This is a genomic window from Sphingobacterium sp. 18053 (assembly GCF_902706145.1).
GTDB lineage: Bacteria > Bacteroidota > Bacteroidia > Sphingobacteriales > Sphingobacteriaceae > Sphingobacterium > Sphingobacterium paramultivorum.
The window spans coordinates 692058-749728 of record NZ_CACSJW010000002.1 but is presented as its reverse complement, the minus strand read 5'-3'; the positions used below and the strand labels follow the sequence as shown (position 1 = coordinate 749728).

The 57671-nt window shown below is 39.3% G+C and carries 52 protein-coding genes (2 of these 52 cut by a window edge); 35 read left to right on the top strand and 17 right to left on the bottom strand.

Annotated elements, in window-relative coordinates; translation table 11 throughout:
• From GVK91_RS07025 to polA, 11 genes are all read right to left on the bottom strand, one after another.
• Positions 1 to 745 carry the 5' portion of an FtsX-like permease family protein gene (locus GVK91_RS07025; RefSeq protein WP_153844532.1) on the bottom strand. Its footprint begins 485 nt before the window's first position, so the window shows 745 of its 1230 coding nt (coding positions 1-745); the start codon lies at positions 743 to 745; its stop codon lies beyond the left edge, outside the window.
• A 5-nt stretch (positions 746 to 750) separates the two neighbouring features.
• Complete coding sequence (locus GVK91_RS07020) at positions 751 to 1392, bottom strand: MBL fold metallo-hydrolase (RefSeq protein WP_153844531.1); 642 nt, start codon at positions 1390 to 1392, stop codon at positions 751 to 753.
• Between the two features lie 44 nt (positions 1393 to 1436).
• Positions 1437 to 2183 (bottom strand): shikimate dehydrogenase, encoded by a 747-nt coding sequence (locus GVK91_RS07015; RefSeq protein ID WP_153844565.1) that lies wholly within the window; start codon positions 2181 to 2183, stop codon positions 1437 to 1439.
• Between the two features lie 98 nt (positions 2184 to 2281).
• The gene (locus tag GVK91_RS07010) at positions 2282 to 3694 is read right to left on the bottom strand and encodes a tetratricopeptide repeat protein (RefSeq protein ID WP_153844530.1); all 1413 of its coding nucleotides are present in this window, start codon (positions 3692 to 3694) and stop codon (positions 2282 to 2284) included.
• Between the two features lie 181 nt (positions 3695 to 3875).
• The gene (locus GVK91_RS07005; RefSeq protein ID WP_153844529.1) at positions 3876 to 5255 is read right to left on the bottom strand and encodes an OmpA family protein; all 1380 of its coding nucleotides are present in this window, start codon (positions 5253 to 5255) and stop codon (positions 3876 to 3878) included.
• A 240-nt stretch (positions 5256 to 5495) separates the two neighbouring features.
• Entirely contained in the window at positions 5496 to 6506 is a 1011-nt protein-coding gene (locus GVK91_RS07000; protein ID WP_046671636.1) for an inorganic phosphate transporter, read from the bottom strand.
• A 36-nt stretch (positions 6507 to 6542) separates the two neighbouring features.
• On the bottom strand, positions 6543 to 7190 hold the full coding sequence (locus GVK91_RS06995) for a DUF47 domain-containing protein (RefSeq protein ID WP_046671637.1): 648 nt from the start codon (positions 7188 to 7190) through the stop codon (positions 6543 to 6545).
• Between the two features lie 90 nt (positions 7191 to 7280).
• A complete protein-coding gene (locus GVK91_RS06990; protein ID WP_153844528.1) occupies positions 7281 to 8318 on the bottom strand; it encodes a cell wall metabolism sensor histidine kinase WalK in 1038 nt (345 codons plus the stop codon).
• 63 nt (positions 8319 to 8381) lie between these two features.
• Positions 8382 to 9035: a phosphatidylserine decarboxylase family protein gene (locus GVK91_RS06985; RefSeq protein ID WP_159727582.1), complete on the bottom strand. Its 654-nt coding sequence runs from the start codon at positions 9033 to 9035 to the stop codon at positions 8382 to 8384.
• 24 nt (positions 9036 to 9059) lie between these two features.
• Positions 9060 to 10190, bottom strand: coding sequence for a toxin-antitoxin system YwqK family antitoxin (locus tag GVK91_RS06980; protein WP_159727580.1), 1131 nt, complete (start codon positions 10188 to 10190; stop codon positions 9060 to 9062).
• 4 nt (positions 10191 to 10194) lie between these two features.
• Positions 10195 to 12996 (bottom strand): DNA polymerase I, encoded by a 2802-nt coding sequence (gene polA / locus GVK91_RS06975; protein WP_159727578.1) that lies wholly within the window; start codon positions 12994 to 12996, stop codon positions 10195 to 10197.
• Between the two features lie 106 nt (positions 12997 to 13102).
• Here polA and rsgA point away from each other — a divergent pair, with 106 nt between their 5' ends.
• The gene (gene rsgA / locus GVK91_RS06970) at positions 13103 to 14023 is read left to right on the top strand and encodes a ribosome small subunit-dependent GTPase A (protein ID WP_153844524.1); all 921 of its coding nucleotides are present in this window, start codon (positions 13103 to 13105) and stop codon (positions 14021 to 14023) included.
• Between the two features lie 90 nt (positions 14024 to 14113).
• On the opposite strand, the gene GVK91_RS06965 is transcribed toward rsgA, so the two are convergent.
• Both GVK91_RS06965 and GVK91_RS06960 read right to left on the bottom strand, forming a co-directional pair.
• Positions 14114 to 16567: a hypothetical protein gene (locus GVK91_RS06965; protein WP_159727576.1), complete on the bottom strand. Its 2454-nt coding sequence runs from the start codon at positions 16565 to 16567 to the stop codon at positions 14114 to 14116.
• Entirely contained in the window at positions 16527 to 17564 is a 1038-nt protein-coding gene (locus GVK91_RS06960; RefSeq protein ID WP_153844522.1) for a hypothetical protein, read from the bottom strand. The genes GVK91_RS06965 and GVK91_RS06960 overlap by 41 nt, the downstream gene beginning before the upstream one ends.
• A gap of 95 nt (positions 17565 to 17659) precedes the next feature.
• Here GVK91_RS06960 and GVK91_RS06955 point away from each other — a divergent pair, with 95 nt between their 5' ends.
• The 5 genes from GVK91_RS06955 to GVK91_RS06935 all read left to right on the top strand — a co-directional run bounded on the left by GVK91_RS06955 (position 17660) and on the right by GVK91_RS06935 (position 25417).
• On the top strand, positions 17660 to 19555 hold the full coding sequence (locus GVK91_RS06955) for a hypothetical protein (RefSeq protein ID WP_182330597.1): 1896 nt from the start codon (positions 17660 to 17662) through the stop codon (positions 19553 to 19555).
• 146 nt (positions 19556 to 19701) lie between these two features.
• Positions 19702 to 21492: a TrkH family potassium uptake protein gene (locus GVK91_RS06950; RefSeq protein ID WP_227550074.1), complete on the top strand. Its 1791-nt coding sequence runs from the start codon at positions 19702 to 19704 to the stop codon at positions 21490 to 21492.
• Positions 21493 to 21602: 110 nt separating this feature from the next.
• A complete protein-coding gene (locus tag GVK91_RS06945) occupies positions 21603 to 22289 on the top strand; it encodes a TrkA family potassium uptake protein (RefSeq protein ID WP_153844521.1) in 687 nt (228 codons plus the stop codon).
• A 3-nt stretch (positions 22290 to 22292) separates the two neighbouring features.
• The gene (locus tag GVK91_RS06940) at positions 22293 to 22613 is read left to right on the top strand and encodes a YbjQ family protein (RefSeq protein ID WP_046673052.1); all 321 of its coding nucleotides are present in this window, start codon (positions 22293 to 22295) and stop codon (positions 22611 to 22613) included.
• 323 nt (positions 22614 to 22936) lie between these two features.
• Positions 22937 to 25417, top strand: a complete 2481-nt coding sequence (locus tag GVK91_RS06935) for a YfhO family protein (RefSeq protein ID WP_153844520.1) — start codon at positions 22937 to 22939, stop codon at positions 25415 to 25417.
• Between the two features lie 30 nt (positions 25418 to 25447).
• Here GVK91_RS06935 and GVK91_RS06930 read toward each other — a convergent pair whose 3' ends face one another.
• Positions 25448 to 26044 (bottom strand): ribonuclease HII, encoded by a 597-nt coding sequence (locus GVK91_RS06930; protein WP_153844519.1) that lies wholly within the window; start codon positions 26042 to 26044, stop codon positions 25448 to 25450.
• A 269-nt stretch (positions 26045 to 26313) separates the two neighbouring features.
• Between GVK91_RS06930 and GVK91_RS06925 the strand changes: the two genes are divergently transcribed.
• The 3 genes from GVK91_RS06925 (at position 26314) to fabD (ending at position 31719) form a co-directional block, all read left to right on the top strand.
• Complete coding sequence (locus GVK91_RS06925) at positions 26314 to 29151, top strand: outer membrane beta-barrel protein (RefSeq protein WP_153844518.1); 2838 nt, start codon at positions 26314 to 26316, stop codon at positions 29149 to 29151.
• A 227-nt stretch (positions 29152 to 29378) separates the two neighbouring features.
• The gene (locus GVK91_RS06920) at positions 29379 to 30608 is read left to right on the top strand and encodes a pitrilysin family protein (protein ID WP_182330598.1); all 1230 of its coding nucleotides are present in this window, start codon (positions 29379 to 29381) and stop codon (positions 30606 to 30608) included.
• 220 nt (positions 30609 to 30828) lie between these two features.
• On the top strand, positions 30829 to 31719 hold the full coding sequence (gene fabD, locus GVK91_RS06915; protein WP_153844516.1) for an ACP S-malonyltransferase: 891 nt from the start codon (positions 30829 to 30831) through the stop codon (positions 31717 to 31719).
• Between the two features lie 285 nt (positions 31720 to 32004).
• Here fabD and GVK91_RS06910 read toward each other — a convergent pair whose 3' ends face one another.
• Positions 32005 to 32736 (bottom strand): RDD family protein, encoded by a 732-nt coding sequence (locus GVK91_RS06910; RefSeq protein WP_153844515.1) that lies wholly within the window; start codon positions 32734 to 32736, stop codon positions 32005 to 32007.
• Between the two features lie 114 nt (positions 32737 to 32850).
• Here GVK91_RS06910 and GVK91_RS06905 point away from each other — a divergent pair, with 114 nt between their 5' ends.
• From GVK91_RS06905 to GVK91_RS06880, 6 genes are read left to right on the top strand one after another with little or no spacing between them, the layout of a single operon-like run.
• Positions 32851 to 33813 (top strand): stage II sporulation protein M, encoded by a 963-nt coding sequence (locus tag GVK91_RS06905; protein WP_153844514.1) that lies wholly within the window; start codon positions 32851 to 32853, stop codon positions 33811 to 33813.
• Positions 33804 to 34715, top strand: a complete 912-nt coding sequence (locus GVK91_RS06900; protein WP_153844513.1) for an ABC transporter permease — start codon at positions 33804 to 33806, stop codon at positions 34713 to 34715. The genes GVK91_RS06905 and GVK91_RS06900 overlap by 10 nt, the downstream gene beginning before the upstream one ends.
• Entirely contained in the window at positions 34708 to 35586 is an 879-nt protein-coding gene (locus tag GVK91_RS06895; RefSeq protein ID WP_153844512.1) for a DUF4129 domain-containing protein, read from the top strand. The genes GVK91_RS06900 and GVK91_RS06895 overlap by 8 nt, the downstream gene beginning before the upstream one ends.
• Positions 35583 to 36776: a DUF4350 domain-containing protein gene (locus tag GVK91_RS06890; protein WP_153844511.1), complete on the top strand. Its 1194-nt coding sequence runs from the start codon at positions 35583 to 35585 to the stop codon at positions 36774 to 36776. Before GVK91_RS06895 ends, GVK91_RS06890 begins: the two co-directional genes overlap by 4 nt.
• Positions 36773 to 37762, top strand: coding sequence for a MoxR family ATPase (locus GVK91_RS06885; protein ID WP_153844510.1), 990 nt, complete (start codon positions 36773 to 36775; stop codon positions 37760 to 37762). The genes GVK91_RS06890 and GVK91_RS06885 overlap by 4 nt, the downstream gene beginning before the upstream one ends.
• The gene (locus GVK91_RS06880) at positions 37762 to 39090 is read left to right on the top strand and encodes a DUF58 domain-containing protein (RefSeq protein ID WP_153844509.1); all 1329 of its coding nucleotides are present in this window, start codon (positions 37762 to 37764) and stop codon (positions 39088 to 39090) included. The genes GVK91_RS06885 and GVK91_RS06880 overlap by 1 nt, the downstream gene beginning before the upstream one ends.
• Here the strand turns inward: GVK91_RS06880 and GVK91_RS06875 are convergent.
• Both GVK91_RS06875 and metK read right to left on the bottom strand, forming a co-directional pair.
• Complete coding sequence (locus GVK91_RS06875) at positions 39083 to 39487, bottom strand: Dabb family protein (RefSeq protein ID WP_200845542.1); 405 nt, start codon at positions 39485 to 39487, stop codon at positions 39083 to 39085. The two genes, GVK91_RS06880 and GVK91_RS06875, sit on opposite strands and share 8 nt — an antisense overlap.
• A 170-nt stretch (positions 39488 to 39657) precedes the next feature.
• The gene (gene metK / locus GVK91_RS06870; RefSeq protein ID WP_120335217.1) at positions 39658 to 40911 is read right to left on the bottom strand and encodes a methionine adenosyltransferase; all 1254 of its coding nucleotides are present in this window, start codon (positions 40909 to 40911) and stop codon (positions 39658 to 39660) included.
• A 304-nt stretch (positions 40912 to 41215) separates the two neighbouring features.
• Here metK and GVK91_RS06865 point away from each other — a divergent pair, with 304 nt between their 5' ends.
• From GVK91_RS06865 to nuoL, 20 genes are all read left to right on the top strand, one after another.
• Positions 41216 to 42094: a diacylglycerol kinase family protein gene (locus tag GVK91_RS06865; RefSeq protein ID WP_153844508.1), complete on the top strand. Its 879-nt coding sequence runs from the start codon at positions 41216 to 41218 to the stop codon at positions 42092 to 42094.
• Between the two features lie 4 nt (positions 42095 to 42098).
• Positions 42099 to 42449, top strand: a complete 351-nt coding sequence (locus GVK91_RS06860) for a translation initiation factor (protein ID WP_153844507.1) — start codon at positions 42099 to 42101, stop codon at positions 42447 to 42449.
• A 432-nt stretch (positions 42450 to 42881) separates the two neighbouring features.
• Positions 42882 to 43706 carry a MotA/TolQ/ExbB proton channel family protein gene (locus tag GVK91_RS06855; protein WP_120335215.1) on the top strand — a complete coding sequence of 275 codons (825 nt, stop codon included), beginning with the start codon at positions 42882 to 42884 and terminating at the stop codon, positions 43704 to 43706.
• Between the two features lie 101 nt (positions 43707 to 43807).
• A complete protein-coding gene (locus GVK91_RS06850; RefSeq protein WP_075990315.1) occupies positions 43808 to 44470 on the top strand; it encodes a biopolymer transporter ExbD in 663 nt (220 codons plus the stop codon).
• Between the two features lie 24 nt (positions 44471 to 44494).
• The gene (locus tag GVK91_RS06845; RefSeq protein WP_153844506.1) at positions 44495 to 45052 is read left to right on the top strand and encodes a biopolymer transporter ExbD; all 558 of its coding nucleotides are present in this window, start codon (positions 44495 to 44497) and stop codon (positions 45050 to 45052) included.
• Between the two features lie 31 nt (positions 45053 to 45083).
• Positions 45084 to 45968 carry an energy transducer TonB gene (locus GVK91_RS06840; RefSeq protein WP_159727574.1) on the top strand — a complete coding sequence of 295 codons (885 nt, stop codon included), beginning with the start codon at positions 45084 to 45086 and terminating at the stop codon, positions 45966 to 45968.
• 330 nt (positions 45969 to 46298) lie between these two features.
• Positions 46299 to 47225: a PstS family phosphate ABC transporter substrate-binding protein gene (locus GVK91_RS06835; RefSeq protein ID WP_227550073.1), complete on the top strand. Its 927-nt coding sequence runs from the start codon at positions 46299 to 46301 to the stop codon at positions 47223 to 47225.
• 25 nt (positions 47226 to 47250) lie between these two features.
• The gene (locus GVK91_RS06830; RefSeq protein ID WP_153844504.1) at positions 47251 to 49050 is read left to right on the top strand and encodes a tetratricopeptide repeat protein; all 1800 of its coding nucleotides are present in this window, start codon (positions 47251 to 47253) and stop codon (positions 49048 to 49050) included.
• Between the two features lie 119 nt (positions 49051 to 49169).
• Positions 49170 to 49544, top strand: a complete 375-nt coding sequence (locus GVK91_RS06825) for an NADH-quinone oxidoreductase subunit A (protein WP_088163316.1) — start codon at positions 49170 to 49172, stop codon at positions 49542 to 49544.
• 60 nt (positions 49545 to 49604) lie between these two features.
• The gene (locus tag GVK91_RS06820; protein WP_153844503.1) at positions 49605 to 50156 is read left to right on the top strand and encodes an NADH-quinone oxidoreductase subunit B; all 552 of its coding nucleotides are present in this window, start codon (positions 49605 to 49607) and stop codon (positions 50154 to 50156) included.
• A complete protein-coding gene (locus GVK91_RS06815; RefSeq protein WP_228280104.1) occupies positions 50157 to 50654 on the top strand; it encodes an NADH-quinone oxidoreductase subunit C in 498 nt (165 codons plus the stop codon).
• Between the two features lie 10 nt (positions 50655 to 50664).
• Entirely contained in the window at positions 50665 to 51900 is a 1236-nt protein-coding gene (locus GVK91_RS06810) for an NADH-quinone oxidoreductase subunit D (protein WP_182330600.1), read from the top strand.
• Positions 51893 to 52414: an NAD(P)H-dependent oxidoreductase subunit E gene (gene nuoE, locus GVK91_RS06805; protein WP_075990305.1), complete on the top strand. Its 522-nt coding sequence runs from the start codon at positions 51893 to 51895 to the stop codon at positions 52412 to 52414. The genes GVK91_RS06810 and nuoE overlap by 8 nt, the downstream gene beginning before the upstream one ends.
• A 1-nt stretch (position 52415) precedes the next feature.
• Complete coding sequence (gene nuoF / locus GVK91_RS06800) at positions 52416 to 53771, top strand: NADH-quinone oxidoreductase subunit NuoF (protein WP_153844502.1); 1356 nt, start codon at positions 52416 to 52418, stop codon at positions 53769 to 53771.
• Positions 53772 to 53801: 30 nt separating this feature from the next.
• A complete protein-coding gene (locus GVK91_RS06795) occupies positions 53802 to 54821 on the top strand; it encodes a 2Fe-2S iron-sulfur cluster-binding protein (RefSeq protein WP_153844501.1) in 1020 nt (339 codons plus the stop codon).
• 8 nt (positions 54822 to 54829) lie between these two features.
• Entirely contained in the window at positions 54830 to 55873 is a 1044-nt protein-coding gene (gene nuoH / locus GVK91_RS06790) for an NADH-quinone oxidoreductase subunit NuoH (RefSeq protein WP_153844500.1), read from the top strand.
• A 13-nt stretch (positions 55874 to 55886) separates the two neighbouring features.
• Entirely contained in the window at positions 55887 to 56396 is a 510-nt protein-coding gene (locus tag GVK91_RS06785; RefSeq protein ID WP_159727572.1) for an NADH-quinone oxidoreductase subunit I, read from the top strand.
• Positions 56397 to 56407: 11 nt separating this feature from the next.
• On the top strand, positions 56408 to 56905 hold the full coding sequence (locus tag GVK91_RS06780) for an NADH-quinone oxidoreductase subunit J (RefSeq protein WP_046673083.1): 498 nt from the start codon (positions 56408 to 56410) through the stop codon (positions 56903 to 56905).
• Complete coding sequence (gene nuoK / locus GVK91_RS06775; protein ID WP_153844499.1) at positions 56905 to 57234, top strand: NADH-quinone oxidoreductase subunit NuoK; 330 nt, start codon at positions 56905 to 56907, stop codon at positions 57232 to 57234. The genes GVK91_RS06780 and nuoK overlap by 1 nt, the downstream gene beginning before the upstream one ends.
• Positions 57235 to 57253: 19 nt before the next feature.
• On the top strand, positions 57254 to 57671 hold the 5' end (the start) of the coding sequence (gene nuoL, locus GVK91_RS06770; RefSeq protein WP_159727570.1) for an NADH-quinone oxidoreductase subunit L. The gene runs 1505 nt beyond the window's last position; 418 of the gene's 1923 nt are visible here — the first part of the coding sequence; its start codon is at positions 57254 to 57256; its stop codon lies off the right edge, out of view.

Sequence of the window (57671 nt, the reverse complement as noted above, 5' to 3'; positions counted from 1 at the left end):
CTATTTTCTTTTGTACTGCTTGCCCAAATGAATTAACATCTACACCATCTTTTAGATAAAACTCGATCGATGAAACGCGCTCATATTCTCCGAGAACCTCTTTAGCAAATGAAATTGGTGTAATAATCAAATTGTCAAAATCTTGTTGATAGCGCAATACCCCTCCGGGAGCTATGGATCGTATGTTGAATTCTTCGGCAGGATTGGAAGAATTCTTTACTCCTTTTCTCGGAGAATACACTTGAATTTGTTCAGCAGAGTTCTGCATAGGAATTGCCAGATTTGCCTGTACGCTTGCCCCTATAATTGCAAGGTTAGTCGAATCATGGGTAAGTTTGTACTGACCATCTACGAGGATACTGTCTCCGGCCTTTTTACTTAGCGATTGAGGTTCGACGCCTTTTATATTTGCAATAAATTGTCTATTTGAATATTGCAGCAATACTTTCTCTTGTAGAACCTCTGTGTAATGAATCACATTGGAATCCTTCCGTAATTCACTGAAGACAGCCTGTTTACTGTCAAAAAGTTTTCCTTTCTTGGGTTCAATCTTCAGTTCAGGAGCAAACTTACTGTACATAGATAGTATCAGCTGCTCCATTCCATTGAATGAAGACAACAAAATGATTAAAGCGGCACTACTTACCATTACGCCAATTACACTAATAGAAGAGATGATATTAATGGCATTAACTGATTTCTTAGAAAACAGATATCTTTTTGCAAATAGAAATGGCAGATTCATGACTTTTATCCTCGGATAAATGGATTAGAATTTTTTTCGAAGCCAATCGTTGTCGATGGCCCATGCCCAGGATAGACGATCGTGTCGTCGGGCAAGGTATAAAGTTTTGTTTTTATGCTATCCAAAAGCTGCTGGTGATTTCCCCCAGGAAGATCAGTACGGCCAATGCTATTGCGAAATAGGACATCTCCCCCGATCAAGAATTTTTGATTAGCTGAGTAAAAGCAGATATGTGCAGGGGAATGTCCAGGTGCAAGAATGACCTTTAGCTCATCCTTATCCAAATAAATGGTATCATCCTCATTTAGAAATGTTTCTCCGATTGGGGAGATGTCATATCGGATGCCCATTTGAGGAGCGTAGTTCTGAACCGCTACTAAAATGGGTACTTCACCTTCGTGGAACTGCGGGAGCAAGCCAAATTTCTCATGGACAAAACTGTTCCCCAAAACATGGTCAATATGGCAATGTGTATTTAATAGGAGTGTCGGCTTGAGATTATTGTTTGCGATGAAAGCTAATAGTTCTTGCTGATCTTGCTCGCCATACATCCCAGGATCAATGATAATGGCATTTCCTGACTCGTTATAGAGTAGATAAGTATTTTCCTGATATGGATTGAAAGTGAATGTTTTGATCGTAAGCATAGTGGTAAAATTACAGTTTTTATTGATTTCTTACTATTGAAAGCTCAACTATTCCAGATTTCCCAGTTTTTTTCTGCTTGTAGAACCAGCATTTCATATCCGTTTTTGATTCTGGCGCCTTTTTCTTTACTTTTTCGAAGAAATGCTGTTTCCTCTGGATTGTAAATGAGATCATAACAGAGGTGGTTCTCAGTTAGGAATTCGTAAGGGATTTTTGGATATTCTGCCGTATTGGGAAATGTGCCAACCGGTGAACAGTTGATAATCACTGTATGGTCAGCTAGGATAGCAGCATTAAGTTCATTATAAGTTAGCTGGTCTGCCTGTTTGGTTCTGCTTACTAAAGTATGCATTATTCCAAGTTGATTCAGGGCATAAATGACAGCCTTTGCAGCGCCTCCATTACCTAAAATTAAAGCCTTCTTATCCGCCAGGGGATTTAGTAGCGGCCTTAGTGATTCCTCGAAACCATAAGCGTCAGTATTGTAGCCTTTTAGATGCGTTGCGCCATCTGATGTATGACTGATTCGAATACAGTTTACAGCTTGTATTGTACGAGCTTCTTCCGAGAGCTCGTCCAAGTAATCCATAACCTCTATCTTGTAGGGAATGGTCACATTTACACCATAGAAATCTTTATTGGAAGCAATTGTTGTAAAATCGGCTATTTGAGCAAGTGGATATAAATCGTAATCCACATCGGTAATATGTTCTTGATGAAATTTTTCTAAATAATATTTTTTTGAAAAAGAATGCCCTAACGGGTATCCTATTAAGCCTAATTTTTTCATTTGAATTGCGGAAAGTACATTGTGGGGATAGGAATATATCTTCATTTTTAGTATCCGGTCATTGCGTGGCAACAACCGGATGTGGCGCCTATTGTATGTTAATCTTTCGGCTTTGTATATTTTTTTACAATTTCAGTAATGATCTGATTCCCTTGTAGCTGCGGGAGGTAATCAAAAAGAATATGATGCTTATCGGGATCAGTCGCTAAGCCAAGCTCCAAAAAGTTAAGCGCTTCGTTGTATTGTCCATTGGCAAATAGATAAGCAACCACACGATAGTACAGTTCTGCTGCATTTGGATTTTGTGTGATGGCATCGGATATTACATTAATAGCTTCTTCAATTTTACTTTGTTCAAATAGAATTGAGGAATAATCGAGCCACGCATCTATATCTGTTGGGTTCAAAGCTACTACCTTTTTATAGGCTTCTTCTGCAAGATCTATTTGTTGTAGTTTATATCGGGCATCGGCAATCGCAAACCAGTAATCGGGGTTTGTGTCCTCTAGTTCCAATGCTTTTTTATAAAAATGAAGTGATTCAAAATAGCGTTCTTCGAAATCTAAGGTAACCCCAATACCGAACCAAGCATCAGCAAGCTCCGCATCTAATTTGACTGCCTTTTTATAATAATTGCGGGCTTCTTCCATCTGCTCAAGTTTTTCATAACATTCGCCTATCGCACAATAGGTATCAGCACTTGGTTGTTCATATTCAAATGTTTGTTTGTAAACATCCAATGCTTCTTGATAGCGGTCTAGATTGACAAGAGCGTTACCCTTATTGAAATAAGCTGAAGAGAAGTCTTCCTTAATTAATATAGCATAGTCGTATGCGTCTAAAGCTTCCTCAAACTGGCTGATTTTATGGTAAGAGTTTCCTAAATTGTACCAAGCATAGTAGGAGTATGGGTCTGAATCAATGTACTTTTTATAAAAGGAGATACTTTCCTCTTGTCTATCCAATACATCATAACAGTAGGCCAATTCATAGAGTGCTTCCTGGTAATCCATGTTGAGCTCAAGTGCTTTCTTTAGATAAATTATTGCCTTGTCATAATTCATTTGCGCTTGAAAGATCATCGCAATATGGAAATAGACCTCATCTTTATTATCTAATAGCGGAAGTGCTTTGAAGAGCTGTTCCAAAGCATTATCAAACTGGCCGATACTGCCTAATATGCCACCACGGATCAAGAAAATATCCCCTTCTGAAGCCTCTAATAATTCCGCTTTATCCAACGCTGCAAGCGCATTCTGATATTGTTGAATCGTTGAAAACAGTTGTGCTTGTTTCAATAAAAAGGTAATATCAAAAGGGTGTTGGCTGATAGCAAATTCGGTAACCTGTAAGGCCTTTACAGGGTCATTTTTTTCAGCATAGTAATCAATAATTCCTTCAAAAGCTTTGGAGTCAAAAAAATACTGATCCTCGTTTCGAAGCATTTCCTCATATCTGTCCACCGAGATTTTTCTTTCCTCGGGGTTTTCAAATTCAAAATCCTCTTCCATTCTCAAAAGTTTAAAACCAGTATTCTGTTACTTAATTCAAAATACTAATTTCTTATCTAATTTGTTCGAACTAATTTTCCACAAATCGGATATCCTCCACAAAGTTAAGGATAAATACGGGTAAAATAAAAAAAGCCGGCTTTAAAGCCGGCTCTTATTATAATGTATAAGTTATATACGATTATTTTTTGATCTCAACACGACGGTTTTGAACGCGACCTTCCTCAGTAGCATTAGATGCAACTGGGTTTTTCTCTCCGTAACCTTTAGCTGTGATGCTTGATGAAGAAACACCAGCATTTACTAAATATTGTTTTACAGAGTTAGCACGGTCTTTAGATAAAGTCATGTTATAAGCATCAGAACCTTCTGCAGATGCATAACCATCTAATTGTACAGCTGAATTGTTATCACGTAACTCTTTAGCCAATTTGTCTAATGTAGAGTAAGATGAAGTTTTCAATACTGAGCTATCAAATTCGAATTGAATTGGAGCGTAGTAACCGTTAGAAGCTACAGTTTCAATAACTGGCTCTGGGAATTTGATTGGACATCCTGAACCATCTACTGGAGTACCAGCTGGAGTACCAGGACATTTGTCAAATTTATCAGATACACCGTCACCATCAGCATCAGCGCTTAATGTGTTAACAGTACCTTCTAAAGTGCTTACACGTTGTTTCAATGCTTCAACTTCGTTTCTCAATGAAGGATCTTTCAACTCATCGTACAATGTCGCAACCGGGTTAGCAAAAGTCAAGTTTTGTTTGTCTTTCGAACCTAAAGTGAATTCTAAACCAGCCATAACTGAAGAGAATTTACCTTTGTAAGAAGATTGACGAGCTGGACCGTAGATTTGATCATCCGTAAAGTTCATTGTGTAACCTAAGTTCAACGCAACAACTTCAGATAATTTGAATTTAGCACCAACACCTACAGGAACGAAAGCTGTCAATTTGTTGTCGCGATCGTTTTTGTCTTCGCGGTCACCAACGATACCTTCACCCCATTTACCTTTGTTGTCATAAACAACTGTTCCTGAGAAATCATTGTTTGCGTATTGAACAGGGTTGTAAGCCATAGCTCCCAAACCTACTTTAGCGTAGAAGTTAACCGAATTCTCTCTTCTTAAGAAATCGATTGTACCCAATTGGAATACACCGTTTAAGCTAGCAGCCCAGTTTACACTAGTTTCTACTGAACGAGCGCCTAATTTGTTTTCAATAGCACCACTAGGACCAGAAAGATCATGGTTGTAAGTTTTGATCTTACCACGGTTAGCTTCAACTTCTAAACCAAATAAGTGAGAGAATTGTTTACGTACTGTCAAACCATAGTACTCACCTACTTTATTTTGGAAGTAACCTACTTTTTGACCAAAAGCGTTACCACCACCGATTACGTTGTTCGGTGTAGTGATACCACCTTGAACTCCGATAGACCAAGTTCTGTATTGTGATCTACCACCGAATACTTGTTGAGCTTGTGCTGTACCAGCGAAACCTAAAGCGGCAACTAATGTAGCAGCAACAGCTGTTTTTTTAATTGTAGAATAGTTCATACTCTTGTTTTTAAGGTTATTATTAATTTTAATTGTTTTCAAACTTAATTATTGTATTAACACATGGAACAGTACAATTGCCGTGCCAAAGTCTTAAAATTATGTTAAAATTTTGTTTTTGCTATATTTTGTACTAAATTAAGTATTTAATGTGAAACAACAAAACAAAAATCCGGTACGAAAGTACCAAATTTTTGTTTTGTTTCAATAGGTTTAAGAAAAAAATTAAGTATTTTTTTTCTAAAGCAAATAATGTACGACCAATAACGACAATGCGCCCAACAAAGCTGAAACTGGAATTGTCAATATCCAAGCCCATAACAAGCTGATTGTTACCCCCCAACGTACTGCTGAGACACGTTTGACAACACCAACACCGATGATTGCACCTGTAATGGTATGCGTTGTTGAGGCTGGTATTCCAAAATGTTCTGTGATACCCAAGGTGACAGCTCCTGCAGATTCAGCACAAACACCTTCCAAGGGTGTTACTTTTGTAATCTTGGTTCCCATCGTTTTGACAATTTTCCATCCACCGCTCATTGTTCCGGCAGCGATTGCTGCGTAACAAGTCAATGGAATCCACTCTGGCATGTGTTCAGTCGTTGGGACATAACCTCCAGCTACCATAGCGACAAGGATAATTCCCATTACTTTCTGTGCATCATTACCTCCATGTGCAAAGCTCAAAGCCGCCGAAGAAACAAGTTGCAATATCTTGAACCATTTTTCGGCAACACTTGGACGGGAGTTTTTCGCCAGATTGATTACAATTAATGTGATGATAACCGATATCGTCATACCTATGATAGGCGCAAGTACGATAAATGCAATAATCTTTAAGGTAGCATCAATGTTGATAGCGTGAATAGGATCTGCGCCAAGGATGAAAGCGTAAGCCATACCCGATCCTGCAAAACCTCCAATAAGTGTATGGGACGAACTTGATGGTACACCATAGTACCATGTAAATAAGTTCCAACCAATTGCTGCAAGTAATCCTGCAAAAATAACTTCTAAGGTAATGTATTCTTCCAATACTGTTTTTGCAATGGTATTGGCTACTTTATGATCTGTAAAGTAGAAGTAAGCTGCAAAGTTGAATATCGCAGCCCATAAGACGGCCATTGCTGGCGTTAAAACTTTTGTTGATACAACTGTCGCAATAGAATTGGCAGCATCATGGAATCCATTGATGTAGTCAAAGGCAATCGCAAGGACAATCACAACAACGAGTAATGTTGACATCATAATCTCGTAGAATTTTTGTGCACTTAAATCGAATGATTATGCGTTTTTAACTAGAATGCTTTCTAATACGTTAGCAACATCCTCACATTTATCGGTTGCATCTTCCATTGCAGATAACACTTCTTTGTGTTTAATTAATGAAATTGCATCTTTTTCAAATTCAAAAAGGTCAGCTACAGCTTTATCGAAGATATAATCGGCTTTGTTTTCTACGCTATTGATGCGAACACATGAATCCGTAATATTCCGGATATTTTTCAAATCTCTAAGCTCATGAATAGCTTTTGATACATGTTCGGTAGCTTCAACCAGTAAATCAGCAATTTCAATCATTGGCTCAGTGGCTTTTTCAACCTTGTAAAGGTCCATTCTATTGGCGGCACCGTGTATAAAATCTGCGACGTCGTCCAATGAACTTGCCAAAGAGTGTATATCTTCGCGGTCAAAAGGAGTGATAAAGTTCTTCCCCAGCTCCAAATGAATTTGATGCGTAATGTTGTCGCCTCTATGTTCCAAATCTTCCACTTTGCGTGTTAATTCCTTTTTCTTTTCAGGGTTGCTTGAGTTAACAATATCTTTTAACAACTTTGACATCTCGATCAAGTTGTTGCCGGCTTGTTCAAACAAAGGGAAGAATTTTTTATCCTTTGGAACGAAGTATTGAAAAATGCTATTTAAAGACATATCTTAAATTTATTTTTGCAAAAATAATACCTTAATGTTAAGTTAATGTTAACATTGATTTTGTTTAAACACAAAAGTGTCATCAATTGTTTAATTTCCTGACTGAACTTTTTGTAAAGTAAAGCCAAATGTTGTCCCAATGCCTTCTGTACTACGGACATTGACGTTTTGCTGATGTGCTTCGACAATATGCTTTACGATAGCCAATCCTAATCCTGATCCTCCGATATCGCGTGATCGACTCTTATCAGTTCGGAAAAAGCGCTCGAATACACGGCTGAGATTTTTTTCTTCGATGCCATAACCGTCGTCTGTAATCTCGATAAGAACCTGTTCAAACAGCGGAAAAATCTTAATTTTCGTTGTTCCACCCTCTTTTCCATATTTCAGGGAATTGTCAATCAGATTGTATAATACCTGATGGATTTTATTGCGGTCTGCTTTAACCCAATGTGGTGTACCCGCTTTTGGCTTGAATTCTATTTTGATATTGTGCTGTTTAGCTTTATCCTCAAGAGAGTATGTGGTGTCTTTAATAAGATCAACGATATCGAATTTCTCTATATTCAGAACCATTTTTCCAGATTCCAGTTTGGATATCTCATCAAGATCCTGAATCAGGTAGTTTAGCCGGTCCAGATTCCGGGCAGCCTTATCTAAGAAGTTCTTGGCCATTTCCATATCTTCTTCTATAAGGCCATCCTGCAGGGTTTCAATGTAACCTTGGGTAGCAAATAATGGCGTTTTGAATTCATGAGAAATGTTGGATAAAAATTCTCTACGGAATTTTTCTTGTGATTTTAACTGCTCTATCTCGTTTTTTTTATCTTTTGCCCATGCTTTGACTTCGTTTTCAGCATCCGTAATAGGATCCTCACTGACATGTTCTCCGATAGCATCTTTAAGATCCTTGCCGAGTTTAAGGTTATGAATTAATTTATACATCGTATTGAGTCTACGATATATATATTTTTCAAATAGGTAGTTAAATAGGAGGAAACTCGTTACCACAGCAACAAAGAAAATGATCAGCGCTGTCTGCAGGTCATGTTTATAATAAAAGCTGATCGTGGATATTGCAATGCCGACAGCTGCGGAGTTTGCGAATAGTAATTGTTTAAAATTCATTTGCAGAATAAAAAAGGCCCCTGATTTGGAGCCTAAGTTACTTATAATGATATTAATAAATTGTTAAAATTTTCCGATAATTGTCCTTGCTCCAGTAACCTTATCACCAATGTTAACATTGATTTCAGTTCCTAAAGGAAGAAACAAATCTACGCGGGAACCGAATTTGATAAAACCAAACTCATTGCCTTGCACGACTTCGTCTTTTTCTTTTACATACCATACAATGCGGCGCGCTAATGCTCCTGCAATCTGGCGGAAAAGAACCTCCCGTCCAGCCTTATCTTTGACAACGACTGTTGTTCTTTCGTTATCTGTAGATGATTTAGGGTGCCAAGCCACTAGAAACTTGCCGGGATGGTATTTAAAGAACGTGACTAAACCACTGATTGGGTTTCTGTTGACATGCACATTGACAGGAGACATAAATATAGACACCTGTATCCGCTTATCATGGAAATACTCATTTTCCTCAGTTTCTTCGATAACAACAACTTTTCCATCCGCTGGACAAAGAATCACGCCATCCTGCGGGTTAACCACTTTTTTGGGACTTCTGAAAAACTGAACAACTGTAATGAATAGGAATGCTGAGAGCACATAAATAAGCCATTTAGCATATTGCGGAGCGTCATAATAATCCGCAACGGCATTGATAATGAAGATAAAAAGTACAGCGATCGCTAATGTGGTATATCCTTCTTTATGAAATTTCATATCTATTTATTTCTGCAAAGATAATTATTTACTCGAATTGTCTATTTGTCTTTCGATTTTAATTGAATGGGTATAGATTTTTCCGTCATTACCCTGTGTGATTCCGCCAGATACTCTGATAAGGTCGTCTTGAGGCTGATTGTCTTTATATGTAGGGAAATAGAAGTCAATACTTCTCGCAATACGGCTCAAAATGCCATCGAAAGGCTCGTCGCCGGAATCTGATATTAACTTAAGGCTCTTTAGATTAGCCATTCCGGTTTTCTTTACTTCCACTAAATAAGAAAAGTTAACCTGTTTGGTGATGTCTAGCCCGGTTTTATTGAGATTGTCGTTAAAACGTTTGGTTAGGAATGCATAAAAATTGGAATAATCATCAAAGCTGCACGACTTACCGTTAAATAGTTCCGCTCGTATAAAATAGTCATAAGGGAGGATACTTAGCGACATGAAATCCTCATTATTTAGGTCTCCATTGTCGTCATAGGTCGTTGTGAGTACACCATTTGCAAAGCGTTGGGTCATGGCGTAAACTGCTTGCTGACCTACATTGTAGAAATATGTATTCCAGTTTCCCTGCGGTCTACCGTTTTTCACCTTTCCTTTGCGTAGATAGAAATCAAAACCAAATTCAGTAAAGCCTTCAAAAGGAATAGAAAATTCATAGTTGCCTTCGCCGTCTATCACCTCCTGTTTGCCTCTGTTGTCCCAGTAATCTTTGATAAAATAGCCTTGCTCATTATATGTAATGGTTAATAAGGGTTTTCCATCGGGATAGTAATATTTCCAATCACCAGTCGGATTGTTGCTTTGAAAATTTACTTCCCATTTTAGCACTCCATTCGGATGGAAGGCTTTAAATAAGCCTTCTTTTTTACCATCTTTATAGGAACCAACGAGTATTCTCGATCCATTTGGCGCAAAATCGCGAAACTCTCCATCAAAAACTTGCTTTGCAAAATCAAATTTGCTCACACGTTCGATCGTTTTAAACTCACACTCTTTTGAAACTAAATAATAATATTTGTCAAAATAAAAGCGAATCAATCCCTGGTCTAATTTTTCATAGAATACAGGTTTGTCATCTTGTGCATGTAGCTTTGTGAAGCTACAGACACACAATAATAATAAGATATGGATGAGTTTTCTAATCATAACTTTAATGTGCTTCTAGCCAATTTTTGCCTTCTCCAATTTCTACGATCAAAGGAACACTTGTTTTTATAGCATTGGACATTTTATCCAAAATGATTTTTTTGAATACCTCGATCTCGTCTTTAGGTACGTCAAAAACCAATTCATCATGCACCTGCATGATCATTTTGCCAGATAAACCTCGCTGCTCAATTTCCTTTTGAATGGCGATCATAGCAAGTTTGATTAAATCTGCTGCTGATCCTTGGATCGGAGCATTAATAGCGTTTCTTTCTGCGAATCCGCGGACAGTCATGTTTGCGGAATTGATATCTCTCAGATAACGTCTTCGTTTTAAAATTGTTTCAACGTAACCATTCTCTTTTGCAAACTCGATGGCATCACTCATGTATTTCTTTATCCCTGTATATTGGTTGAAATATTCATTGATGATATCGGATGCTTCTTTACGTGATATGCCAAGATTTTGAGAAAGGCCAAACGCCGACTGACCATATATAATGCCGAAGTTAACTGCTTTCGCGTTGCGGCGTTGTTCAGAAGTAACAGCATCAAAATCCACATTGTATACTTTCGCGGCTGTTGCTCGGTGGATATCATGACCTTGGCTAAATGCTTCCATCATATTTTGATCTTTACTTAGCTCTGCAATTAGGCGAAGTTCAATCTGCGAATAATCGGCTGAGAGGATCACATTGTCTTCAGATCTTGGGATAAAGGCTTTTCTAACTTCTCTTCCCCGTTCGGTACGGATCGGGATATTCTGCAAGTTCGGATTAGTTGAGCTCAGACGGCCTGTTGCGGCAACCGCTTGATTGTAGGACGTATGAATTAGCCCTGTTTCGGGGTTTATTAACTCAGGTAGCGCATCAACATAGGTTGATTTGAGTTTTTGCATTTGCCTAAAGTTTAAAATATCTTGGACAATATCTGATTTATGGGCCAAAGCTAATAACACATCTTCACCTGTTTTATACTGTCCCGTTTTTGTTTTTTTCGCTTTAGGATCCAGTTGCAGTTTATCGAATAAGACTTCTCCCAATTGTTTAGGGGATGCAATATTGAAATTTACGCCCGCTTTCTCAAAGATGGATTCCTCGAAATTTTTAATGTCCTGCTCCAGTGTTTTTGAAAACTCTCCAAGTGCCGGAACATCTATTTTTACACCGTTTCGTTCAATTTCAGCGAGTATATATACCAATGGGAATTCCACATCCTGAGCGAGCTGCATGGTGTTGGTCTCGACAAGAAGAGGTTGAAATATATTTTTTAGCTGTAGGGTAATGTCTGCATCTTCAGCAGCATATTCTTTTATTTTTTCGACTTCAACGTCACGCATATTCCCTTGCTTCTTTCCCTTTTCACCGATAAGTTCGGTGATTGATACCGGGCTGTAATTTAGGTAATTTTCTGCGAGCACATCCATTCCGTGACGGGTATCTGGATCAATTAGATAATGTGCGAGCATGGTGTCAAAAAGGGGCCCCTGTACTTTTACACCATAACGTGCCAATAACAAAATATCGTATTTGATGTTTTGTCCTATTTTCTCGATGTTTGGGTCTTCTAAAGCTGCCTTAAAAATATCGACTATAGCCTGAGCACTCTCACGATCGGCAGGTGTTGGAACATAATATGCTTTTGCGTTTTCAAAAGAAAATGATAATCCCACGATGTCGGCAAGGTTTGCATCCAATCCCGTTGTTTCTGTGTCAAAACAAAAACTATCCAAAGAAGCAAGCTGTTGAGCGAGCGCTATTTGTTTTTCCGTTGTATCAACCAAAACATAGTCATGTGCTGTATTATGTATGTTATTTATGGCAGCATTTTCGACGCTAATTTCAGTAACAATTTCGGTCGTGGTAATTGTCGTTGTTGTTGTCGAAAATAGATCCATTTGTCCATTTGTAGGGCTGCTCTTGTCAAGGACAGAGAAATCTTCGCCGAAAACTCGTTTTCCAAGTGTTCGGAATTCTAATTCAGCAAATAGTGGTTCAAGGATTTCTTTGTTTGGATCTTCCAGTTCTAGCGATTTTTCATCGAGTTCAATTGGTACATCCAATAAAATAGTGGCTAATTTTTTGGAAATGAGCCCTTGCTCTGCAAAATTCTCTACGTTTTCGCGCATTTTTCCTTTGAGTTGGTCCGCGTTAGCGATAATGCCTTCGACAGATCCGTATTCCTGAACAAGTTTTTTCGCTGTTTTCTCTCCAATACCAGGTATACCAGGGATATTGTCTACGGCATCACCCCAAAGACCGAGAATATCGATGACCTGGCAAACATCAGAAACTTCCCATTTTTCAAGAATCTCTTTGACACCTTGTACTTCTGCTCCATTACCCATGCGGGCAGGTTTGTAGATAAAGATATTTTCAGACACAAGTTGCCCAAAATCTTTATCGGGTGTCATGCAATAGATTTGAAAGTCTTGTTTCTCGGCCTTTTTTGCAAGTGTTCCGATAATATCATCGGCTTCGTATCCATCCATCGTGATAATTGGGATATTGAAGCCCTCGATTAAGCGATTTATATAGGGGATAGAGGCGGCAAGGTCCTCAGGCATTTTCTCACGATGTGCTTTATAAGCTTCAAATTCAATATGTCGAGCGGTAGGTGCCGCTGTGTCGAACACTACTGCTATGTGGGAAGGTTGCTGATTTTTCAATACATCCAATAGGGTATTGGTAAATCCCATGATTGCTCCTGTATTTAACCCTGTTGAGGTAATTCGAGGAGTTTTGCTCAAAGCAAAATAAGCTCTATATATGAGAGCCATTCCGTCTAGAAGAAATAGTTTTTTCACAAAATTGAATTTTAGTCTCCTTACAAAGGTAAGAAATTCATCAAAGGGTAAGTTTAATAAATTTTTCCGATTTTTGTACTATGACACATTTAATGCAACAGGATTTATGAGAGGACTGGTAACTAAATCGACAGGTAGTTGGTATCAAGTTTTGGGTGAAGATGAAAAAAGATACGATTGTCGTATCAAAGGAAAGTTTCGTACCAAAGGAATAAAAACGACTAATCCTGTTGCTGTGGGTGATTGGGTACATTTTGATGTGGAACCTGATCAGGAAAGTGCGGTCATTCACGAACTCGAACCTCGTCGAAATTATATCATTCGAAAATCCGTCAATCTGTCCAAGCAAACTCAAATTATCGGAGCAAACCTGGATCAGGCTTTTTTAGTGGTGACACTTGCCTCGCCACCAACTTCTTTAGGTTTTATCGATCGCTTTCTAGTAACAACAGAGGCGTACGGAATTCCTGCCGTAATTATTTTCAATAAATTGGATCTTTTTAGTGATGAAGGATTGGAGATATTGGCAGACTATAAAGCTATTTATGAACATATTGGTTACCCCTGTTTCGAGGTTTCTGCGTTAACCGGTACAAATATCGACGTTGTCAAGCAACTGCTTAAAGATAAAATAACCTTGGTATCAGGCCATTCTGGGGTTGGTAAATCAACATTAATCAATGCAATCGTTCCTGAATACGGGTTGAAAACTGGTGAAATCTCCGATTGGTCCGACAAAGGAAAGCATACAACTACTTTTGCTGAAATGTTCGATCTTCCTTTTGGAGGTAAGCTAATTGATACGCCTGGTATTCGTGAGTTGGGAATTGTCGATATAGAAAAACAGGAGCTATCTCATTTTTTTCCAGAAATGCGCGCGTTGATGAATCAATGTCGATTTCATAATTGCCGGCATATCAATGAACCCGGTTGTGTCATTATGGAGGCTGTGGAAGAAGGTTCTATTGAGAGTTCGCGCTACGATAGCTACCTCAGTATATATCATAATGAGGATAGTAGATCTTAATCTATATAAATCTTAATCTTTATAAAAAAATAGCGCCTTCTTACATCAGGAAGGCGCTATTTTTTTGTAAAGCGAGGAAGGAAGAAGCCCTTAATGTATCGCTTGTGTCAAGTTTAAAAAGTCGCGAAGATAGGTACATTCTTTCGAAGCGATGGTAAAGAATGGTGTATCTTTATATTGCGTGCTCAATTCTTTGAAATACTTATTCTGCATTGAGAAACGGTAAAAAGGATTTTTCAAGGGTGAATCATAATACTGCCAACGCGATTCATTGGTATAAACAAAATCTTTTTGTTCACATTTGGCAAGCATAAAGGTACATTTCGCTTTGAACTCTTTGTCTGTGCTCAGCGTACGCGCTTTGCTGTACCATTCTTTTGCTGATTTTGTCTGTAGATAATTTCGTTGCCAGTGAAGTGTCGAAGCTGCGTGGTTGTCTGTGGACGACCAGTCATAGGACACCAGGGACCAAGCATTTCCATAGGTGCTTGTCTGATAGATACCTGTGGCCATTTGGAAATAATACTCGGCTTTTTTCTGGTTGTTCTTTTCCGTTTTTATAGCATTTTCCAAGCGTGCCATGCGTTCAGCATATTTTAGCTTAGTGGTGGACTCTTTACCATATTTTTTTGGGTAATCATTTATAGTAACAATAAATGGATTCGGTGTAATATCGCTTTCATCCGCATCGTACCAGTTTTTAATTTCTTTTATTTTATGGTCTTTAGGAAGTCCCGCTAAAGTTTTTGCTGCTTTTTGGAAATCCAGTTCGCGCAGGTAGGTTGTACCCAGTAATTCTGTGAGATAATCTTTGTTGAAATGTTTGATATCCTTCAATAAGAATTTAGATAGGGTATTCTGTTGGGAATTGTCCGACAGTAAATTTCTTATTTTTAACAGCGTTTTAGGTGTAAGGCTATTTTCCCAGAAGTGCATTGTTGTCCACTGCATATTATCTTCCAGTGAGTCTTTCACAAAGCCATAGTTGTAAAAGGCATCCGCCTTTACAGCAGCTAAACTAGCCATAGCGGTATCTTGTGTACTTAAGTAGTGTTTTACGACAAGATTTTGTAGAATATTCCGGCAGATTAAACTATAGTTGCTATATTCAAAAGCACTATATCCCCAATTTTGTTTGCGGATATCTTCTTTACCATCAAGTTTTGCTTTTTCTTCTAACCAAGATAGCGTTTTGGTCAATTGAACTTCATCTAGTTGCTTACTGCTTTGCCAGTCAGTTAATTGCGTGAGCAATCGGGTAATTTGAAGCTGATCAATTAATTTTGGACTGAGGTCAGTCTCTTTTATTTCGGAAAGGTATTCTTTTGCTAACGTATTTTCCTTATTCATCCAGCTTAGGTAGGCAGCAGTAATAAGGCCTAATTGGGGTTGAATATATTTTTTGTCGCGATAAAGTTTTAGGGCAAAATTGCGGAGAGAATCCAGATGTAGTTTAACCTTTCCTTTATCGTCATTTTTACTGTAGTAATTATAATTATCGCTACTGAGGTAAAAAGACTCGTTCATTTCTGTTTCTATCTTATTGACTTCGCGTCCCAATAGTACGGCATTTACGGTATTGGCCGGATCGAACTGATAGCAGTCGATCAGATATTTCAGGGCATAGTCACTTGTGCCAAAGCCTATTATAGCATTGATATTGAATCGATCTGCATCATTTTTTGCATATTGAAATATCTCGGCATCGCTGGCTGTGATATAATGGAAATTAGTATACGCTAGGATGCGCCTTTCTGGACTGGCAGTGAATAATTTGGAAAAGAGATAAGCTGCCTTTGCTGCATCGCCATTTTTGCGTACAGCGCCAGCGTAGTTGGATAGTGCCCAATTGAGGATGGCTTCATCTCCCTTAGCCGGTTGCAGGTACTTTTCATAGATTGTCATGCTCTTGGCGTATTCCTGTCCAAATAGATATAAGCGGGCGGCTTGATAAGCATAACGGATATAGAGAAAGCTATTTTTGGGGTACTTCGTGATCTGCTGTTCGGCGAGCTCAGCAAATTGAGTAATTTCTTTGAAATTTCGGGTATCCGGATCCCAATAGTTATGTTGAATATTCGTGATAGGTTCCTGCTTTTTGGTGAACATAAAATAAGCACGTTCAGCTTCATGTTTTCCGTCAATCAACGTGCTTAGGAACGTATTTCCCCTAATGGAATCGGGAAGGTTTGTCCAAGCCGACTTTTGTTGATTGCTTGCTAAATTAGCAGTTGCATCGTTGCTATTGTACATCAATTGTTCGATATCCTTAACCTTGACCTGTGAACCTAAGTGTTTAGCCCAGGTTTCGGCATTGATTAAACTTTCTTTGACTGGAGCTTCTTCCGTATAAAGAAATTGGTATGGGATAAATTGAAAGGCAGAAAATCCATTGTCCTCCAGATTGGGGAGATAATATGTCGTTTGATTGTCGTAAGGATCCATTTCAGGACCACAGGCGATATTGGTTGCGATCTCCCCAAAGAAGAAAGCTAATGTCGTGCTAGAAAGCAGCAATAATTTTTTGTAATTCGGCATTGCCATGGTTTGCTAGTGTAGCTTGATCTAAATGATAAAAAATAATCCGGTGTTCTTTTCCTTTCAGCTCTCCCTTCAAAAATTTTGCCGTTTGTAAGAGTTCCTCCTGATTTATGGATTCAAAACGTATAACATCTCCCTTTTTAAGGTTTGCTTTTGGGAGATCTTTCGTTAAAATATAGAGGTTCGTATTGGGATTATGGGTAAACAATGACGAGTCTTTGAGATCTTCTTCATTGATATGTTTTGAAATACCGATGTAATTATTATTTCTGAAAACGACAAACCACTGAAATAGCGGTAATGCAATATCCATTTCCATGGGATAGTTGCGTAATGTTCCGCTTAGATAGGTCTTGAGGTCCTGTTGATTTAAAATGGAGTTCTGATTGCCAAATTGTCTGAGATTTCCCATGTTGTAACACATTAACATTGCTTTTTTCACAGGTGGAATTCCACTGGTGACTGTGTTTTTGACCTGGTGTAGCCGCAGAGTAGAGCTTACGACAACATCTTTTAAGGCTGGCAATTGTTGTAAATAGGTGAGCAGGTAGAAAAATTTATCACGGGATGTCTTTGTCCAATCGCAGTCCAGTTGAAGTTCGGTAAATTTTTCCTTTCCTGCTTGTTGTATTTTAGCCGTCACAAACGGAACAATTTTATTTGCCAGTCCTCTGATCTGCAGGCTATCCATTTCTACAAAAATACGTTGGTTGACAAATACTACAGGAATCAACTGCTGTTCTTTGGGGACAGGTTGCGAAAACGTAATGGGGCTAATAGGGACGGCTTGTACACCAGATGGATCGAAATCAATATCCATGATGCGGACATAGATAGATTTCGCGTCAATTTCCTTTAAAGAGCGGCTTTCTACGGTGTCTAACTGAAATACTGTCTTCCAAAAATAGAAGCCTGTTTCATGCTTTGTTTTGGTGCAGGAACTTAAAAAAAGTAGAGAGAGCGGTACAAGAAATAAAAATAGTTGTGTTTTACGCAGCATATTCACTTTATTTAGTCGTTATTCAAACAAAATGGGCTTAATTTTGTTTGTTATTCAATAAAATAAAGACGAAATTACAAAGAGATTGTGACTTTATGAAGCCTATTTTCAAATGGATCCTTGGTATTGTAGCGTTTATCCTATTGGCATTGGCTGGAGGTATTTGGTATTTTAGCAATAAGTGGAAGCCTCTTTTAGATACTAAAATCAAACAGCTGGTGTCTCAAGCAACGGACAATTTGTATACTATTAAATACGACGATATCCACGTCAACCTATTATTAGGGAATATAACAATAGATAATCTGCATCTCGTGTCAGATAGTTCCATCTATAAAAAGTTGGAGCTGGTCAAGAAAGCACCAGATAACCGCTTCGAAATTTCCATCAATAGGTTGAAAATAAAAAGCTTTGGTATTCGGAGGGTATTGATGGATAAGGAACTTTTTCTGAATGATATCACCGTCGAAAGACCAACGATTCATGTCATTAATGAGGTACACCGTTATAATGATACGGTGAGTCGGGGACCTAAAAAACCACTGTATGAGAAAATAAAGGACAATCTGAAAAAAATTCAGGTGCGGGCTGTCAATTTGAATGACATTGATTTTAAATATACGCAAGTCCAAAAAGGAGTTTATCAAGATTTCGAGGTCAAGAAGGTCAAAGTCCGGATAGATGATGTTTTGATCGATTCGACTTCTGAGCACGACAGACAGCGCTTCTATCATACGAAAATGATTGATATTGAGGTGCCCGGTTTTACCTATAAAACTCCGGATGGGTTTTATAAAGTAAACTTCGATCAGTTGAAAATCAATAGTAAAAACCGCAATGTCCTGTTGACTAAAGTTGCTTATCAGCCGACGCTGAATAAGGCGGCTTATTACCGGAAGAAAGGAGAGGGTGGAAGCTATATGGTGCTGAAAATGGACACACTTCTTTTGACGGGATTCAATTTTGCCGAGCTTTCCCGGGATAAGAAAATATACGCACAAAATGCACGCTTAAAAAATGGTTCACTTTCGATTTACAGTGATAAGCATTATAAAAGCCCTCCAACCAGTCAGATTGGAAATGCTCCGCATATGAAATTAATGCAAATGTCGACACGCCTGGGAATTGATTCATTGATTTTAGATAATATTGGAATTGCGTATTCTGAAATGAGTGATGAGTATAGTCAAATCGGAACCATTACTTTTGATCACACTTATGGGACAATATTAAATGTGACAAATGATTCGACAAAATTGCTTAAGCAGAAGCTAATGCGTGCAAATTTGAGTAGCAATTTTATGAATGCTGGTAAGCTTTCTACCAACTTTGTGTTTGATATGACCTCTAAAGTTGGAGCCTACACCTATAAGGGCACACTTGGGAAAATGGATCTAACAGTCGTTAATAAAATGATTCGTCCATTGTTAAATGTTGAGGTAAAATCGGGCAATCTCAGTCAGATTACATTTGACATTTGGGCTAACGATTACCGTAGTAAAGGAACCTTTAAAATGGATTATGACGACCTCAAAGTTAATATCCTGTCAGAGGCAGGTGATGATGGTCGTCGAGAAAAGAAAGGGCTGCTGTCTTTTATGATTAATCAGGTTTTGTTTAATCCGGGCAATCCGGATTTATACGGTAAATATACGGTGGGGCATATTAACAAGCGTCGGGATCCCAATCATCCGTTTTTTAAAGCGATGTGGCAGACTTTGTTGGTTGGAATCAAACAATGTGTCGGTCTTGGTCCAGAACGGGAGGCTAAACTGATGAATACGGCTGGAAAAGTTGAAAAAGTCGTTGGGGGAATCAGCAAAGCCAAGAAAATGATTTCAAGTATATTTAAGAAACACAAAACTCCTGAGGAGTTGCTGAAGGAAGAAAAGGAAGATGAGGCCAAAGAGGCGGCAAAGATTGAAGAGAAGCGGAAGCGTGACCGTGAAAAAGCTGAAAAGGAACTCGAGAAAGAAGGAACGGGAAATTGAGGGTCCGTTTCACGTGGAAAGGTTACCGGTTGATGCTGTAGCCCTTATTTTTTATAAATACTCATTGTCGGCTTCGTTAGCGCGCCAAAAAATACAACGGAGATAGATTTGCATTTATTGACAGATTTATCTTAGTTTGAGACATTATGATAGATTCGATTTTAAGTTTTATCCGATTTGTTTTCAAATATAAAAATGGGCTTGTAGACAAAATCATGTTCTATGTGAGCATGATTTGCGCTGCAATCGTTATTTTCAATGTGGGCTATGTCACTGATCCTGCATTGGGAAAATTGCTGGGTAAAACAATTCATTATCTTTTCTTTGTCCTCTTTTTCATGATTGCTCTCCGCGAGTCATCTTCCATTTACGCACTCAAAAAAATTGCTGTTGAGCATTACGCGGGCTTAGTTATCCTCATTTACTTTGTATTTATTCTTATTGCCCGTTTTGCAGGATTTGGAGCGCTTTCTGTTTTTTCAAGAGAACAGTGGGTTTATCTAGGAATCTATCTTATTTTTATCGCGGAGCTATCGAAAAGCACGCTTTTCTTTGACAATTTTTATTTTAATCCGACAATATTATTTGTCATCAGTTTCCTGGTTCTTATCTTGCTCGGGACCGTACTCTTGATGCTGCCCCGTACCACGGTAGAAGCTCCATTAAGTTTTGTGGACGCCTTATTTATGGCAACTAGTGCTGTTTGTATCACTGGCTTGTCGGTTGCCGATATTTCAACCAATTTTAGCATGTTCGGACAAACTGTGGTCATTGTCCTGATACAGGTAGGCGGATTGGGCATTATGACCTTTACAGGTTTTTTTGGCTATTTTTTCTCCGGGGGATTTTCTTTTAAGAACCAATTGATGTTTGGTGAAATTCTAGGTGAAAATAAAGTTGCCTCTGTCATTAAAACCCTATTGACCATGATATTTATTACGCTGCTGTTTGAGTTTCTTGGTGCTATACTGATCTTTAGTACCCTAGAAAGTGCTAATTTTCCAAATTTAGGGAGCATGGTTTTCTTTTCGATCTTTCATTCTATTTCTTCATTCTGTAATGCTGGATTTTCGATCTTATCTGGGGGAATTACCAATGAAGCCTATAAATTCAATTACCCATTCCAATTGGCGTTATCGTCGCTCTTCATTCTTGGCGGTTTGGGTTTTGGAATTGTATTGAATTTCTACACCTATATTAAAGAATCCATATTGCTTTATTATCACCGATGGATCACAAAGAAAAACTATAAGCATAAAGCATGGAGCTTTAGCTTTAATTCTAAATTGGTGCTGATTTGTAACGCGATTATTATTGTAGGTGCAACTTTGTTTTTCTACTTTTTGGAGCGAGGGAACACACTTTCTCTTGAGCGGGGAATCGATGGTGAATGGGCGACTTCCTTCTTTATGGCCAATGCAGCGCGTTCGGCAGGATACAATAGTGTTGATTTGAGTTTTGTCGGGCCACCGACTGTTTTTTTGATTATGCTTCTGATGTGGGTCGGGGCTTCTCCCGGATCTACTGGTGGGGGAGTAAAGGTAACTACCGTTGCTGTTTCACTGTTGAATATTGTTTCTCTGGCTAAGGGAAAAGAATATATTGAGATTTTTAAAAGGAGGATAGCCGGCGAGTCTGTTAACAAAGCGTTTGCTATTATTCTGTTGTCGCTATTCGTCGTTGGGTTCAGTTTTTTTGTGCTCATTTTTACAGATCCCGATAAGAGTATGAAAGCACTCCTCTTTGAATCACTATCAGCCTATACAACATGTGGGTTAAGTTTGGGGATTACACCATCACTCAGTATGGGCGGAAAATTGATTATTGCCTTAACAATGCTCGTCGGACGTGTGGGCATGCTGACTCTGCTGGTCGCTTTTATTAAAAATACAACACGGAGAAATATTGTATTTCCGGAAGAAAAGATCTTGTTTTAGGTACATAGAAGGGTGTTTTGATTAACTCTTGAAGGCCTTATCAGAGAAATATAAGTATATAAATCGAAAGAGAGCTTGGAAATAAAAGTAAATTTATTTTAGTTTGAGATATGAAGTATATTGTTTTAGGATTGGGGCATTTTGGACGTTCTTTAGGAATACATCTTACTGAGCTCGGACATGAGGTGATTGGTGCCGACCGAAATCTCAGCATCGTTGAACAGCTAAAGGACAAGATAACACATACGGTATGCCTAGACACAACCGACCGAGAGGCGGTTTCTTCATTACCACTGAAAGATGCGCATGCTGTCATTGTTGCTATTGGAGAAGATGAAGGAGCTTCGCTTATGACCGTGGCCCTCTTAAAACAGTTGAAGGTCAAACGTATCATTGGCCGTATCGTTTCAGATTTACAAAAGACTGTTTTGGAGGCAATGGAAATCAATGAATATATTATGCCCGAAGAAGAAGCTGCTGAGCGATTGGCGATGCGCTTGGACAATATTGATATTGTCGATTCGTTTAAGGTTTCGGATAAATATTCCATTGTGGAGACTAAAGTGCCTGCTCGTTATGTGGGCATGACATTACGTGAAGCGAACCTGACCAATTTATACAAGGTTATCGTGTTGACCACTGTGAAGATCACAGAAACGAAGAAGGACGGTGTGACCAAAGAACAAAAGGAAGCCTCTGGAATTGCTGCCTCGGAAACGATCATGGAAGAAGGCGATATTTTGGTTGTTTTTGGGGAGTTATCCAATATTAATAAGTTAATTCAAAAAGGAGAATAAAATATGTTATTGACAACAACTGGTACTATTGAGGGGCACCAAATTGAACGTTATTTGGGGATAGTCTCTTCCGAAGTGGTTCTGGGAGCGAATGCAATCAAGGATATGATGGCGGGTTTTCGTGATTTTTTTGGCGGAAGATCCAATTCTTATGAACGTGCATTCCAGGAAACCCGTGAGGCAGCGCTACGTGAACTTGAAGACCGCGCTCGCGCTTTAGGGGCTGATGCTGTCGTTGGGGTTCGACTGGACTTTCAAACCGTAGGAACAGGGGGTATGATGATGGTAGGCGCAACGGGAACGGCCGTAAAAATGAGATCTTAATTACCTAAAGCCCTAAATAACATTAGGGCTTTTTTAGTGCTTAAAAGACGTGACATGGATCGATCGTATTTAATACCTATTATAAACTTTCTGTTAACAGCAATCTGAGCGATAATTATAATTGTATATAAAAACAAATTTATCTAAGTTTGGCTTTTAAGACTTTTAAACAACCTAAGAAGGTAAATGAAATCATCGAGTTTTATCAAACCGCGTGTAATGTGTTCATAAATACAACGAAAGGCAAGTTATGAATGAACGATTATTTGGTAAATTGAATAAATTAGATATATTCATCACCTTTAAATGACAAATTTATACGGATGAAAAATTGGTTTAAGGCGAATTCGGCACATTTGATCGTTATTGCGATATTCATTGCGCTCGTATTTTTTTATTTTACCCCTGTTTGGCAAGGAAAAACGCTTGCGCAGTCGGATGTGGTACAAGCGCAGGCGGCACAGAAGGAATTATTTGATTTTAAGGCAAAGGATGGTAAAGCGCCCTTATGGACTAACTCTATGTTTGGCGGGATGCCGACTTATCAAATTTGGCAAGAAAATGAGAATAACATTGGTACTTATTTCTTAAAAGCGGTTAAGTTCGCCTTTCCGAGCCCAATGGATACGGTGCTGTTTTATTTGTTGGGTGCTTATTTCCTTTTTAGTGTCTTAAGGATCAAACCCTGGCTGGCAGCAATTGGTGCAATAGCCATTGCGTTTACATCCTATAATTTTATTTATATTGAAGCTGGGCATATAACAAGGGCTAATGCAATTGCATTTATTCCACCCGTTATTGCTGCGGTCATTATGTGTTATCGGGGAAGTAAATTGTGGGGCCCTGTATTATTGGCTCTGTTTCTTTCGCTGGAGATTCGTGTAAATCACTTGCAAACAACCTATTACCTGTTGATAGTCCTGATGGTATACGTGATTTTCACTTTCGTAGATGCAATTAAACAAAAACAATTAAAAGGTTTTTTTATTGCTTCGGGTAGGCAGATTATCGCAGTGGTCATCGCTTTGATGGTAAATGCATCAATTTTATTACCAACTTGGGAATATAGTAAATTAAGTACGCGTGGACATGCCAATATCACGAAGGTTGATAACAACAACACCAAAGAGAAAGGGCTTGATAAAGAATATGCCTATGAGTGGAGCCAAGGGATTGGTGAAACCATTACCTTTTTGATTCCAAATGCATATGGTGGTTCAACTGGCGGACAATTGGACGAAAAATCACATGTCGCTAAATTCCTAATGGAACGAGGAGGTGCGTCGGAGATTCAAGCTGGTCAGATGGCTCAAGGCATGCCAACCTATTGGGGCGATAAACGTTTTACTTCGGGACCATGGTATTTTGGGGCCGGTGTTTTTTTCCTATTTGTTTTAGGCCTTTTTATTGTCAAAGATCGGATCAAGTGGTGGATTTTGGCAACAACCATTTTAGCATTGCTTTTGTCATTTGGAAAAAACTTTACACTTGTATCAGATCTGTTCTTTGACTATTTCCCAATGTACAATAAGTTTAGGGCTGTTGAATCCATTCTTGTTGTGGTTTCCATTACAGTACCTATGATGGCAATTTTGGCTGTCAACGAGCTTTTGACACGGGCGAAGGAGATTCCACACTTAGATAAAAAAGTGCTGTATACTTTTATTGGTGTCGGCGGCGTCTGTCTTCTTATTGGCGTGATGCCCGATCTCTTTTTAAGTTTTAGGAATGCTGAGCATAGCAATTTAGTAGCAACGTTTGAGCACCAGATAGGCGACAAGGCCTTTGCGACGGAGTTGGCAAATCAATTGGTCTTAGATCGCAAAGATATTGCGAGTAAAGATGCCTATCGTTCCTTTGTCATCGTTCTATTAACTTTTGGATTTGTTTGGGTCTTTTTAAAGAAGAAACTGAGCGAAGGTGTATTACTGGGGACATTGCTGGTCTTATTCTTGTTTGACTTATGGAGCATAGATAAACGCTCTTTGAATGATAAATCTTTTATGGAAAAAGGAGCTACTGCACAGCAAGTATTCCAACAACGTGAAGTGGATCAATTGATCTTAATGGATAAAGATCCAAGCTACCGCGTACTAGACTTGACTTCGGACCCGTTTTCGGATGCCCGTCCATCCTACTTCCATAAATCTCTAGGTGGATACCATGCTGCAAAATTAATGCGCTTCCAGGAAATTCTGGAAAATCAATTTAATGGTGCGCTCAATGAAGATGTGTTGGATATGTTTAATGTGCGTTATCTGATTACAACAGATCCTCAAAATCAATCACAGCGTATTGTGCGGAGAAGTACCGCGGCAGGAAATGCCTGGTTTGTGGATCGGGTAAGTTTTGTGAAAGGAAATGCCGAGGAGATGCAGGCTATCAGCTCGTTTGATCCGCATAAAGAAGCTTTTGTCAACCAGCAATATCAAAATGAAGTAAAAGCGAAGACTTCGAATGCGTCGACATCAGGCGAGATTAAACTGACATCATACCACCCGGATAAAATGCAATATGAATATACAGCGGCTAGTGATGCATTTGCGGTATTTTCTGAAGTATTTTATGATAAAGGTTGGAAAGCCTATGTGGATGGAAAGGAAACGCCAATTATTCGTGCCGACTATATCCTAAGAGCATTACAGTTGCCAGCAGGTACACATAAGGTAGAATTTATCTTTGATCCTGAATCGCACAAAATGGGTAATTTATTGACATTAATCTCGTCTATTGTTCTTGTACTGGGAATAGGAGCGGCGATATATTTCTCCTTTAGAGGGAATAAAAAAGAAACAGCGGCTTAAAGCTGTTTCTTTTCGAAGCATTTTAGAGCTTTAGAATAATTTGAGCTGCGGATCGGTTATTCTAAAGCTCTTTCTATGATGTGGAGTGGAGCCGTGTGCCAATACGGCTGTTCTGTGCTTAACTGTAGGATACCCTTTGTTGTTGAGCCAGTCGTAATCGGGATAATCCAAGGCGATGTTATCCATGTATTCATCCCGGTAAGTTTTAGCCAGAATCGAAGCTGCGGCAATCGATAGATATTTCCCGTCGCCCTTGATGATACATGTATGTGGTATTTGCTGATATGGAATAAACTTGTTCCCGTCAACAATAATATACTCGGCTTTGGTCTTTAAGAGATCAAGTGCCTTGTGCATCGCTAGGTAGCTCGCCTTGTGGATATTTATGCGATCTATTTCTTCTGCTGAGACGCTCGCAACGGCATAAGCAAGGGCTTCGCGCTCAATGATGGGGCGTAAAGCCATCCTCTTTTTTTCACTAAGTTGTTTGGAGTCATTAAGAAGTTCGTGATGGTAGTCTGTCGGGAAAATCACTGCTGCAGCGAAAACTGGCCCTGCCAGACAACCTCTTCCCGCTTCGTCACAGCCGGCCTCTATCCACTGCTCCTGATAATATGATAATAGCATGTTCAGTTCTTTAAAATAGCCGAAAATACAAATAAATTTAGAGTTATCTATTGTAACTTCTGTGTGAATATCGACCGTTTACATTAATTAACACTAATAATGTCTTCTTTTGTAAAGATTTAGAGCGCTAGACTATTAAAACGTTGGAATAATTTCCATTAACAAAATAAAAGTTTGTTCTTGTCTAGGCCATATTGTTTCAAATTAAACTTGAGCAATAGTTTTAGAGTCAAAGATTTATCAATTATAGAAATATAAAAATACGTATTATGAGAGGCTTTGTGCTTTTTTTGTTTAGTATGCTGATGGGATGGACCGTTTATGGCCAGACGAAGAGCGTACAGGGAATGTTGAAGGACGACAAGAATCGAATTGTCGCCGGTGCAACAGTGAAATTAACGTCAAAATTGGATTCCATGACGACAGGATCCAATATGGCCGGGATTTTTATCTTTGATAAAGTCAAGGCGGACACCTTTAAAATTACGGTTTCAAACCTTGGTTTCGAACGTTTTGAGCAGGAATTTAGTATCCCTAAAGGCGAATCAAAGCATATTATTCCAAGTTTGACTTTACAACAGAACTCACAGATGCTACAAGAAGTTGTTGTTGATGGTGTTCCTACAGTCGTTGTCAAAAGTGATACCCTCGAATATACCATGAAAGATCTAAAACTCCGCGATGGGGCTGTTGCAGAGGACGCTTTGAAAAAATTACAAGGGGTCGAAGTCGATAAGGATGGTAATGTTACGGCACAAGGGGAGTCTGTTAAGCGGGTTCGTATAAATGGAAAAGATTTCTTCGGTGGAGATGTCAAGACAGCTACACAAAATCTACCGGCAAATATTATCCAAAAGATGCAGGTCATCGATGACTATGGCGATATGGCCAATGTCACCGGTAATAAAACGGGTGATTCAGAAAAAGTATTAAATATTCAGATTGACCCAAAATACAATACAGGACACATGACTACCCTACGGGCAGGCGTGGGAACCGAAGATCGTTACCAGGCTACAGGGATGTGGATGGGAATGCGCGAAGGTGAACAAATTTCTGTATTGGGAAATTTGAACAATACCAATGCACCCTTATTTGATTTTAGTACCGTAGGTGGTGGTGCGCGTCGTGGCCAAGGTGGCGGCGGCCGTCGCGGCGGCGGCATGTTTGGCGGATCGGACGGTTTAACTAAAATCGGTTCTATTGGGCTGAATTACCGTAAAGACTTTAATGATAAATTGACGGTTTACGGTAGTTACAGTTATAGCCATAGCAACAATACAACAATATCGCAGCGCTTTCAGGAAAATACACTACCTAATATCATGCAAACGGATAGTGTTCAATCTAATTCCAATACGGTAGGAGCAAGCCACCGTTTTGAAGCAAATGTTGAATGGAAACCTACAACAAAAGATTATATCAAAATTTCTCCTCAGTTTGGTTACGACAATAGTGATGTAACGACAGGTACTAATTCGCTAACTTACCGTAGTAACGTATTTAATAATTCACAGGCCCAAGATATTGTTGCAAATTCTACTGCACCGAGATTTGGGATTAGCGGATTGTATAATCATAAATTTAATGATAAAGGAAGGAATGTTTTTGTAAACATGAACTTCAATAATGCAAAAACAACGAAGGATCAGAATGCAATTTTAGATAGGCTATTGGCTGATCCCAACAATGCAAATGCTCCTTTAGACTCGATTTATGAAAAAACGATTCTGGAAGCAAATAATAAAAGTTGGAATGGGGGGGCTTCGGTGAATTATACTGAACCTGTTTCCGAGAAAGGAAAAGTAGAGTTTACCTATGATTTCAACAAAAACAAGTATGACAATTCGAATAAACAACAAGGGTTTGATCGCGATGGAAACCTTATTGCAGAAGATCCCAAGTTGAATTTTGATTATAATTATGATTATTCCTTCACAACACATAAAATCGGAGCAAACTATTTGTATAGTGGCGATAAAATAACCTATTCCATTGGAGCAGCGGCTCAGCCTTCTCAATTGAGAGGCGATGCGATCAGTTCAGGATTAGTGGTTCCAATTCATCGGAACAACATGAACTGGATGCCTATTGCACGTTTTGAGTATAAATTTTCGAGACAGTCCAATATCTCTGTCAATTATTCGGGAACACCGAATGAGCCTTCGGTAACCCAAATTTTGCCATTTGATATGAGTACAAACCGGACCAGTATCGTGATCGGTAATGCAAATTTGAATCCGGAGTTTAGCCATCAATTGAATGTAAGATTCCGTAAGAATGATTTTCAAAAGGGAAACAACTTTTTTGCGTTCGTTAATGCCGGTCTTACTAACAACAAGATTGTGAGCTTGAGCAAAAGCTATTTTGATGATCTAATGGATTATCAAACAGGACAGACAAATTCAACGCTAGTTTCTGAAACCCGCTATTTGAATGAAACAAGCGATAAGCCATTTAATGTGAGTTCTTTCTATCATTATGGTAAATCACTGAAAGAAAAAACATATAATATTATGTTAATGGGTGGTGTGTCTTACAATAAAAATATTGGATATGTTTCCACGGAGAAAGATGATAACATCGGTCAAAAGAACGTCGCCCGGAATATTGTATTAAATCAAGGTTTAATGTTTAGATATAATCCTTCCGAGAATTTAGAAATAAATCCGGGAGTACGCTACCAATTTAATCATACAGAGAATTCATTGACAAATCGTACGACGAATGTTTCTTCTTGGACACCAACATTGATTGGCTCTGTTAACATAACAAAAACAACCATTTTCGGAGCGGATCTATCCAAACAATTCAACAGTGGTTATGGAGCCGGCATTAACGCAAATCCTTTCGTCATAAATACCTACTTGGAGCAGAAGTTCTTGAGTCAACAACGTGGTACTGTACGTCTACAAGCATTTGACTTGTTAAATCAGCAAACGAATGTTTCAAGAACGGTGAGTGAGTCTATGATTACAGATAGCCGTACCAACCGTTTGGGTCGATATTTTATGATTCTGTTTACCTATAAATTCCAAAAATTTGCGATGGGAAATCCAGAAGGAGAGAATAGATTTCCGGGCGGAATGAGACCTCCGCGTATGTAATCTGATTCCTATAGGATATAAAAACGGTCATAGTGATTTCGCTATGACCGTTTTGCATTTAAAAATGCCTAGTTTTGTGAAGACTTCATATGCCCATACGATTTTGAAGATAGAGCAACGTAACAAAAAATGTAAGATTTTATATTTTTTGTTTTAGGGAAGATTGTCAAGGTTAATGGGCACAAAAAATAGATAAACTAAAAGAAGCTACAGCAAGTTTGTACTGCATGGAATACGAAATTATTAGACTTTCAAACGGAATACGCGTAGTATTTCAATATCAAAATTTACCGGTTACACATGTCTGCATGGTCATCAACGCAGGGTCTCGGGACGAGTCTGCTGGGAAGTATGGTGTAGCCCATTTTATTGAGCACCTTTTATTTAAGCGTACTGAAAGACGCTCTACACAACAGATTATAAATCATTTGGAATCCGTTGGCGGAGATTTAAATGCCTATACGACGAAGGAGTATACCTGTGTACATGCCTCTATTCTTCAGCCTTATTTAAATCGTGCGTTAGATCTTTTTGAAGATATCTTTTTTCATTCCACTTTCCCCGACATAGAATTGGATAAAGAAAAATCTGTCATTGTAGATGAAATGGCATCTTATCTGGATAGCCCGGAAGAGTCTATTGTGGACGATTTTGAAGATCTGGTTTTTCAGGGATCTGGTTTAGGGCATAATATTTTGGGCCTGGAAGATCAGCTTCTTGCACTGCAAAAGGGTGATATTGTCGATTTTATGCGGGCAAATTATGATACAAATGAAATGGTCATTGGTATCACGGGAAATTATACGCTAAAAGAAGTTGAGCGATTGTTGCACAAAGTGTTTGGGACGGTGCCTTCAAATACGATAGAACGTCTCCGCAATGATGTCAGACCGCTTGTTGAACAGCATGTTGCCGTAGGCAAGCCAATCAATCAGGTGCATTATATGCTCGGTTCTTTAGCTTATAATTATCGAGATGACCGTAAGACGGGGCTGCTGCTTTTAAATAATATGCTTGGTGGAATGGGAATGGGATCTATCCTGAATCTTTCCATACGGGAGAAATATGGAATAGCCTATACCATTGAATCTAATTATACTATTTTTTCGGATACAGGGTTATTTAGTATTTACCTCGGTACCGATGAAGAAAAAGTTGAAAAAGCTAAAAAACTCGTCTTTAAAGAACTTGCGAAGCTGAGCGAGCAACCGCTATCCGAAACTGCAGTAAAAAAGGCGAAGCAGAAATTTATTGGGCAGATTGCTTTGACCGAAGAGAACCGTATGAGTATGATTATCTCTGCCGCGAAAAACGTGATGGACTATGATCGTGTCATCTTATTGGACGAAGTAATTGAAAAAATTCAGGATTTGACGAATACAGGGCTGCTGGAAATAGCACAAGATGTATTTGATCCGAAGAAGATGTTGTCGCTAAGTTTTGTTCCCGAAGACTGAATTTAAGGACCGATTTAGACCTTTCAGAGGAGATGAATAATATGAGATCGATGGGCCGACGATGGGAATAATAGCTGGCTGACATGAATTTATATTGCATATAAAAAGCAATTTATCTAAGTTTGCGCTTACGGGAATTCGTTCTTCTCAACCATTGACTGCCTAAGGCAGATTCAATACCTATGGTAGCAGACAAATAAATGAATAAAAAATATAAGGGATGAAAACAGCATATGTATTTCCTGGTCAAGGGGCCCAATTTGTTGGAATGGGGCAAGACCTGTATAATTTAAATGATGAAACGAAAGCCTTGTTCGAACAGGCTAACGATATTTTAGGGTTCCGCATCACGGATATTATGTTTTCCGGTACGGATGAGGAATTGAAACAAACGAAAGTAACCCAACCTGCTATTTTCTTGCATTCGGTTATTTTGGCGAAAGCCTTGGGAGAGTCTTTTCAACCGGACATGGTTGCAGGCCACTCATTAGGTGAGTTTTCGGCTTTGGTATCAGCCGGTGCATTGAGCTTTGAAGATGGCTTGAAATTGGTTGCACAACGTGCTAATGCGATGCAAAAAGCATGTGAGCTTCAACCTTCAACGATGGCTGCGATATTAGGTCTGGAAGATGCTATAGTGGAAGATATCTGTGCTCAGGTTGATGATGTCGTGGTAGCTGCAAATTATAACTGTCCTGGGCAATTGGTTATTTCGGGATCTATTGAAGGTGTGGATAAAGCTTGTGCTTTATTGACCGAGGCTGGTGCTAAGCGCGCATTAAAATTAAACGTGGGTGGAGCATTTCACTCACCACTAATGGAATCTGCCAAAGTTGAATTGCAAGCGGCTATAGAAGCTGTAGACATTTTGTCGCCTAGCTGTCCGATCTATCAAAATATCGATGCCAAACCACAGACAGATCCAGCGATTATCAAGCAAAATCTTATTGCGCAATTAACTGGCGCTGTACGATGGACGCAGACAGTACAAAATATGTTGGCCGATGGTGCAACAGCTTTTGTAGAAGTTGGTCCAGGAAATGTATTGCAGGGATTGGTTAAGAAGGTCGACCGTCAAGTTCAGACTTCCGCAGCATCAGTGACCGCGTAACAAAATATTCAGTATAAAAAAGGAATTATTTTGCAATGCCCTCAAAAAGTGTCCAACTTTTTGAGGGCATTTTTTATGAACGAAAAATCGGAATCACATCAAGAATTCCCTGTAAAAATGGATAAGACGTAGGGATCATTTTCGGAGATTACTCGGTGCTTCTTCGGTGCTTGTTCGGAGCTCGTTCGGTGTTTCTTCGGTTGCAACCGAAGAAACACCGAACGAGCTCCGATCGATATCCGTTTTTTAACCGAGAGAATGCCGAATCAACTATGGGCTTAAAAACTATTTATCCTTAAACATACTGTAATGATCTTTCATGACTTGCAGGACAAAATCATTGGGGGTCATTTTTTCCGGATGTTTAACCTCCATCACCGTTTCCAGCCGTTGTACTAAAGCAGTTAAAATTCCTACATCTCTTCTATCAAAAGCTGTTTGATAGATCTCTTTGACTGAGTTGGCATCTTTATCACTCAATTTAATCACTTGAGGAAATAGGATAGGGTGATTGTCGAATGTCTCTTCGTAGATTGTGTCGCTCAATTTTAAGGTGGGTTTGAGACTGATAACAGAAGTTTCACCAGCAATATCTCCAATGCGTTGTCCATTTTTGGATAAAACGATCGAAGTAATGGCGACACCACCCATCGTCATCCAGATATCTACAATAGATAGACTCCATCTGGATAAGTACTGATAGAAGTTGGCACGCGATCCGTCAAGTTTGACGACCTTTATTTTCATGATTTTCTTGCCGACTGTTTGGCCTCCGAAAGCTGTTTCAGTAATCAAAGTAAAAAAAAATGCAGGTAAGGTCAATGCCATCATAATCCCATAAAAGAGATAGGGATCTCCTGCGTTCATGTTTATGCTGTCCAAGAGAAAAAAGCAAAAGAAATAATAACAGACTATAATAAAATAATCTATTGCAAATGCGATCATTCTTGAGCCAAGACTGGCAAGATTATATTCGATTTTTACATTTTGTGCCGTATTTATCTCAAGCTTATTCATATGCAAATTAGTTGAATTTAATGTAATATAGAATATCTAGGTCATTTTAGCTCTAATTTGTGCTTTTCAATCATGGATATTTCCTATATTTGGTTATGCCAGTTAAAAAAATTAATGAGAGAAGCATCCTTTGTAGAACGAAATAAAGAAAAATGGACGTTAATTGAAAATAATTTATCAATTAATATGCAGGTTGATCCAGATGAATTGGCCTCAAATTACATTGAGCTCACAAATGATCTGGCGTATGCACAAACCTTTTATCCTGAAAGTAAGGTAAAGGCTTATCTGAATGAATTGGCCGTAACCGTCCATCAGAAAATCTATAAAGATCAGAAAGCTTCCAATAATAAGTTTAAATCTTTTATCAATGAAGAGATACCGCAGGCGATTTGGTCGATTCGCCGACCCTTGCTGTATTCATTCTTAATTTTTGTTTTGGCTTCGGTCATTGGTTTTGTATCGTCTGTATACGATATGGATTTTATTCGGCTTATTTTAGGTGACTACTATGTCGATTCGACGATAGAAAGCATAAAAGCAGGAGATCCTGCTGCGGTATATGGAAAGGGAAGTGACTTTGGGTCAGCAATTTGGATTACGATTAATAATGTGCGGGTTGCTTTTATGGCCTTTGCTGCTGGGCTATTTTTCAGTGTAGGTACAGGTTATGTTTTGTTTAGCAATGGTATTATGCTTGGTGCATTTCACCATATGTTTTTCCAGTATGGCGTTATGGGGAAAGCCATGTCAGCGATTTGGATTCATGGCACTATTGAGATTTCGGTAATTATTGTGGCTGGAGGATGCGGGTTGGCCATCGGTAATAGCATTCTATTTCCTAAATCGTTTACACGTTTGACATCTTTTGTCCGTACAGCAAAGATTGCGATGAAAGTTCTCGTCAGCACAATTCCTTTTTTTATTATCGCTGGTACATTGGAAGGTTTTGTAACACGGTATTATAATGTGTCAATTTGGTTATGTTTATTGATAATCGTTTTATCCTTACTGGCTATCCTTTATTTTTATGTTATTAATCCTTATCGACTAGCAAAACGATTTCAATGGAAATAGACTTTGAATTTCAAAAAGAACGGAAGATAGGGGACTTTGTCCAAAGTTTTATAGACCTTTTTAAATTGATCTATAGGCACTTTGTTTCTACTATTTTTGGTTTATCTGCTCTGCCACTGGCGGGGATTGCCTTGGTTTATTATTTTCTGTCTACAAAAATCACATTCTCTGCCAACAGTGATTCTTTTGAGGATATCGATGCTTTTACTTGGGCTGGATTACTCATTCTGGCACTGATAGCTTTGGGGCTGTACGTTTATGGTATTTCTATCGAATATTTTGTACTGCTCAAAGAGCGCAAAAGTACAGCATTTTCGGGAGCGGAGGTGCTGAAGAATTTCAGATCAAACCTCGGGAAATACTTTATGTTTTTAATTGCCATGATATTGGCATTAATTGTCGTCTTTATTCCCCTGGCCATCGTCGCTGCAATTTGTGCTTTTATCCCTTTCGTCGGAAGTTTTGCGATCGGTATTTTGGGGTCCATGGTTGGCATCTGGTTATTTTGCTCATTTTTATTTTATCGTGAAGGCTATTCGGATCTGGGCAGTTGTTTTACGGACGCCTATGTGATGCTGAGCAAAAAATTGATTCAGTATGGTATTGCCACCTATATCGTGAATTTTATTTTCCAAATGGCTGTCATGATGATTTCCATTGTACCATTGATTATCATGGGGCTTTTGTCGTTCAACTTCCTTGGAATAGATGCCGCCTTCTTTGACTCATCCTGGGGAAAACTGCTGATGACATTTGGGGGCTTATTTATTACACTATTTACCCTATTTCTTTATATGTCCGGTGTTTTGGCCAACGGTATTATTTACGAAACGGCCAAGGATCTCAAATTTGGAGAACGTATTTATGGCATGATCGAAAAGATAGGAGGAAAAGATGAATAAACTCTTGTCTTTTTTCTGCATTGCCTGTTTGTCGATTATATATGCCTGTGATCCCAAACCAAGGAATACAGAATCCAACAGCGATAGGATTGATTCACTTAATGTGCAAATAGATTCTACCTTAGTGGTAGCCGATTCTGTCGCTATTGACTCGATAGCCGTAAAGGCACCTAATGGCCAAAAGGAAAAAGATGAAATTGACCTGTGGGATCCCACATTATTTGATTCGATTCCAAAATATACCGAAGAACGTTCGTTTAAAATGGATCCTTATCAGGATATCATCAAAAGATACGAGACGGACGATTTTGTTTATTCTGAAAATATTAAAGATCGGGTAGGCGTATTACAGCGAATCCTTGCCCGACTCGCGGATTGGATTGGAAGCATCATGCCAGATAATCCCTATAAATTTCGGGAAGAGTTTGGCTACGTATTTGCCTTTTTAGCTGTTATTGCATTAGCGTTTATCCTCTATAAAGTACTCTACAACAGGAAACAATATTTTATTAAACATAGTGAAGAGGAGAGTGAACTTGACGTTTTAGCCTATGTGGAGCGAAATCTGATGAATAGCAACCTAGAACCTTATATTCAAGAGGCTATTGCCCAAAGGAATTATGCATTGGGAATCCGATACTTACAGCTATTGAATATTCAAAAACTAGCGCAATCAGATCATATAAAATGGAAGCTGAGCAAAACAAATGCTGAATTTGCAGAAGAGATTCAAAACGAGGAGCTCCGTCGTGGATTTGCTGAATGTACAAGAATATTTGATTATGTCTGGTTTGGTCAATTTGAATTGACAGAAGACAATTTTAGTCAATATCAGCAATTGTTTCACCAATATCAAAAACAGATTAAATGAAGGGATCGGTAAAATTTGGATTGATATTATTGACTGTTGTGTTAGTGCTAATAGCTCTTATCGATGCAACAAGTAAGAAACCTATTATCTGGGATCGGACTTTTGATGCAAAGGATAAAAATCCCTTTGGAGCTTATGTATTGCGTCAAGAACTGAAGCATATCATTGATCAAAAGAATACAACAATTGAGCGACCATTGTATGAGTATCTGGATAGCACAAAGAAAACAGACGCTAACTTATTTTTTTATACGTCCTATTTTTCGATGGGTGAAGCAGCGGAAGATAAGTTACTGGATTATGTAAACCGGGGTGGGAAAGCAATGATTGTAGCCGAGGATATTGATAATTATCTATTGGATTCCCTGGGTTTGGAAGCAGATAATTTCTATGGTTTTAAAAAAGGTGTAAATATAAAAAGTCAGTTGCGCGTGCGGTTGATGAACGATAACAATAAAATTCATTACAGTAAATCAGATCTTGGCGAAGTATTTAAAAAACTTCCTAAAAATGCGACCATTTTGGGCTCGATCACCTATAAGGAATTTGCGCTACCGAACTTCATCGCGGTTCAATTTGGTAAAGGAACGTTCTATCTTCACCTGACCCCTGATTTATTTGGGAACTATTACTTGCTGAATTCCGCCTCGCAATATGCCTATGTTGCTAAGTCGTTATCTTATCTAAATGATAAGCCGATCGCTTGGTATGATTTTAAAGCGAATATGGGGCAATATCGGACTCCTTTGCGTGTATTGCTTATGAATGATGGTCTTAGGCAAGCATGGTATGTTTTGTTAGCGGGGCTAGTCCTTTTGCTTGTGTTTAGAAGTAGACGTGAGCAACGGGCTGTGGCGGTAGTGAGCCCGGAACCAAATCTCTCGAAGGAGTTCTGTGGAACCATCGCTACTTTATATTATGAAAATGGTGCACCAGGTAATATGGTCGCAAAAAAAATAGATTACTTCCTGCACGATCTTCGGATGCGGTTTCATTTGGACACGCTGATGTTGCGGGAAGAAGAGTTCAGTGAGGAGCTGGCTGAGCGGTCTGGGGTTTCGCTCGCAGAGACACAATCTTTAATCCGGCTGATTGTTCGTATGGAAGATGCTAAACAACATGATGTGGCTGATCTCAAATTGATTAATGATACAATAGAAGAGTTTAAACATAAAGCAAAAATGATATGAGTGACTTCGATAAATATATATCTTTTGAAAACCGAATAGATGTGTCAGTTTTATTCGATAAAATGGCGCAGGTAAAGTCGGAGGTGAAAAAAGTAATCGTTGGGCAAGATCAATTGATTGATATGCTCTTAATCTCGATCTTGGCTTCAGGGCATTCTTTGATCGAGGGCTTACCTGGGGTAGCAAAAACATTATCCGCAAAATTGATTGCCAAAACTATTCACAGTGAATTCAAGCGGATTCAATTTACACCGGATTTAATGCCTTCGGATGTAACAGGATCGTCGATACTCGATTTGAAAAGTAATGAATTTGAATTTCGTAGAGGACCTATTTTTGCAAATATTGTTTTAATCGATGAAATCAACCGTGCTCCGGCAAAGACACAAGCTGCACTTTTTGAAAGTATGGCGGAGCAACAAGTGTCGGTCGATGGAACGACTTATCGATTGCCAGGACCGTTTGTTGTTTTTGCGACGCAAAACCCCATCGAACACGAAGGTACTTATCGATTGCCGGAAGCTCAGCTCGATCGTTTCTTGTTTAAGATCAATGTGAATTATCCTGAACTTGAACAGGAACTGGAAATATTAAAGGAGCACCATGCCCAAAAAGCACAGAATAAGGAGGATCAGGTTCAGGCTGTAGTCTCGGCCGCAGAAATTTTAGAATTTCAGAAATTGATCAAATCTATCTTTGTTCACGAGGAGTTGTTAACTTATATTGCTCAAGTTATTATAAAGACAAGAACTAATCCAAGTTTGACCCTTGGGGCATCACCGCGGGCTTCTATTGCTTTGTTGGAATCAGCAAAGGCTTCAGCTGCGTTGACAGGCCGAGACTTTGTTACTCCTGAGGATATTCGGAGGGTAGCATCTGCCGTATTGGGCCACCGTGTCATGTTGACTCCAGAAAGGGAAATGGAAGGATTTACCACCGCTTATGTCATCGACCAAATCATTAATTCTGTAGAAATTCCAAGATAATGAAGAAATTAAAGCAGCTTTTTCTAACAAATCAATTCTTCTACTCCCTATTAGGTGTAGCAACACTCTTTACATTTTCTTTTTTCGTTAAAGGATTGTTGATTGTGGCATGGATTGTTTTTTGGATATGGTTGGCTGTTTTGGCTTTTGATTTTATTGTCTTGTTTTCAGGAAAGGGGCGAATTGAGATCACAAGGATATATCCTGAAAAATTATCCAATGGCGATGAAAACCCGATGCGGCTGATTGTGAATTCTTTTTACCCGTTTGGGACAAAAGTGGATATTTTGGAGGAGTTTCCGGTACAGCTTCAAATTCGGGATAAAGATTTTGCGACAAGCTTGCCGGCCTTTCAGCGCTCGGAAATTTCGTTTTCCTTGCGACCCACACAAAGGGGAGTTTATCAGTTTGGTCGTTGTATGGCTTTGGTTAAGCGTTTTGGATTTTTCAAAAGAAGGTTTGTTACCAATCAAGAACAGGAAATACCCTGTTATCCATCCTATATTCAACTGCGAAAATATCAGCTTTTGGCAACAAGTAATCGGTTGAATGAACTGGGTATAAAGCGTATTAGACGGATTGGTTCGGCTATGGAATTTGACCATGTTAGAGAGTATGTGCAGGGGGATGATTATAGACACATGAACTGGAAGGCATCTGCAAAAGTAAAGAAGCTGATGGTCAATCAGTACGAAGAGGAGAAGTCTCAGCCAATTTATTCTTTTATTGATCTAGGTCGTGCAATGCGCATGCCATTCAACGGTCTTACCTTATTGGACTACTCGATCAATGCAGCACTCGTTCTTTCCAATGCGACCATCTTAAAGCAGGACCGTGCCGGATTATTAACCTTTTCAAATGATATCAATGCATTTATAGCCGCTGAGAAGAGGAATAATCAAATGCACAAGATTTCGGAAGCACTATACCAGGTGTCGACCAAATTTGAGGAGTCGGAATTTGGAAGATTATATAGTTATGCCAATGCACATATTAATAAACGTTCGCTGATTTTTGTCTATACAAATTTTGAGACCTTAGATTCCTTAAGACGTCAGATAAATTATCTGTCGATGTTAAATAGAAGCCACATTATTGTCGTTGTTGTTTTTAAAAACGTAGAAATAGAGGATTTAGCGAAGAGTACGCCGAAAAAGACAATAGATATTTACAACCAGGTCATTGCTGAAAAGTTTATCTATGAGAAACAACTTATCGTACAGGAACTGATTCGCAATGGGTTTCAGACAATCTATACAGCGCCCGAAAACCTGACCATTAACTCCATCAATAAATATTTGGAAATTAAGGCACGCGGCCTTATTTAATGATGGAGGTATCTTTAACCGTTACTTTTGTCCAGAGATGTTGATATTTTTCGATCGCTTTTAAATGGATTGGATGTGTCTCGTACGTTGTAATATCTTTAAGGTTTTTGAAAGTGACAATCAACGTATAGTCAAAGCTGTTGTCTACGACAGGTCTCGGGTTTGTCTGAGCCGGAACGCCATAATTAAGAGTTTTGATGACGTCGATTTTTCGAAGATCCTCAAAAAATCCAACAAAATTCTTTTTTTCTTTTTCACTGAGATCTTTTTTTAGCCAAAAATTAACAACATGGACAATGGTGCTGGACTCGATAGCCTCATCCGATTGAACTGTATTTGCCCATGTGGGAGCAGTTACGAGCACCATGGGTGTTAGAAGAAAGTTGCGTCTTTTCATGATCGAAACGGTTTAGAAGCTTTAAGATACAAAACCTTCGTGAATTCACCAACACCAATGACGCTGATCGTGAGAGAAGGGTTCTCGTGATTAATGAAAAATAGACGTTTTCAGCAAACAAAAAGGGAGACATAATGTCCCCCTTTTATCTCTTTATGGATGTTTAGCTCTTATAAACCAAACTCTTCCTTCACTTTATCGATATAATCCAGTTTTTCCCAAGTGAAAAGTTCAACCTCAATCTGCTTTTTCTCGCCGGTTGAGCTTTCGAATTCCTTGGTTACTTTTCTTGGTGTTCTTCCCATGTGTCCATAGGCTGCCGTTTCTGAATAAATTGGATTTCTCAGACCCAGACGCGTTTCAATTCCGTATGGAGTCATATCAAATAAATGTGCGATTTTTTCGGCAATCTGGCCATCGGTCAAATTTACTTTGCTCGTTCCATAGGTATTTACATAAATTCCCATAGGATCTTTTACACCAATTGCATAGGAAATCTGTACCAGAATTTCATCTGCAACACCTGCTGCTACTAAGTTTTTGGCAATATGGCGCGTTGCGTATGCAGCTGAACGGTCTACCTTAGATGGATCTTTTCCTGAGAAAGCCCCTCCACCATGTGCACCTCGGCCGCCGTAGGTGTCGACAATGATCTTACGACCGGTAAGTCCTGTATCTCCGTGAGGTCCACCGATAACAAATTTTCCCGTTGGATTGATATGAAACTTAATTTCATCGTTAAATAACAACTGAAGTTCTGGTTTCAATTGTGCTTTAACACGTGGAATTAAGATCGTTTTGATGTCATGTGTAATTTTATCCAACATAACTTGTTCCGTATCGAAGTCGTCATGTTGTGTAGAGATTACGATTGCTTCAATTCTTTTTGGTTTGTGGTCGTCACTATACTCAAGTGTAACCTGAGATTTTGCGTCCGGGCGCAAATACTGGATTTCGTTATTTTCGCGGCGGAGCTCGGCCAACTCATAAAGTAAGCGATGCGATAGGTCCAATGCCAGAGGCATAAAATTTTCAGTCTCGTTGTTTGCATAACCGAACATGATTCCTTGGTCGCCCGCACCCTGTTCTTGTCTTGTCTTGCGGTCTACACCCTGGTTGATATCAGCAGACTGCTCGTGAATCGCCGAAAGAACGCCACAGGAGTTTGCCTCGAACATGTATTCAGATTTGGTGTAGCCAATCTTTTGGATCACCGAACGGGCTATTTTCTGAACATCGAGGTATATGTTTGATTTAACTTCCCCCGCAAGGACAACCTGTCCTGTGGTTACTAGTGTTTCAATAGCGACGCGAGAATCCTCGTCCCATGCTAAAAAATTGTCTATTAATGCATCTGAAATTTGATCCGCAATTTTGTCTGGATGCCCTTCAGAAACAGATTCTGACGTAAATAAATAAGCCATGCTTTACGTAATTTTTAATATTGGATTTGCGCTAGAATGAAATAACAGCAAAGTGATAAGAGCCGTGATAGCGAAGGGTTTTTAGCACTTTTTTACTGTGGTTGCAATCTCCTTGTCGTTGCCTTGTAACGCAACAGCACGCAAATCAGTCCACATTCTATTTTTTGTGCGACAAAGCTACAATACTTTGAGGATTATTTAAAATCAAATTTATATTTTAACTTTTAAAATCATAGGGAAGTGCGTTAATTAGTATAAAGATTACATTATTTTAAGAAATTGGTAATTTCCGCTATCTTTGGATATGTCAGAACGTAAACAAATACTGTTTGTTATTAATCCTATTTCAGGGGGGAAAAATAAAACTTCCTTTAAAAAACAAGTGCTGGATGTGCTTGATTTGCAGAAGTTTGATCCTACTTTCCAGCAGACTGCGAGACCGAACCATGCTTACGAAATTGGGCTGAAAGCGATCAAAGAAGGCTATGATGCAGTCATAGCGGTTGGTGGTGATGGGACGATCAATGAGCTAGGGTCCGCTTTGGTAGGATCTGGAATTCCATTGGGGATTATTCCTGAAGGCTCTGGCAACGGCTTGGCGCTCTACTTGGGGGTTCCAATGAATGAAGCTGCTGCGATCCGTCGGATTAATCGTTTTGAATCGATAGAGGTGGATTGTGGTGTAATTAATGATAGACGTTTTTTTAATATCGCGGGTTTGGGATTTGATGCATCTGTAAGTGAAAATTTTGCCAATGAAAATATTCGTGGACCTTTGGGGTATATGAAGTCGGTTTTTAATGTGCTCAGTAAATACCAACCTGCACATTATAAATTGACGATTGATGGAAAAATGTACGAAAGGCAAGCGTTTATGATCAGTGTAGCGAACTCTCCCCAATATGGAAATAATGCCTATATAGCGCCACAGGCTTCGGTTAACGATGGCATTTTAGATGTCTGTATCGTGCACAAATTTCCGCTTTACATTTTACCAAAGATGATTTTCCATCTTTTTAATAAATCGGCAGATCAATCCAGTTATGTCGAGATCATTCCCGGAAAGAACATACAGATCGAGATTGATAAGGTTTCACCGGTTCATGTGGATGGGGAGCCGATCGAACTTGGCGATAAATTGGATATTTCCATTATGCCAAAAGCGTTAAAGATAATTTGTTAAGATCATGAGTAAAAATAAGAAACAGTCCTATGAGGGCGTTGTATATTCAACAGATGACAGCTTCAGCTATCAGCTGGCTGATTTTTTTCAGGAAGCTGATACGTTATCTGTAAATCAGCAAAACCTAAAAGTACAGCTTGACCGGAAGATGCGGAAGGGGAAAGTTGTTACGTTGGTTACGGGGTTTGTTGGAAAAGTGGAAGACTTGGAGAATTTAGGTAAATTGTTGAAAACGAAGTGTGGAGTTGGCGGAACAGTGAAGGACGGGGAGATTATCATTCAGGGAGAGTTTAAACAAAAGATCTATGATTTGTTACTTAAAGAGGGGTATCGCGTAAAATTAGTTGGTGGTTGAACAAGTATATCAGGGATAATAGTGGCAAATCTAATGAATTGTCTATTAGGCAAGTATGCTTTAGGTGTAGGATGTCTGATTGTTCAGAAACATGAGTAATCACTTACTTTTTGTCGTTTAAAATCCTTGATTTTTTTGCATATCAAAAAAAAAATGGCTTTCATTGTAAAATAATTATTGCGAATAAGCGATTTAGCATAAACTAACAATGATTATATAACGGGAACTGCTGAGAAAAATAACACTGATTAATGGTGTATTCAGTTTTAAAAACAAATTTGATTTTTTTTATATATTTAAGAGGAATATTTTAAATTTGACATTAAATATTAAATTTGCTTTGCAAAATTGGTTTCAAAAGCGAATAAGAGTGCATATAATTTAAACAACATTATATATTTAAACAACAGTAAAAAACTAAAAATTAGAAAAATGGCAAACGCACCTAAAACTGCTGCAAAACAAGAGAGCAACAACGGAGGATCTTTCTTCGCTCAAGCTGCAATCATCATCTGTTTCATCGTTGGTTTCTGTTTATGGAAATTTGTAATGGGTAACCCTACAAACTTTGTTGACAACAATAATGAAAATGCTCCAAATCCAGGTAACTATTTAGGAATGGTTTACCATGCTGGTGCTATCGTTCCTGTTTTGCTTGGTTTATTCTTAATGGTATGGGTTTTCTCCGTAGAACGTTTTATCGTTATCAACAAAGCATCTGGTACAGGTAACGTAGGGAACTTCGTTAGAAAGATCCAAACGTTAATCAATGGCGGAAACATCGATTCAGCTATCGCTGAGTGTGACAAACAAAAAGGTTCAGTAGCAAATGTTGTAAAAGCTGGTTTATTGAAATACAAATCAGTATCTGCAGATCCTGAAGTAAACACTGAAAAAGCTGCTATTGCAATTCAAAAAGAAATCGAAGAAACTACAGCATTAGAAATGCCAATGTTAGAGAAAAACTTAAACGTTATCGCTACATTAGTTTCTATCGGTACATTATGTGGTCTATTGGGTACGGTAACAGGTATGATCAAAGCCTTCTCGGCATTGGCAACAGGTGGTGCTCCAGATTCAGCTAAATTGGCAAACGGTATCTCTGAGGCCTTGATCAATACAGCAACTGGTATCGCGACTTCAACATTCGCTATCGTATTGTATAACATCTTTACTGCAAAAATCGATAAATTAACTTACTCTATCGACGAAGCTGGTTTCTCAATCGTACAAACATACGCTGCAAACCACAAATAAGAACTATGATGAAAGTTTTTGATTTTATTTTATGGAAATCAAAAATTAAAAGCATCATAGGATAGAAGATTGAGTTTTTAATTTAAAAAGAAGAATTTAAAATGGGTAAAGCAAAAGTAAAAAGAGCCAGTACGTCGATCGACATGACAGCGATGTGTGACGTATCGTTCTTACTGCTTACGTTCTTCGTCTTAACGGCGACTGCGCGCCAACCGGAAGCATTGACGGTGGATACCCCAGCATCGACTACGAAAGATAAGTTACCTGATTCAAATGTGGGTATGATCACAATAGGCGATCAAGGTAAAGTTTTCTTCGGTACGACTGATCAACAAGTTCGCGTAAAAGCACTAGAAAGAATGTCAGCAAAATATGGCGTTGGCTTTTCACAAGAAGATTACGATCGTTTCAAATTGATGGAAAACTTTGGTGTACCAATGTCTAAATTGAAAGGATTATTGGCCTTGGATGGAAGTAAGCGTACAGAAAAAGGTCTGCAAACTGGTATCCCGGTTGATAGTACAGAGAATACTTCAAATGAGTTGTATTACTGGGTTCAAAATGCCCGTCTTGCAGCTGAGGAAGTAAATAAAGAAAAGGAGGCATCTGATAAAAACTTCGTGCATCCAGGACCTTTAAAGATGGCTATCAAAGCAGATGCGAATGAAAAATATCCTTCGGTTAATTTAGTTATTGAAACGTTGCGCAATCAAAAGCAAAACAAATTTAGTTTCATAACAGGCATGCGTGCTGAGGAGAAATAATTGACGATTTAATAAGAACAAACAATGGCAGAATTAAATCAGGATAGTGGTAAAAAAGGCAAAGGCGGGAAAGTAAGATCCAAGAAGAATGGCGGTAAGGTCGACCTTACGGCGATGGTGGATTTGGCATTCTTGTTGATTACCTTCTTCATGTTGACTACGTCCTTAAATAAACCGCAAGCGATGGATGTGGCTATGCCAGACAAAAATAAAATTAAGGAGCAACAAAGCGATGAATTGCTTACAGCAGATAATCGTTCACTTACAATTTTATTGGGTTCTGACAATAAAGTCTCTTGGGTGTATGGTCAAGTTGCTCGTCCGATCGAAGGTCCTACTGTTGCCGGTTATGGTGCGGATGGGATTCGTAAGGTCTTAATGGAGAAAAAGGCATATATACCTCGCGTTTCAGGCGGTAAAGACATGATCGTAATCATAAGACCTAGTGATAAATGTACACAACGTAATCTTGTTGACATTCTTGACGAGATGAAAATTGTAGACGTAAAACGCTATATGATCGGAAAGATTACTCCAGAGGAAGTGGAAGTGTTAAAACGTGACAATATCTATAATGATTAGTTATTAGATTGACACAAAAAACTAAAATAAGATGATAGGGTCAAAATTAGATATTTTTAAGAAAGAATGGCTTGACGTCGTTTTTCAAGGCCGCAATAGGGAGTACGGAGCTTATGAGCTTCGTAAGCTAGCGCCTAAAGCGACTAACAGGGGACTTCTTGTCGTTATCGGCATTGTAGTCATAGCCAGTTTCCTTAGTGTTTATGGAAGTAAGCTGTTCCCGAAGAAAGCCGTTGAGGCACCTCCAGCAGTAACTGAAGTTACTTTGGAAGACCTTGAAGAAATCAAACCACCAGAGCCTGAAGAGGAGCCGCTTCCACAAGAACCGGAAGAAAAACCTCAACAAGTGGCTATGGATGTACCGAAAGAAGATTTGGTTCGTTTCCCTGAACCTAAAGTAGCTCCTGCAAACAAAGTTGTGGAAGAAGTTGCTTCTCAGGAAGAGTTGAAAGATCCAAATAAAACGCCAGCACGTATTACCTTGAAAGGTAGCCCGACTGGTACTTCTGTTGCACGTGGTGAATTTGGTTCGAAGAAACAAGATGGTGCAATCACTGGCGCTGCAAAAGGCGATCCAAATGGTAATGGAGATGAAATTCTTCCATTTAATGCCATTGAGGTTCAACCAATGCCTATCGGTGGTATGGCTGCATTTATGTCTTGGGTTGGTTCAAACTACGAATATCCAGCTGCTGCAACTGAAAATGGTGTAAATGGTGTCGTTGAGGTATCCTTCGTTGTAGAAAAAGATGGTAGCTTGACAGACATCAATATCAAACGCGATTTGAAATATGGTACTGGTGATGCAGCCGTAAGGTTGCTTAAGAAAGCGAAGAAATGGAAGCCTGGTATTCAAAATGGCCGTCCAGTTCGTGTAGCGTACACTTTACCAATTCGATTGAACCTTCAAAATTAGAATGACAAATTTTAATTCGAATAATAGTTCAAATTATAGACAGAAATCGCCTCTGAAGCGGTTTCTGTCTATTTTGGGACTATTTATGTTTGGCTTTTATTTTGTTTTGGGCCTTTTGATTATATTCTGGGATAATTTTCCCATTGAAATTAATCCAACTTACAAAACAATCTTTGGTGTCGTATTGATCCTGTATTCTTTTATGCGGTTTGTACGGCTTTGGCAAAATAATTTTTAATTAACTGCCCTCTTCTTTTTGGCTACAACCAATTCTCTCTTCAAAAATTAAACTATTTTTTAATTAAACTGTCTTATTTTATGATGTATCATATGAGAAAATATAAAATGGTTCTTGTGATGCTTGGCATCTGTATGGGCATTTTTGTTTCCTGTAAAAATAAAACAAAGCAAGCGAAAGAGGGCGATGATATTTTAACAGGTAAGCTACCTGTTATTGTGGATCAAACTTTGTTGCCTATTGTCCAGGAATCTGCGGATGTGTTTGAGAGCTCTTATCCAAACTCGAATTTGGAGCTTATCGCTCGTCCTGAAATTAAAGCGGTGAATGCATTGCTTGGCGATTCGGCCTATGTGGTTGTTTTGACGCGCAAGCTGACAAATGAGGAAGATAGCTACTTTAAAAAGCGAGGTATTCAACCTAAAATATTCCAAATGGCGTCGGATGCAGTTGTATTGATCAATAATCGTAACAGTGCAGATACTATAATGCCTCAAAAGGACGTTAAGTCTTTGTTGGAAGGTAACTTAGCAGGACAACGATTGATCTTTGACAACGCCAATTCAAGCACACTGCGCTATTTGAAAGATTATTTTAAATTGAACAAAATCGATCCGAAAGCTGTTTCTGCTTTGAAAGATAGTGAAGATGTGATGAAATATGTGAGCGAGAATGCGAATACAGTGGGTGTTATTGGTTATAATTGGTATTTAAAAGCAGTAGAAAAAAATTCGAATTTATTGGAGAAAATTCGTACATTGAGCATCGAAAGTGTTGGTAAGGAGGGAGAAAAGGTCAGTTTTTATCGACCGTCCCAATCGACTATCGCCGACGGCTTATATCCTTTTGTAAGACCTGTCTACATTATGAACTATCAGCCGAATATGGGCTTAGGTTTGGGCTTCAGTGCCTTTTTGACAGGAGATCGTGGACAACGTATTGTATTGAAAGCTGGATTGGTTCCTGCCACAATGCCTGGACGGGAGATCATTATTAGAGATGAAAGTTATATTAAATAGATAATAAATAGTACAAAAATAGATTATGACAAACAGTAAATTATTATTTAGTCTTTTATTGGCGGGATCTGTGGGCACAGTAAGTGCACAAAGTTTGAAAGATGCTAGAGCAGCCATCGAGGCTGAGAATTATGGTAAAGCGAAAACTATCCTTCAACAGTTAGTGACTAAGCAACCTAAGAATGGAGATAATTATTTCTATTTGGGTCAAATTTATTTGGTAAACGACAGAGCGGATTCTGCCGCTGCGATTTTCAACCAAGGTTTGGCTGCTGATCCAAAGGCTACAATCAATAATGTAGGTTTGGGCTATGTTGACTTAATGAAAAAGGATAAAGCGAGCGCTGAATCTAAGTTCGCTTTGGCAACCGCAAAATTAGGTAAAAAAGATTATGAACCATTATTGGAAATCGGTCGTGCATATATAAAAACGCCTGAGCCCGATTATGCGAAAGCTTTGGAATACCTAACGCAAGCGAAAGAAAAAAACAAAAAAGATGTTGCAGTTCCTATCGCATTAGGTGATGCATACCGTGGTTTAAAAGAAGGTTCATTAGCCTATACAAGCTATGGTGAAGCGACTGATATCGATCCAAATTCAGTACAAGCGAAAGTTGGACAGGCTGTGATCGTACGTGGCGCGCAAGCATTTGATGAGGCTATCACACAATTGGAAGCTATTGCGGCGGAAACTCCGGCATACGCGCCGACTTACCGTGAATTGGCTGAAACATACAATCAATGGTCTAGATTACCGGGTACTTCTGACGAGAAATATGTCGAGTTAAATAAGAAAGGTGTTGAACAATACAAGAAATATCTTGAAGTTGCGGGTGATAATTCATTGGAAGCTAAAATCCGTTACGCCGATTTCTTGGTTTACGCGCGTCAATATGACGATTTGAAGGTAGTTTCTGAGGAATTAGCTAAAAACCCTTCTGTAGATCCAAAAATCTATCGTTATTTGGGTTATATCGCTTTCCAAAAAGCAAAGGATTATCCGAAAGCACTGGAGTACTTAAACCAGATGTTTAGCAAAATGGAAAAAGATCGTGTAATTCCATTGGATTATATGTATCTAGGTATGTCTGAGATTGCTGCAAATAGCCCAAAACCAGCAGCTGCTGGTGCGGATAGTACGGCTACTGCGGCTCCGGTATTGACAGCAGAGAATACAGCGAATATTCAAAAGGGTATTGCCGATATTAAGAAAGCAATTGATTTAGACAAAGAATTGTTGGGAGAAACAGCTGAGTTGGCATTTGCTAAATACCAAGAGCAAGAATTGCAGACAGCAGCCTCGTTATTTGAATTGGTAGCTTCTTATAAAGACAATAAGACGTATTTGTTTGATGCAAACTACTATGCTGGAGAAGCCTATTACCAAATCGGAGCTAAAGAAGATGCTGGTAGCAAGAATGAGGAACAAGTGGTAGTTAATCAAGAATTGAGAGACAAAGCAATTGCCGATTTGCTAAAAGCACAGACTTTCTTATCTGTTATTGAAACAACAGACAATAAAGAAGCACAAGATAAATATTTGATCAATGCACTTTATTATAAAGCTTTTGCTGCCTTAACCGCGGACAACTTGGAGCAACCTAAAGGTGATTTCGTGGCGCCGTTCCAAAAATTGATCGAAGCTATCAATCAACGTGGGGCACAAGAGAAGAATAAGAATTATTTGATCGATGCAAACACGTATATCGGTCTCTACTATTATGTGAAGCAAGATCTTCCTAAAGCGAAGGAAAGCTTCCAAAAAGTATTGGCAATTGATCCAACGAATGAAGCTGTTAAAGGGTACCTAGGTGCATTGAAATAAGCTTAAGTAAAATCATTCTAAATTAGGCGTAGATAGTAATATCTACGCCTTTTTTGTTTTGTTTTTTACCTTGGAATCTCTATATTTAAAGACAGTTACCAATATAAATTTTAATTGAGATGGAGCAAGCCAATAGTATGCCGATAGACTACTTGCCTATATTTATACAGCTTTTAGTAGCTGTAGGATTTGGAGTAGGTACCATAATTATTACACATCTTATCGGACCGAAAGTCCGTACAGAAAACAAGCTTGGGGCTTTTGAGTCGGGAATTGAAGTTGTCGGAAATGCCAGGCAGCCTTTCTCCATAAAATATTTCTTGGTCGCTATTCTGTTTGTCATATTTGATGTTGAAGTCATTTTCATGTATCCATGGGCAGTCAACTTTCGGGAAATGGGACTACAGGGCTTGATCGAGATGTTTATTTTCATGGGACTGCTCTTGTTGGGCTTTATCTATGTGATCAAGAAAAAAGCATTGAGTTGGGATTAGATATTCCCGTGATGGTTGGCCGTTGGGCCAGCAATACTTAAACCTATAAATCGATTTTTCATGAGTGATATAAAATTGGCAGAAGCTCCTCCGGGAGTAGAAGGCGCAGGTTTTTTTGCGACAAGTTTGGACAAGGCCATTGGCTTAGCCCGAGCCAACTCGTTATGGCCTTTGCCGTTCGCCACATCCTGCTGTGGTATCGAGTTTATGGCAACGATGGGCTCTACTTACGATTTGGCTAGATTCGGTGCCGAGCGCCCTAGTTTTTCACCGCGTCAGGCCGATATGCTATTGGTGATGGGTACCATTGCTAAGAAAATGGCTCCGGTGTTAAAGCAGGTGTATGTGCAAATGGCTGAGCCGCGCTGGGTAATTGCTGTTGGGGCCTGTGCATCTAGTGGTGGTATTTTCGATACGTATTCTGTCTTACAAGGAATAGACGAAATCATACCGGTTGATGTGTACGTACCTGGTTGTCCTCCCCGTCCAGAAGCAATTTTGGATGGCGTGTTGCGTCTACAGGATATTGTAAAGAATGAATCATTGAACCGGAGAAATACACCCGAATACAAAGCGCTGCTTGAAAAGTACGGAATACATATAAATAAATAGATGATGGAAAACAGTTTTTTATTGGATAAGCTCCAAGGAAATTTTCCGGCACAGATTAACGAAATTCAAGATGCACACAATGTATTGACGATTGTCGTGGATACGGAAAATGTGATCGAAGTACTTCGTTTCTTGAAATCGAATAAGGAGTTGCAGTTTATCCATCTGACCGATATTACGGCGGTGCATTATCCGCATTTAGAAAAGGAATTTGCTGTCGTCTATCATATCCATAGTCTCGTTCATAATATTCGAATTCGGATAAAGGTCTTTTTGCATGGACCGAATCCTGAAATTCCAACGGCAACCGTTGTTTGGAAAGGTGCGAACTGGATGGAACGTGAGACTTTTGATTTTTTTGGTGTCAATTTTATAGGGCATCCCGATTTGAGAAGGATTCTGAATGTAGATGATATGGAGGTGTTTCCAATGCGTAAGGAATATCCTTTAGAGGATCCAAATCGCGTAGATAAGAAAGATTTGTATTTCGGCCGTTAATTTATACGATATGAGCGAATTTATAAGCAAGATAACATCTAATCAGCCAGTCTTCGAAGACAACGATCCGCAAGACGAGTTGATTACCCTAAATATTGGTCCCACGCACCCCGCTACGCATGGCGTATTTCAGAACGTGGTACAAATCGATGGCGAGCGTATTGTGAGTGGCGTGTCCACGATCGGTTATATTCACCGCGCATTTGAAAAAATTGCTGAACATCGACCTTTTTATCAAATAACGCCTTTGACTGATCGTCTAAATTATTGCTCGTCTCCAATCAATAATATGGGCTGGCATATGACCGTTGAAAAACTACTCAAGATAGAGATTCCTAAGCGGGTGCAGTACATGCGTGTTATCGTCATGGAGCTTGCCCGTATTGCGGATCATATTATTTGTAATGGTATTTTGGGGGTAGATACGGGTGCTTTTTCGGGCTTTTTGTATGTGATGCAGGAACGCGAGTTTATCTATGAAATCTTTGAAGAAATCTGTGGCGCTCGTCTGACAACGAATATTGGTCGTATTGGAGGCTTCGAGCGTGATTTCAATGCTATAGCCTTTGAGAAAATACGTGAATTTCTGAAACGCTATCCTCCGGTATTGCAAGAGTTTGAAGAGTTGTTTGTTCGTAACCGCATTTTTATAGAAAGAACGTCGGGTGTTGCTGCTGTAACAGCAGAAGATGCCCTGGATTATAGCTGGTCTGGCCCTATTTTACGGGCGACAGGTGTAGATTACGATGTGCGTGTACAGAATCCTTATTGCTCGTATGAAGAATTTGATTTCGATGTACCTGTTGGCACGACAGGTGATGTATACGATCGTTTCATGGTTCGGAATGCCGAAATGTGGCAATCACTTCGGATTATTGAACAGGCATTAGAGAAAATTGAGAAAGAACCTAAAGGCGTCTTCCATGCGGAGGTGCCTGATTTCTATTTACCTCCGAAAGAACAGGTGTATACCAATATGGAGGCTCTAATTTACCATTTTAAAATCGTCATGGGTGAGGTGGACACACCAAAAGCAGAAGTCTATCATGCGGTCGAAGGTGCAAATGGCGAACTTGGTTTTTATTTGATTCACGATGGTGGACGGTCACCTTATCGTCTTCACTTTAGGAGACCTTCTTTTGTCAATTATCAGATGTTTGCACCAATGAGTGCAGGAATGCTGATTTCAGATGCCATTATAAATATGAGTAGTCTTAACGTTATAGCTGGAGAATTAGATGCTTAGTGTAAAACAACATAATGAAAATGTAACGTTTTCTCCAGAATTGTTAGCCAAGTTTGGAGAAGTGGTAAGCCGTTACCCCGAAGGAAAGCAGAAATCAGGCTTATTGCCCATTTTACATTTGGTTCAGGCGGAATACGGCTGGGTCAGCGCAGATGCGATGGATAAGGTTGCTGTTTACCTGAATATATTACCGATTGAGGTATATGAGGTGGCAACCTTCTATACCATGTTCCTGTTGCAACCTAAAGGAAAATATGTACTGGAGATTTGTCGTACCGGCCCCTGTTGTTTGGTCGGTGCAGAGCGTATCATGGGGCATTTAGAACAAAAGCTCGGTGTAAAGGAAGGGCAGGTCACAAGCGATGGGCTTTTCTCTTGGCGTGGTGTAGAATGTTTGGCTGCCTGTGGTTTTGGACCAGTCTTACAGATCGGTCCTGAATATACATTCTATGAGAATCTGACAGAAGATAAAGTCGACGAATTGATTGATAATTTAAAAGCTAAAACAGAATAATATGGCACGTAAACTTTTGTTGACTCATATCGATGTTCCTGGCATCAATACCTTTGAGGTCTATCGACAAAAAGGTGGTTATGTTGCTGTTGAAAAAGTATTAAAGACAATGTCTCCTGAGGATGTTGTCGAAGAGGTTAAGAAGTCTGGATTACGTGGCCGTGGCGGAGCCGGTTTTCCTACGGGGATGAAATGGTCCTTTTTGGCCAAACCTGAGGGGGTGCCGCGCTATTTGGTCTGTAATGCCGACGAGTCTGAACCAGGGACATTCAAAGACCGTTATCTAATGACACATATTCCGCATGCACTTATTGAGGGAATGATTGTATCCAGCTTCGCTTTGGGGGCTCACACGTCTTATATCTATGTGCGTGGAGAGATGATGCCACAGATCAGAATTCTGGAGCGTGCTATTGCTGAAGCCAAGGAAAAAGGGTTTTTGGGTAAAAATATTTTGGGTTCGGGGTATGATCTAGAGATCTATGTTCAACCGGGAGGCGGAGCGTATATATGCGGTGAGGAAACGGCTTTATTAGAGTCCTTAGAAGGTAAACGAGGTAACCCACGTATTAAACCCCCTTTTCCAGCGATAGCGGGTTTATATAACTGCCCAACAGTGGTGAATAATGTGGAGTCTATTGCAACGACAGTTCCCATTATTAATTTGGGTGGTGAAGAGTATGCTAAGATCGGTGTAGAGCGTAGTACCGGAACAAAATTAATTTCCGCTAGCGGAAATATTGTAAAACCAGGGGTCTATGAGATCGAACTCGGTCTGCCCGTTGAAGAATTTATTTACTCGGACGAATATTGTGGTGGTATTGCCAATGGGAAACGAATGAAGGCTGTCGTAGCCGGAGGTTCTTCGGTGCCTATTTTACCGGCTAATCTAATCTTGAAAACTGCTGCTGGAAATAGCCGATTGATGACTTATGAGTCATTGGCTGATGGTGGCTTCCAAACTGGTACAATGCTTGGATCAGGTGGTTTCATCGTATTTGATGAGGATCAGTGCGTGGTGCGTAATACCTGGAACTTTGCGCGATTCTACCATCATGAAAGCTGTGGTCAATGCTCGCCTTGTCGTGAAGGAACGGGTTGGATGGAGAAGGTACTGCATAAGATCGAGAGCGGTCATGGTGCTATGGAAGATATTGATTTACTGTGGGACGTTCAACGAAAAATAGAAGGGAATACGATTTGCCCATTGGGGGATGCTGCGGCATGGCCTGTGGCAGCTGCAATACGACACTTTAGGGATGAATTTGAATGGCATATCCTGCATCCGGAAGAGTCACAAACAAGAAATTATGGACTGGCACATTATGCTGATCCTTTACAACCAATAGTATCATAATAGAAGCTGTAACGATAAATTAATCATATCATGGCAGAAGCGGAAGATGTAAAGTTTAAGGTCACCATCGATGGTATACCGGTAGAGGTTGCTCCTGGGACAAGCATATTAAATGCAGCGAGACAGATCGGCGGCGATATAGTCCCTCCGGCAATGTGTTACTACTCCAAACTGGAGGGAAGTGGCGGTAAATGCCGTACCTGTTTGGTAAAAGTCTCCAAGGGATCTGAAAAGGATCCAAGACCGATGCCGAAATTGGTGGCTTCTTGTCGTACAACGGTAATGGACGGTATGGAAGTACAAAATATTACTTCGCCAGAGGTGGTGGAAGCGAGAAAAGGTGTTGTTGAAATCTTATTGATTAACCATCCCTTAGATTGTCCAATCTGCGATCAGGCTGGTGAATGTAAATTGCAGGATCTTGGATATGAACACGGCAGTGCTCATACACGCTACGAATTCAATCGACGTACCTTCGAACGCATTGATTTGGGCGATAAGATCCAATTGCATATGAACCGTTGTATCTTATGTTACCGTTGTGTTTATGTCGCAAATCAGTTGACTGACCAGCGTGTACACGGTATCTTAGGACGAGGAGATCACGCCGAGATATCGACTTATATTGAAAATGTAATCGATAACGATTTCTCCGGAAATGTTATTGATGTATGTCCTGTGGGAGCTTTGACAGATAAAACCTTCCGTTTCAAGAACAGGGTATGGTTTACGAAGCCTGTCGATGCTCATCGTGATTGTCCGACATGTTCGGGTAAGGTAACCTTATGGTATAAGGGAGAAGAGGTCATTCGGGTAACTGCTCGAAAGGATGAGTTTGGTGAAGTGGAAGAGTTTATCTGTAATACCTGTCGCTTTGATCAGAAAAAAACAAGCGATTGGGTCTTAGAGGAACCGACAGAAATAGACCGACATTCCGTCATTTCTGCCAATCACTACGAGTTATTTAATCCGCCGAAAGTTGTTAAGGAGAATCCAATGCTACAGGAACAAAATCGCGAACAGTTGGCTAGAACAGAAAAATTGAAATAATCACAAATATGGAGTGGTCTTTTGTCATAGAAAAATTAATACTGGTGTCTATTGTATTCGTTATCACCTTGGTGATCGCGATGTATTCGACACTTGCGGAACGTAAAATTGCAGGCTTTATGCAAGATCGATATGGCCCCGATCGGGCCGGTATCTTCGGAATCTTACAACCTTTATGTGACGGGGGGAAGTTTTTCTTTAAAGAGGAAATTATCCCTGCGGGCGCACACAAGGTGCTCTTTATTTTGGGGCCTACAATTGCGATTATAACGGCATGTATTAGTTCAGCCGTTATTCCTTGGGGACAGGAATTGCAGATTGGAGATCGCACAATTTCTTTGCAGGTTGCGCAGGGTATCAATGTTGGGGTGTTGTATATGTTTGGTGTGATTGCACTTGGCGTATATGGTATCATGTTGGGTGGCTGGGCCTCCAATAATAAATTCTCGCTTATGGGTGCAATTCGTGCAGCGTCACAGAGTATCAGCTATGAGATTGCAATGGGATTGTCGCTTATCGCTCTGTTGATGGTGACGCGTACCTTGACACTGGAAGAAATTGTTGCTCAACAGTCTGGTTTTGTCAATTGGAATATCTGGGCACAGCCGCTGGGTTTTATCATTTTTATGGTCTGTGCTTTTGCCGAGTGTAATCGGGTTCCGTTTGATTTGCCAGAATGTGAAACGGAGCTTGTTGGTGGTTACCATACGGAGTACTCCTCCATGAAATTGGGACTCTACATGTTTTCCGAATATATTAACATGTTCGTTTCCTCTGCATTGATGGCATCACTTTATTTTGGCGGTTATAATTTCCCTTTTATGAATGATCTGGGATGGTCGGCCAATATGATCACGATCATCGGGGTGGTTGCATTCTTCATTAAAATATTGCTGTTTATCTTTTTCTTTATGTGGGTGCGTTGGACTTTACCACGTTTCCGCTACGATCAATTGATGAATCTGGGCTGGAAGATGTTGATTCCATTGGCGATTGCCAATATTGTACTTACAGGTGTATTTACATTGATTAAAGATACTTATTTCTCATAAGAAAGGACTTTTTATGCAACTAACCAATCGTAAAAAAGTAATCGAACAAAAACCGATGACATTTTCGGAAAGAATTTACTTTCCGGCTATTATCAAAGGTTTACGCATTACATTAAGGCATTTTTTCAAGAAAATTCCAACCATTAAATATCCTGAGGAAATAAGACCTTATTCGAAAAACTTCAGAGGGCAACATTCGCTCAAACGTGATGAGGAAGGGCGTGAGCGATGTACAGCCTGTGGATTATGTGCTTTGTCCTGCCCTGCAGAGGCGATTACAATGACTGCTGCCGAGCGGAAAAAAGGTGAAGAAAATCTTTACCGCGAAGAAAAATATGCGTCGGTATATGAAATCAATATGTTGCGTTGTATTTTCTGTGGTCTATGTGAAGAGGCCTGTCCGAAAGAAGCGATTTATCTGGATGGACCGCATGTGACAGCAGATTATCTCCGTAAGGATTTTATCTATGGAAAAGATAAATTGGTAGAACAAACTTTTGATATTACCAAATTAAAGAGCTAAAACAGGAAATTATGACAGTATTTTATTTTGTAGCCTTCTTGTCTATTTTCTTTGCGCTGCTGACCATTTTTACAAAAAATCCTGTACACAGTGTACTGTATCTGGTCATTACGTTTTTTACGTTTACAATACATTATATTCTTTTGAATGCACAGTTTCTGGCTGTGGTGAATTTCATCGTATATATGGGAGCCATCATGGTTTTGTTTTTATTTGTATTGATGCTGCTCAACCTGAATAAGGATACCGAACCCATGAAATCCAACTTGGTTAAGTTTATGGGGGTTATCGCCGGCTGTTGCCTATTGGTGACTTTCTTCGGTGTATACCGCGTATTTGATATTTCTAATCCCTTGACTGTTGTTAATCCAGAAATCGGGTTGGTTAAGAATCTGGGTAAGGTGTTGTTTAACGAATTTTTGCTTCCTTTTGAGTTATCATCATTATTGTTATTGACGGCAATGATTGGAGCAATATTATTAGCTAAGAAAGAACCTAAACAAATCTAATGGAAACAGTTGTTCAACAGTTACAGGGGGTGCCAATAAATCATTATCTGATTTTTTGTGCGATTATTTTCGTTATTGGTGTTATCGGTGTTCTTATTCGCCGTAACGTCATTATTATTATGATGTCTATTGAATTGATGCTGAATGCGGTGAATCTTCTTTTAGCTGCTTTTTCCGTGCAGCATGGCGATGCGTCTGGACAGGTCTTTGTCTTCTTTATCATGGCATTGGCGGCGGCAGAAGTTGCCGTAGGCCTTGCGATTATTATTATGGTATATCGGAATACGAAGTCTGTGGATATCGATTCCTTAAATAAACTTCGTTGGTAGAACTTAAGAAATAAATACGATGAGTGAATTAGTTTGGTTGATTCCCCTTTTGCCCTTAATCGGGTTTATAGTGAACGGATTGGGTAGGAATACCTTTTCCAAAGGTATGATAGGCGCTGTTGGCAGTGCTGTAGTGCTTATTTCTTTTGTATGTAGCTGCCTTCTTTTCTCCGAAGTCTACCAAGCGAGACAAGCTGGACAAGCAGGCATCATTGAACAACATGTATTTGATTGGATTGCAGTGGGCAATCTCAAGATCGGTCTGTCCTTTTTAGTAGATCCGTTAAGTGCGATTATGCTCTTAATCGTTACGGGAATTGGTTTCCTTATCCATGTCTATTCTATTGGTTATATGCATCATGATAATGGATTTGGTAAGTTCTTCGCTTATTTGAATCTCTTTATCTTTTTTATGTTGCTATTGGTATTGGGATCCA

What these genes read in the sequence shown, in the direction of transcription:
- GVK91_RS07020 (WP_153844531.1), bottom strand. Translation starts at nt 1,392, where the DNA reads ATGCTTACGATCAAAACATTCACTTTCAATCCATATCAGGAAAATACT.
- GVK91_RS07015 (WP_153844565.1), bottom strand. Translation starts at nt 2,183, where the DNA reads ATGAAAAAATTAGGCTTAATAGGATACCCGTTAGGGCATTCTTTTTCA.
- GVK91_RS07010 (WP_153844530.1), bottom strand. Translation starts at nt 3,694, where the DNA reads ATGGAAGAGGATTTTGAATTTGAAAACCCCGAGGAAAGAAAAATCTCG.
- GVK91_RS07005 (WP_153844529.1), bottom strand. Translation starts at nt 5,255, where the DNA reads ATGAACTATTCTACAATTAAAAAAACAGCTGTTGCTGCTACATTAGTT.
- GVK91_RS07000 (WP_046671636.1), bottom strand. Translation starts at nt 6,506, where the DNA reads ATGATGTCAACATTACTCGTTGTTGTGATTGTCCTTGCGATTGCCTTT.
- GVK91_RS06995 (WP_046671637.1), bottom strand. Translation starts at nt 7,190, where the DNA reads ATGTCTTTAAATAGCATTTTTCAATACTTCGTTCCAAAGGATAAAAAA.
- GVK91_RS06990 (WP_153844528.1), bottom strand. Translation starts at nt 8,318, where the DNA reads ATGAATTTTAAACAATTACTATTCGCAAACTCCGCAGCTGTCGGCATT.
- GVK91_RS06985 (WP_159727582.1), bottom strand. Translation starts at nt 9,035, where the DNA reads ATGAAATTTCATAAAGAAGGATATACCACATTAGCGATCGCTGTACTT.
- GVK91_RS06980 (WP_159727580.1), bottom strand. Translation starts at nt 10,190, where the DNA reads ATGATTAGAAAACTCATCCATATCTTATTATTATTGTGTGTCTGTAGC.
- rsgA (WP_153844524.1), top strand. Translation starts at nt 13,103, where the DNA reads ATGAGAGGACTGGTAACTAAATCGACAGGTAGTTGGTATCAAGTTTTG.
- GVK91_RS06965 (WP_159727576.1), bottom strand. Translation starts at nt 16,567, where the DNA reads ATGGCAATGCCGAATTACAAAAAATTATTGCTGCTTTCTAGCACGACA.
- GVK91_RS06960 (WP_153844522.1), bottom strand. Translation starts at nt 17,564, where the DNA reads ATGCTGCGTAAAACACAACTATTTTTATTTCTTGTACCGCTCTCTCTA.
- GVK91_RS06955 (WP_182330597.1), top strand. Translation starts at nt 17,660, where the DNA reads ATGAAGCCTATTTTCAAATGGATCCTTGGTATTGTAGCGTTTATCCTA.
- GVK91_RS06950 (WP_227550074.1), top strand. Translation starts at nt 19,702, where the DNA reads ATGATAGATTCGATTTTAAGTTTTATCCGATTTGTTTTCAAATATAAA.
- GVK91_RS06945 (WP_153844521.1), top strand. Translation starts at nt 21,603, where the DNA reads ATGAAGTATATTGTTTTAGGATTGGGGCATTTTGGACGTTCTTTAGGA.
- GVK91_RS06940 (WP_046673052.1), top strand. Translation starts at nt 22,293, where the DNA reads ATGTTATTGACAACAACTGGTACTATTGAGGGGCACCAAATTGAACGT.
- GVK91_RS06935 (WP_153844520.1), top strand. Translation starts at nt 22,937, where the DNA reads ATGAAAAATTGGTTTAAGGCGAATTCGGCACATTTGATCGTTATTGCG.
- GVK91_RS06930 (WP_153844519.1), bottom strand. Translation starts at nt 26,044, where the DNA reads ATGCTATTATCATATTATCAGGAGCAGTGGATAGAGGCCGGCTGTGAC.
- GVK91_RS06925 (WP_153844518.1), top strand. Translation starts at nt 26,314, where the DNA reads ATGAGAGGCTTTGTGCTTTTTTTGTTTAGTATGCTGATGGGATGGACC.
- GVK91_RS06920 (WP_182330598.1), top strand. Translation starts at nt 29,379, where the DNA reads ATGGAATACGAAATTATTAGACTTTCAAACGGAATACGCGTAGTATTT.
- fabD (WP_153844516.1), top strand. Translation starts at nt 30,829, where the DNA reads ATGAAAACAGCATATGTATTTCCTGGTCAAGGGGCCCAATTTGTTGGA.
- GVK91_RS06910 (WP_153844515.1), bottom strand. Translation starts at nt 32,736, where the DNA reads ATGAATAAGCTTGAGATAAATACGGCACAAAATGTAAAAATCGAATAT.
- GVK91_RS06905 (WP_153844514.1), top strand. Translation starts at nt 32,851, where the DNA reads ATGAGAGAAGCATCCTTTGTAGAACGAAATAAAGAAAAATGGACGTTA.
- GVK91_RS06900 (WP_153844513.1), top strand. Translation starts at nt 33,804, where the DNA reads ATGGAAATAGACTTTGAATTTCAAAAAGAACGGAAGATAGGGGACTTT.
- GVK91_RS06895 (WP_153844512.1), top strand. Translation starts at nt 34,708, where the DNA reads ATGAATAAACTCTTGTCTTTTTTCTGCATTGCCTGTTTGTCGATTATA.
- GVK91_RS06890 (WP_153844511.1), top strand. Translation starts at nt 35,583, where the DNA reads ATGAAGGGATCGGTAAAATTTGGATTGATATTATTGACTGTTGTGTTA.
- GVK91_RS06885 (WP_153844510.1), top strand. Translation starts at nt 36,773, where the DNA reads ATGAGTGACTTCGATAAATATATATCTTTTGAAAACCGAATAGATGTG.
- GVK91_RS06880 (WP_153844509.1), top strand. Translation starts at nt 37,762, where the DNA reads ATGAAGAAATTAAAGCAGCTTTTTCTAACAAATCAATTCTTCTACTCC.
- GVK91_RS06875 (WP_200845542.1), bottom strand. Translation starts at nt 39,487, where the DNA reads ATGAAAAGACGCAACTTTCTTCTAACACCCATGGTGCTCGTAACTGCT.
- metK (WP_120335217.1), bottom strand. Translation starts at nt 40,911, where the DNA reads ATGGCTTATTTATTTACGTCAGAATCTGTTTCTGAAGGGCATCCAGAC.
- GVK91_RS06865 (WP_153844508.1), top strand. Translation starts at nt 41,216, where the DNA reads ATGTCAGAACGTAAACAAATACTGTTTGTTATTAATCCTATTTCAGGG.
- GVK91_RS06860 (WP_153844507.1), top strand. Translation starts at nt 42,099, where the DNA reads ATGAGTAAAAATAAGAAACAGTCCTATGAGGGCGTTGTATATTCAACA.
- GVK91_RS06855 (WP_120335215.1), top strand. Translation starts at nt 42,882, where the DNA reads ATGGCAAACGCACCTAAAACTGCTGCAAAACAAGAGAGCAACAACGGA.
- GVK91_RS06850 (WP_075990315.1), top strand. Translation starts at nt 43,808, where the DNA reads ATGGGTAAAGCAAAAGTAAAAAGAGCCAGTACGTCGATCGACATGACA.
- GVK91_RS06845 (WP_153844506.1), top strand. Translation starts at nt 44,495, where the DNA reads ATGGCAGAATTAAATCAGGATAGTGGTAAAAAAGGCAAAGGCGGGAAA.
- GVK91_RS06840 (WP_159727574.1), top strand. Translation starts at nt 45,084, where the DNA reads ATGATAGGGTCAAAATTAGATATTTTTAAGAAAGAATGGCTTGACGTC.
- GVK91_RS06835 (WP_227550073.1), top strand. Translation starts at nt 46,299, where the DNA reads ATGAGAAAATATAAAATGGTTCTTGTGATGCTTGGCATCTGTATGGGC.
- GVK91_RS06830 (WP_153844504.1), top strand. Translation starts at nt 47,251, where the DNA reads ATGACAAACAGTAAATTATTATTTAGTCTTTTATTGGCGGGATCTGTG.
- GVK91_RS06825 (WP_088163316.1), top strand. Translation starts at nt 49,170, where the DNA reads ATGGAGCAAGCCAATAGTATGCCGATAGACTACTTGCCTATATTTATA.
- GVK91_RS06820 (WP_153844503.1), top strand. Translation starts at nt 49,605, where the DNA reads ATGAGTGATATAAAATTGGCAGAAGCTCCTCCGGGAGTAGAAGGCGCA.
- GVK91_RS06815 (WP_228280104.1), top strand. Translation starts at nt 50,157, where the DNA reads ATGATGGAAAACAGTTTTTTATTGGATAAGCTCCAAGGAAATTTTCCG.
- GVK91_RS06810 (WP_182330600.1), top strand. Translation starts at nt 50,665, where the DNA reads ATGAGCGAATTTATAAGCAAGATAACATCTAATCAGCCAGTCTTCGAA.
- nuoE (WP_075990305.1), top strand. Translation starts at nt 51,893, where the DNA reads ATGCTTAGTGTAAAACAACATAATGAAAATGTAACGTTTTCTCCAGAA.
- nuoF (WP_153844502.1), top strand. Translation starts at nt 52,416, where the DNA reads ATGGCACGTAAACTTTTGTTGACTCATATCGATGTTCCTGGCATCAAT.
- GVK91_RS06795 (WP_153844501.1), top strand. Translation starts at nt 53,802, where the DNA reads ATGGCAGAAGCGGAAGATGTAAAGTTTAAGGTCACCATCGATGGTATA.
- nuoH (WP_153844500.1), top strand. Translation starts at nt 54,830, where the DNA reads ATGGAGTGGTCTTTTGTCATAGAAAAATTAATACTGGTGTCTATTGTA.
- GVK91_RS06785 (WP_159727572.1), top strand. Translation starts at nt 55,887, where the DNA reads ATGCAACTAACCAATCGTAAAAAAGTAATCGAACAAAAACCGATGACA.
- GVK91_RS06780 (WP_046673083.1), top strand. Translation starts at nt 56,408, where the DNA reads ATGACAGTATTTTATTTTGTAGCCTTCTTGTCTATTTTCTTTGCGCTG.
- nuoK (WP_153844499.1), top strand. Translation starts at nt 56,905, where the DNA reads ATGGAAACAGTTGTTCAACAGTTACAGGGGGTGCCAATAAATCATTAT.